At 70.5% G+C, this 57,671-nt stretch carries 45 protein-coding genes (1 of these 45 running past the window's edge); 17 read left to right on the top strand and 28 right to left on the bottom strand.

Going from position 1 to position 57,671, the window contains the following annotated elements; genetic code table 11:
- Both AB0F10_RS10470 and AB0F10_RS10465 read right to left on the bottom strand, forming a co-directional pair.
- Positions 1 to 1,207, bottom strand: the 5' portion of a protein-coding gene (locus tag AB0F10_RS10470) for a ThuA domain-containing protein (RefSeq protein WP_360622227.1). The gene continues 491 nt to the left of window position 1, outside the view; only the first 1,207 of its 1,698 coding nucleotides appear in the window; its start codon is at positions 1,205 to 1,207; its stop codon lies beyond the left edge, outside the window.
- A 14-nt stretch (positions 1,208 to 1,221) separates the two neighbouring features.
- Complete coding sequence (locus AB0F10_RS10465) at positions 1,222 to 3,996, bottom strand: PQQ-dependent sugar dehydrogenase (protein ID WP_360622263.1); 2,775 nt, start codon at positions 3,994 to 3,996, stop codon at positions 1,222 to 1,224.
- Positions 3,997 to 4,336: 340 nt separating this feature from the next.
- Between AB0F10_RS10465 and AB0F10_RS10460 the strand changes: the two genes are divergently transcribed.
- Both AB0F10_RS10460 and katG read left to right on the top strand, forming a co-directional pair.
- The gene (locus AB0F10_RS10460) at positions 4,337 to 4,783 is read left to right on the top strand and encodes a Fur family transcriptional regulator (protein ID WP_360622225.1); all 447 of its coding nucleotides are present in this window, start codon (positions 4,337 to 4,339) and stop codon (positions 4,781 to 4,783) included.
- Positions 4,780 to 7,053, top strand: coding sequence for a catalase/peroxidase HPI (katG, locus tag AB0F10_RS10455; RefSeq protein ID WP_360622224.1), 2,274 nt, complete (start codon positions 4,780 to 4,782; stop codon positions 7,051 to 7,053). The genes AB0F10_RS10460 and katG overlap by 4 nt, the downstream gene beginning before the upstream one ends.
- Before the next feature lie 104 nt (positions 7,054 to 7,157).
- On the opposite strand, the gene AB0F10_RS10450 is transcribed toward katG, so the two are convergent.
- The 4 genes from AB0F10_RS10450 to AB0F10_RS10435 are packed head-to-tail and all read right to left on the bottom strand — an operon-like array spanning position 7,158 to position 11,845.
- Complete coding sequence (locus AB0F10_RS10450; RefSeq protein WP_360622222.1) at positions 7,158 to 8,840, bottom strand: MGH1-like glycoside hydrolase domain-containing protein; 1,683 nt, start codon at positions 8,838 to 8,840, stop codon at positions 7,158 to 7,160.
- Positions 8,841 to 8,847: 7 nt separating this feature from the next.
- Positions 8,848 to 9,657 (bottom strand): carbohydrate ABC transporter permease, encoded by an 810-nt coding sequence (locus AB0F10_RS10445; RefSeq protein ID WP_360622219.1) that lies wholly within the window; start codon positions 9,655 to 9,657, stop codon positions 8,848 to 8,850.
- On the bottom strand, positions 9,654 to 10,592 hold the full coding sequence (locus tag AB0F10_RS10440; protein ID WP_360622217.1) for a sugar ABC transporter permease: 939 nt from the start codon (positions 10,590 to 10,592) through the stop codon (positions 9,654 to 9,656). Before AB0F10_RS10440 ends, AB0F10_RS10445 begins: the two co-directional genes overlap by 4 nt.
- Positions 10,589 to 11,845 (bottom strand): extracellular solute-binding protein, encoded by a 1,257-nt coding sequence (locus tag AB0F10_RS10435; protein ID WP_360622215.1) that lies wholly within the window; start codon positions 11,843 to 11,845, stop codon positions 10,589 to 10,591. The genes AB0F10_RS10440 and AB0F10_RS10435 overlap by 4 nt, the downstream gene beginning before the upstream one ends.
- Positions 11,846 to 12,087: 242 nt before the next feature.
- Here AB0F10_RS10435 and AB0F10_RS10430 point away from each other — a divergent pair, with 242 nt between their 5' ends.
- Positions 12,088 to 13,098: a LacI family DNA-binding transcriptional regulator gene (locus AB0F10_RS10430; protein WP_360622213.1), complete on the top strand. Its 1,011-nt coding sequence runs from the start codon at positions 12,088 to 12,090 to the stop codon at positions 13,096 to 13,098.
- Positions 13,099 to 13,173: 75 nt separating this feature from the next.
- The gene (locus AB0F10_RS10425) at positions 13,174 to 14,976 is read left to right on the top strand and encodes an RICIN domain-containing protein (protein WP_360622211.1); all 1,803 of its coding nucleotides are present in this window, start codon (positions 13,174 to 13,176) and stop codon (positions 14,974 to 14,976) included.
- 81 nt (positions 14,977 to 15,057) lie between these two features.
- Here AB0F10_RS10425 and AB0F10_RS10420 read toward each other — a convergent pair whose 3' ends face one another.
- The 6 genes from AB0F10_RS10420 to AB0F10_RS10395 form a co-directional block, all read right to left on the bottom strand.
- Entirely contained in the window at positions 15,058 to 16,101 is a 1,044-nt protein-coding gene (locus AB0F10_RS10420) for an NAD(P)-dependent alcohol dehydrogenase (protein WP_360622262.1), read from the bottom strand.
- 147 nt (positions 16,102 to 16,248) lie between these two features.
- Complete coding sequence (locus AB0F10_RS10415) at positions 16,249 to 17,655, bottom strand: endo-1,4-beta-xylanase (protein WP_360622209.1); 1,407 nt, start codon at positions 17,653 to 17,655, stop codon at positions 16,249 to 16,251.
- 25 nt (positions 17,656 to 17,680) lie between these two features.
- A complete protein-coding gene (locus tag AB0F10_RS10410) occupies positions 17,681 to 20,377 on the bottom strand; it encodes a ricin-type beta-trefoil lectin domain protein (RefSeq protein ID WP_360622207.1) in 2,697 nt (898 codons plus the stop codon).
- A complete protein-coding gene (locus AB0F10_RS10405) occupies positions 20,362 to 22,782 on the bottom strand; it encodes a ricin-type beta-trefoil lectin domain protein (RefSeq protein WP_360622205.1) in 2,421 nt (806 codons plus the stop codon). Before AB0F10_RS10405 ends, AB0F10_RS10410 begins: the two co-directional genes overlap by 16 nt.
- A gap of 464 nt (positions 22,783 to 23,246) precedes the next feature.
- Complete coding sequence (locus tag AB0F10_RS10400) at positions 23,247 to 24,734, bottom strand: arabinofuranosidase catalytic domain-containing protein (protein ID WP_360622203.1); 1,488 nt, start codon at positions 24,732 to 24,734, stop codon at positions 23,247 to 23,249.
- A 148-nt stretch (positions 24,735 to 24,882) separates the two neighbouring features.
- Complete coding sequence (locus tag AB0F10_RS10395) at positions 24,883 to 26,583, bottom strand: family 43 glycosylhydrolase (protein ID WP_360622260.1); 1,701 nt, start codon at positions 26,581 to 26,583, stop codon at positions 24,883 to 24,885.
- Between the two features lie 463 nt (positions 26,584 to 27,046).
- On the opposite strand from AB0F10_RS10395, the gene AB0F10_RS10390 reads away from it, so the two are divergent.
- The gene (locus AB0F10_RS10390; RefSeq protein ID WP_360622201.1) at positions 27,047 to 28,633 is read left to right on the top strand and encodes a glycoside hydrolase family 44 protein; all 1,587 of its coding nucleotides are present in this window, start codon (positions 27,047 to 27,049) and stop codon (positions 28,631 to 28,633) included.
- Positions 28,634 to 28,808: 175 nt separating this feature from the next.
- Positions 28,809 to 29,492 carry an FCD domain-containing protein gene (locus AB0F10_RS10385; RefSeq protein WP_360622198.1) on the top strand — a complete coding sequence of 228 codons (684 nt, stop codon included), beginning with the start codon at positions 28,809 to 28,811 and terminating at the stop codon, positions 29,490 to 29,492.
- Here AB0F10_RS10385 and AB0F10_RS10380 read toward each other — a convergent pair.
- Genes AB0F10_RS10380 through AB0F10_RS10355 form a run of 6 tightly spaced genes read right to left on the bottom strand, consistent with a single transcriptional unit; the run spans position 29,440 to position 36,713 of the window.
- Positions 29,440 to 30,666 carry a mandelate racemase/muconate lactonizing enzyme family protein gene (locus AB0F10_RS10380; RefSeq protein WP_360622196.1) on the bottom strand — a complete coding sequence of 409 codons (1,227 nt, stop codon included), beginning with the start codon at positions 30,664 to 30,666 and terminating at the stop codon, positions 29,440 to 29,442. The genes AB0F10_RS10385 and AB0F10_RS10380 overlap by 53 nt on opposite strands.
- Before the next feature lie 28 nt (positions 30,667 to 30,694).
- Positions 30,695 to 31,606 carry a carbohydrate ABC transporter permease gene (locus AB0F10_RS10375; protein WP_360622194.1) on the bottom strand — a complete coding sequence of 304 codons (912 nt, stop codon included), beginning with the start codon at positions 31,604 to 31,606 and terminating at the stop codon, positions 30,695 to 30,697.
- A gap of 4 nt (positions 31,607 to 31,610) precedes the next feature.
- Positions 31,611 to 32,540, bottom strand: coding sequence for a sugar ABC transporter permease (locus tag AB0F10_RS10370; RefSeq protein WP_360622192.1), 930 nt, complete (start codon positions 32,538 to 32,540; stop codon positions 31,611 to 31,613).
- Entirely contained in the window at positions 32,537 to 33,898 is a 1,362-nt protein-coding gene (locus AB0F10_RS10365; RefSeq protein ID WP_360622190.1) for an extracellular solute-binding protein, read from the bottom strand. The genes AB0F10_RS10370 and AB0F10_RS10365 overlap by 4 nt, the downstream gene beginning before the upstream one ends.
- Before the next feature lie 38 nt (positions 33,899 to 33,936).
- Positions 33,937 to 35,382 (bottom strand): RICIN domain-containing protein, encoded by a 1,446-nt coding sequence (locus tag AB0F10_RS10360; protein ID WP_360622188.1) that lies wholly within the window; start codon positions 35,380 to 35,382, stop codon positions 33,937 to 33,939.
- On the bottom strand, positions 35,379 to 36,713 hold the full coding sequence (locus AB0F10_RS10355; RefSeq protein ID WP_360622186.1) for an RICIN domain-containing protein: 1,335 nt from the start codon (positions 36,711 to 36,713) through the stop codon (positions 35,379 to 35,381). Before AB0F10_RS10355 ends, AB0F10_RS10360 begins: the two co-directional genes overlap by 4 nt.
- A gap of 487 nt (positions 36,714 to 37,200) precedes the next feature.
- On the opposite strand from AB0F10_RS10355, the gene AB0F10_RS10350 reads away from it, so the two are divergent.
- On the top strand, positions 37,201 to 38,433 hold the full coding sequence (locus tag AB0F10_RS10350) for a helix-turn-helix domain-containing protein (protein ID WP_360622184.1): 1,233 nt from the start codon (positions 37,201 to 37,203) through the stop codon (positions 38,431 to 38,433).
- Between the two features lie 25 nt (positions 38,434 to 38,458).
- On the opposite strand, the gene AB0F10_RS10345 is transcribed toward AB0F10_RS10350, so the two are convergent.
- The 5 genes from AB0F10_RS10345 to gap form a co-directional block, all read right to left on the bottom strand.
- The gene (locus tag AB0F10_RS10345) at positions 38,459 to 38,788 is read right to left on the bottom strand and encodes a TraR/DksA C4-type zinc finger protein (RefSeq protein ID WP_360622182.1); all 330 of its coding nucleotides are present in this window, start codon (positions 38,786 to 38,788) and stop codon (positions 38,459 to 38,461) included.
- A 28-nt stretch (positions 38,789 to 38,816) separates the two neighbouring features.
- Complete coding sequence (locus AB0F10_RS10340; RefSeq protein ID WP_360622180.1) at positions 38,817 to 39,122, bottom strand: hypothetical protein; 306 nt, start codon at positions 39,120 to 39,122, stop codon at positions 38,817 to 38,819.
- Positions 39,123 to 39,325: 203 nt separating this feature from the next.
- Positions 39,326 to 41,572: a LuxR C-terminal-related transcriptional regulator gene (locus tag AB0F10_RS10335; protein ID WP_360622178.1), complete on the bottom strand. Its 2,247-nt coding sequence runs from the start codon at positions 41,570 to 41,572 to the stop codon at positions 39,326 to 39,328.
- A gap of 280 nt (positions 41,573 to 41,852) precedes the next feature.
- Positions 41,853 to 42,464 carry a CBS domain-containing protein gene (locus tag AB0F10_RS10330; RefSeq protein ID WP_360622176.1) on the bottom strand — a complete coding sequence of 204 codons (612 nt, stop codon included), beginning with the start codon at positions 42,462 to 42,464 and terminating at the stop codon, positions 41,853 to 41,855.
- A 4-nt stretch (positions 42,465 to 42,468) separates the two neighbouring features.
- Positions 42,469 to 43,485, bottom strand: a complete 1,017-nt coding sequence (gene gap, locus AB0F10_RS10325) for a type I glyceraldehyde-3-phosphate dehydrogenase (RefSeq protein WP_360622174.1) — start codon at positions 43,483 to 43,485, stop codon at positions 42,469 to 42,471.
- A 186-nt stretch (positions 43,486 to 43,671) separates the two neighbouring features.
- On the opposite strand from gap, the gene AB0F10_RS10320 reads away from it, so the two are divergent.
- Positions 43,672 to 44,670, top strand: coding sequence for an Acg family FMN-binding oxidoreductase (locus AB0F10_RS10320; RefSeq protein ID WP_360622172.1), 999 nt, complete (start codon positions 43,672 to 43,674; stop codon positions 44,668 to 44,670).
- 8 nt (positions 44,671 to 44,678) lie between these two features.
- The gene (locus tag AB0F10_RS10315; RefSeq protein WP_360622170.1) at positions 44,679 to 44,801 is read left to right on the top strand and encodes a hypothetical protein; all 123 of its coding nucleotides are present in this window, start codon (positions 44,679 to 44,681) and stop codon (positions 44,799 to 44,801) included.
- A gap of 250 nt (positions 44,802 to 45,051) precedes the next feature.
- Here the strand turns inward: AB0F10_RS10315 and AB0F10_RS10310 are convergent, their stop codons facing one another.
- The gene (locus tag AB0F10_RS10310) at positions 45,052 to 45,801 is read right to left on the bottom strand and encodes a hypothetical protein (protein ID WP_360622168.1); all 750 of its coding nucleotides are present in this window, start codon (positions 45,799 to 45,801) and stop codon (positions 45,052 to 45,054) included.
- Positions 45,798 to 46,415 carry an ABC transporter ATP-binding protein gene (locus AB0F10_RS10305; RefSeq protein ID WP_360622166.1) on the bottom strand — a complete coding sequence of 206 codons (618 nt, stop codon included), beginning with the start codon at positions 46,413 to 46,415 and terminating at the stop codon, positions 45,798 to 45,800. The genes AB0F10_RS10310 and AB0F10_RS10305 overlap by 4 nt, the downstream gene beginning before the upstream one ends.
- A 326-nt stretch (positions 46,416 to 46,741) precedes the next feature.
- Here AB0F10_RS10305 and AB0F10_RS10300 point away from each other — a divergent pair, with 326 nt between their 5' ends.
- The 4 genes from AB0F10_RS10300 (at position 46,742) to sulP (ending at position 51,425) form a co-directional block, all read left to right on the top strand.
- Complete coding sequence (locus tag AB0F10_RS10300) at positions 46,742 to 47,302, top strand: hypothetical protein (protein ID WP_360622164.1); 561 nt, start codon at positions 46,742 to 46,744, stop codon at positions 47,300 to 47,302.
- A gap of 114 nt (positions 47,303 to 47,416) precedes the next feature.
- Positions 47,417 to 47,956 (top strand): flavodoxin domain-containing protein, encoded by a 540-nt coding sequence (locus tag AB0F10_RS10295; RefSeq protein WP_360622162.1) that lies wholly within the window; start codon positions 47,417 to 47,419, stop codon positions 47,954 to 47,956.
- A complete protein-coding gene (locus tag AB0F10_RS10290) occupies positions 47,953 to 49,329 on the top strand; it encodes a wax ester/triacylglycerol synthase domain-containing protein (RefSeq protein WP_360622160.1) in 1,377 nt (458 codons plus the stop codon). Before AB0F10_RS10295 ends, AB0F10_RS10290 begins: the two co-directional genes overlap by 4 nt.
- A 389-nt stretch (positions 49,330 to 49,718) precedes the next feature.
- Positions 49,719 to 51,425, top strand: a complete 1,707-nt coding sequence (gene sulP / locus AB0F10_RS10285) for a sulfate permease (protein WP_360622158.1) — start codon at positions 49,719 to 49,721, stop codon at positions 51,423 to 51,425.
- Between the two features lie 91 nt (positions 51,426 to 51,516).
- On the opposite strand, the gene AB0F10_RS10280 is transcribed toward sulP, so the two are convergent.
- Positions 51,517 to 52,221: a VIT family protein gene (locus tag AB0F10_RS10280; protein WP_360622156.1), complete on the bottom strand. Its 705-nt coding sequence runs from the start codon at positions 52,219 to 52,221 to the stop codon at positions 51,517 to 51,519.
- A gap of 91 nt (positions 52,222 to 52,312) precedes the next feature.
- A complete protein-coding gene (locus AB0F10_RS10275) occupies positions 52,313 to 52,852 on the bottom strand; it encodes a DUF2231 domain-containing protein (RefSeq protein ID WP_360622154.1) in 540 nt (179 codons plus the stop codon).
- Positions 52,853 to 53,006: 154 nt separating this feature from the next.
- Here AB0F10_RS10275 and AB0F10_RS10270 point away from each other — a divergent pair, with 154 nt between their 5' ends.
- Genes AB0F10_RS10270 through AB0F10_RS10255 form a run of 4 tightly spaced genes read left to right on the top strand, consistent with a single transcriptional unit; the run spans position 53,007 to position 56,829 of the window.
- The gene (locus AB0F10_RS10270; protein WP_360622152.1) at positions 53,007 to 54,425 is read left to right on the top strand and encodes a ferredoxin reductase family protein; all 1,419 of its coding nucleotides are present in this window, start codon (positions 53,007 to 53,009) and stop codon (positions 54,423 to 54,425) included.
- Positions 54,426 to 54,456: 31 nt separating this feature from the next.
- Positions 54,457 to 54,897, top strand: coding sequence for an FMN-binding protein (locus tag AB0F10_RS10265; protein WP_360622150.1), 441 nt, complete (start codon positions 54,457 to 54,459; stop codon positions 54,895 to 54,897).
- Positions 54,898 to 54,922: 25 nt separating this feature from the next.
- Positions 54,923 to 55,600 carry a response regulator transcription factor gene (locus AB0F10_RS10260; protein WP_360622148.1) on the top strand — a complete coding sequence of 226 codons (678 nt, stop codon included), beginning with the start codon at positions 54,923 to 54,925 and terminating at the stop codon, positions 55,598 to 55,600.
- A 35-nt stretch (positions 55,601 to 55,635) separates the two neighbouring features.
- Positions 55,636 to 56,829, top strand: a complete 1,194-nt coding sequence (locus tag AB0F10_RS10255; protein WP_360622146.1) for a HAMP domain-containing sensor histidine kinase — start codon at positions 55,636 to 55,638, stop codon at positions 56,827 to 56,829.
- A 27-nt stretch (positions 56,830 to 56,856) separates the two neighbouring features.
- Here AB0F10_RS10255 and AB0F10_RS10250 read toward each other — a convergent pair whose 3' ends face one another.
- Positions 56,857 to 57,378, bottom strand: coding sequence for a chromate transporter (locus AB0F10_RS10250; RefSeq protein WP_360622258.1), 522 nt, complete (start codon positions 57,376 to 57,378; stop codon positions 56,857 to 56,859).
- Between the last annotated feature and the right edge of the window lie 293 nt (positions 57,379 to 57,671).

Here is a 57,671-nt window from a genome sequence, read left to right as displayed (position 1 = left end):
TGTTGGTGAAGTCGTTGACGGTGACGCCGTTCAGGAGGACCTGCAGCCGTTCCCCCTCGACCACCAGCTCGAACGTGTTCCACTCCCCCGGTGGGTTCAGCGCCGCGTCGCGGGCGGCGATGTCGGCCGACTTGGCCCCGTACACCGCGCCGGTGGTCCGGTCCGGCGTGTCGGAGGCGTCGATCTGCACCTCGTACCCGCTGCTCATTGCCGAGTCCGGGTCGCTGCCGGCCGGGAACCCGATCAGCACGCCGGAGTTGTCGTCGCCCGGCATCATCCAGTCGAGTTTCAGCGAGTAGGAGCGGAACTCCTTGGTGCTGTACCACAACAGGCCCGGCCCGCCGGACGACGTCAGTGTCGCGTTGCTGTTGCTGAACCCTCCCGGCCCGGCCTGGGACCAGCCGGTGGTGGCACCGTTGTAGAGGCTGCTGTAGCCGGTTTCCGGCCGGCAGTCGGCCTTGGTGCGGTTGGCCGCGTACCTGATGCCTCCGAGGATGAGCGACCGGAAGCCCGGCTCGGTGTAGCCGGCCTGGGTGTGGCCGGCTCCGGTGTAGAAGGAGCGTCCACCCTGGAGGACCTTGCACCAGGTGTGCGGGTGGTCACCGCCCATCGTGCCCCCGGTGTAGCTCGACTCGTCCAACGCCGAGAGCACCCGGGCCGAGGACCGGGGATTGGTCCGGAAGTTGTACCACTCGTCGGTGCGCGTCACCGCCGGCCCCAACCCGGCGGTCGCCGCGTGCGCCCGGTCCTCCACCCGCACGGTCGCCTGCTGGATCGCCGGGTGCGAGGAGAAGTACGCCCCGACCAGCTGGCCGTAGAACGGCCAGTCGTACTCGGTGTCCGACGCCGAGTGCACGCCCACGTACCCACCGCCGGCCCGGATGTAGTTCTCGAAGGCGGTCTGCTGGGTGGTGTTGAGCACGTCGCCAGTGGTGTTGAGGAAGACGACGGCCTCGAACTGGGCCAGGTTGGCCGCGGTGAACTGGCCGGAGTCCTCGGTCGCGGTGACCGTGAAGCTGTTGGCCGCCCCCAGCTCACGGATCAACTGGACGCCGGCCGGGATCGAGTCGTGCCGGAAGCCGGCAGTCTTGGAGAAGACCAGCACGTCGTACGGTGCGTCGGCGGCGATCGCCGGTGTCGCGCCGGTGCCGACGAGGGTCAGCAGCGCCGCCGCCGCGCCCAGGACTGTGCGGGTGAGTGGTCGCATGGCCGGAATTCCTCTCATGGCAGTGTCCAGCGTTGGTTGGTGCCGCCGTGGCAGGTCCAGATGATCAGCTGGGTGCCGTTGGCGGAGCTGCCGCCGTTGGCGTCCAGACACTTGCCCGAGGTGCGGTTGACCAGGGACCCGTCGGACCCGGCCGTCCAGTCCTGAGCGCCGGAACCGTTACAGGTCGACAGCTGCACCAGGCCGCCGTCGGCCGTCGCGCCACCGGCCACGCCCATGCACTTGCCCAGCGACCGCCAGGTGTTGCCGTTACGGGTCCACTGCTGGTTGGCGCCGGCGTTGCAGGTCCACAGCTGAATCTTGGTGCCGTCGGCGGAGCCGGCGCCGTTGACGTCGACGCACGAACCGCTCGCGCCGACGATCCGGCCGGTGCTCTCACCGCTCGGAGCCGTGCCGAGCGTGAACGCGTCCACGTCGAACAGCGTCCCGGTGCCGCCGTGGAACGTCAGGTACAGGGTGGTGGTGCCGGCCGGGGCCCCGGACAGGGTCGTCGACACCTCGGTGAAGGTTTCCCAGCTTCCGGTCGCCGGCACCGTGACGGATCCGAGGACCGTGCCGGTGGGCGATCCGGTACGCACCGACAGCGTGCCGCCGGCGCCGCCCGACGAGACCCGGGCCGTGAACCGGCTCTCACCCGCGAGCGCGTATCGCTCGAACGCGATCCAGTCGCCGTTGTTGATGTCGCCGACCGTCTGCCCGCCCTCCGCGGCCGCCTTGCTGAACAGGGAGGTGCCGGACTGGGTGCCGCGGTGCTCGGCCTGCCGGTGCCGGGGCTGGAGAATCTGCTGCGTGTGGGTGGTCAGCGCGGGCTGGCCGTCGGCGCCTCCGTCGGTGTATTCCGCGTCGAACACCGCGTACAGGTTGGCCGCCGTGTCGTGCTCTCCGTCCACCGGAATCTGCAGCGTTCCCGAGCATCCGGTGCTCGAGGTGATCGGATGCGCGTGGTCGTCGTGGCCGAGCAGGTAGGTCAGCTTCACCCGGGCGCAGTCCACGGTGCCGTCCTCGGGGTCCGACACCGTGATCGAGTACGGCACGCTGTCACCGAACTTGAAGAGCGTTCCGTCGACCGGCGTGGTCAACACGACCGTGGGTGCGGTGTTGCCGACCGTGATGGTCATCGAGGCGGAGGCGGTGAGCCCGGCGGGATCGGTCACGGTGAGCGTCACCGTGCGCTGGCCGCTGGCGGCGAAGGTGTGGCTGGGGTTGGCCGCCGAGGATGTGCCTCCGTCACCGAAGTTCCAGGAATAGGTCAGTGCACCGCCTTCGGGGTCCGACGAGCCGCTCGAGGAGAAGTCGACGGTCAGCGGTGTGGCGCCGGACGTGGGATCGGCGGCGACGCGTGCGATGGGTGCCTGATTGTTGCCGGCCTGGCTGTACTCGATGCGGTACAGAGCGGAACTCGCGTCGCCATTGCCCCAGCCGGTGCCGTAGTCCAGCACGTACAGGGCTCCGTCCGGGCCGAAGGCGCTGTCCATGATCTGCGTACCGCGCCACGGGAATTCGGTGATCTGTCCGGCCGACCCGTCGGCGTTGACGTCGATGCTCTTGATCCAGCGCCGGCCGAACTCCATCGCGAAGTAGTGCCCGTCGAGGGCGGCCGGGAACTTGACCGTTGACGGGTTGGCGGCGTCATAGCGGTACACCGCGCCGCCCATCGGCGACTCGGAGCCGCACCCGAACGCGGCCAGCGAGCAGTTGTCGTACTTGATCCACGCCGGGCGCGCGGCCGGCAGGCTGGTCAGCCCCGTATTGTGCGGGGAGTCGTTGACCGGCGCAGCGCAATTGAACCGGTTCCCCGACGGCCCGGACGGGAAGACATAGTCCACATAGGTCTCCGACGTGGTGTTCGAGCCGGTGCAGTAGGGCCAGCCGTAGTTGCCGGCGGAGGTGATCCGGTTGAACTCCACCTGACCCGCCGGACCGCGCGTCGCGGTGGTCGTGCCGGCGTCGGGTCCGTAGTCGGCGACGTACAACGCGCCGGTCGGCTTGTCGACGCTGAGCCGGAACGGGTTGCGCAGGCCCATCGCGTAGATCTCCGGCCGCGTCCGGGCGGTGCCCGGCGGGAACAGGTTGCCCGACGGGATCGAGTACGTCGCGTCCGGGTTCACCTTGATCCTCAGCACCTTGCCGCGCAGGTCGTTGGTGTTGCCCGCGCTGCGCTGCGCGTCGTAGACCGGGTTGCGATTGCCGCGCTCGTCGATGGGCGTGTAGCCGCTCGAGTCGAACGGGTTCGAGTCATCCCCCGTGGACAGGTAGAGGTTGCCTGCCGCGTCGAAATCGATGTCGCCGCCGACGTGGCAGCACATGCCGCGACTCGTCGGCACCTCCAGAACGGTCATCTGGCCGGCTGTGTTGAGGGTGTAGTCGGCGTTGAGCGTGAACCTGGAAAGCCGGTTCACCCCGTTCCACGCGGAGAAGTCCGTACCGGTCGCCGGCGCGTCACCGCCGGGAGTGGACAACGGCGGCGCGTAGTACAGGTAGATGAACCGGTTGCTGGAGAAGCCCGGATCCACCCCCACGCCCTGCAGGCCCTCCTCGTCGTGGGTGTAGACCGGCAGGGTGCCGATCACGGTGGTGACCCCGGCGGCGGTGGTCCGGCGCAGCACGCCGTTGCGGGCCGTGTGCAGCACCGAGCGGTCCGGCAGCACCGCCATCGACATCGGCTCGCCCATCTCTGCCACCCCTCGGGCGAGCTCGACCTGCTGGAAGTCGGCCGCGTTGACCGGGTGAGCGGCGGCCGGCGACCCGGGGCCGAGAACGGCCGCCACCATGCCGGCGGCCGTAAGAACGGCGGCCGCTGCCGCCGCCATCGCGCGTGTTCCCATGGATGATCACACCTTCGTCGTCAGCGTCAGTGGGCGCCTGCTGTGGGGTGTGACGGCCTGAGGCTGTGGTGACCCCGCGGTGACTCGTGTGGCGCCAGGCCTGGTGCCGGAGTTGTGATCGTTAACAACGTCCGGCGCGGCCGGGTGGCTCGAGGATTCGTATGACGTAATACGTTAAACACAAGATAGAAGATAGTCAATGCGGCGAGGCTCTCGGCACCGGCTCGCCGCCGCCGGCGCGATTCAGACTTGATTCGTTCCAGAAAAGCGGACTATGTTCGAACGTATGGCGGCCGAGTTCGAGGCGCGGCTGCGAGCGGCCTCGTTGCGCGTGACCGAGCCCCGGCTGGCGGTGCTCGCGGCGCTGCGCGACCACCCGCACGTCGACACCGACACGGTGCTCGCGCTGGTGCGGGCGGACCATCCGGCGGTCTCCCGCCAGGCGGTCTACGACGTGCTGCGTGCGCTCACCGACGCCCGCCTGGTGCGGCGCATCCGGCCCGCCGGCACGACCGCCCGCTACGAGTCCCGGGTGGCGGACAACCACCACCACGCGGTGTGCCGCCGGTGCGGCGCGATCACCGACGTCGACTGCATCGCCGGCACCTCCCCCTGTCTCACCGCCTCGGACGACCACGGCTTCGCGGTCGACGAGGCGGAGGTCGTCTACTGGGGCACCTGTCCCGACTGCGCGACAAAAGACCCGCTCGAAGTGACGGAAGGACGAAGATGAGCGACACCCAGGACAACACCGCCAGCGCGCAGGGCGTGGACAAGATGGTGGCCGAGGGCTGCCCGGTCGCCCACGACTCCGTGACCGCGCACGGCAGTGAAAGCGAGAACCCGGCGATCGACTCGCCGACACCGAAGACCGGCGGACGTCCGCACACGAACCGGGACTGGTGGCCCAACCAGCTCGACCTCTCGGTGCTGCACGCCCACTCGTCCAAGAGCAATCCCCTGGGCCCGGACTTCAGCTACGCCGCGGAGTTCGCCAGGCTCGACGTCGAGGCCCTCAAGCGGGACATCACGGAGGCGCTCACCACCTCGCAGGACTGGTGGCCGGCCGACTTCGGCCACTACGGCGGCCTGATGATCCGGATGAGCTGGCACGCCGCGGGCACCTACCGCATCCACGACGGCCGCGGCGGGGCCGGCGCCGGCGGTCAGCGCTTCGCCCCGCTCAACAGCTGGCCCGACAACGCCAACCTCGACAAGGCCCGTCGGCTGCTGTGGCCGGTCAAGCAGAAGTACGGCCAGCGGATCTCCTGGGCCGACCTGCTGGTACTCGCCGGAAACGTCGCCATGGAGTCGATGGGCTTCAAGACCTTCGGCTTCGGCTTCGGCCGCGAGGACATCTGGGAGCCCGAGGAGATCTTCTGGGGCCCGGAGGACGCCTGGCTCGGCGACGAGCGCTACGTCTCCGACAACGAGATGTCCGAGGGCGTCGGCGCGACCGAGATGGGCCTCATCTACGTCAATCCCGAGGGGCCCCGCGGCAGCGCGGACTTCCGGGCGGCGGCGCACTTCATCCGGGAGACCTTCCGCCGGATGGCGATGAACGACGAGGAGACCGTCGCCCTCATCGCCGGCGGGCACACCTTCGGCAAGACCCACGGCGCCGGCATCGCCGACGACCACGTGGGCCTCGAGCCCGAAGGCGCCCCGCTGGAGGCGCAGGGTCTCGGCTGGCTGAGCACCTACGGCAGCGGCAAGGGCGGCGACACGATCACCAGCGGGCTCGAGGTGACGTGGACCGACCGGCCCACGCAGTGGAGCAACCGCTTCTTCGAGATCCTCTTCGGCTACGAGTGGGAGCTGACCACCAGCCCCGGCGGCGCCAAGCAGTGGGTCGCCAAGGACGCCGAGGCGATCATTCCGGACGCGTACGATCCGGCGAGGAAGCATCGGCCGACGATGCTCACGACCGACCTGTCGCTGCGCTTCGACCCCACGTACGAGAAGATCTCCCGCCGTTTCCTGGAGCACCCCGACGAGTTCGCGCTGGCCTTCGCCAAGGCCTGGTACAAGCTGCTGCACCGCGACATGGGCCCGGTCAGCCGCTTCCTGGGTCCCTGGGTCGCCGAGCCCCAGCTGTGGCAGGACCCGGTGCCGGCCGCCGACCACGAGCTCGTGGGCGACGCCGACGTCGCCGCCCTCAAGGCGAGGATCCTGGAGTCCGGCCTCACGACCGCCCAGCTCGTCTCCACCGCCTGGGCCTCCGCCGCGAGTTTCCGGTCGACCGACAAGCGCGGCGGCGCCAACGGTGCCCGGCTGCGCCTCGAGCCCCAGCGCGGCTGGGAGGTCAACCAGCCCGAGCAACTCGCGACGGTCCTGGAGACCCTCGACGGCATCCGGTGGAAGTTCAACGAGAGCGGCGGCGCGAAGATCTCGCTCGCCGACCTGATCGTGCTGGCCGGCTCGGCCGCCGTCGAGAAGGCGGCGCGCGACGCCGGCCTCGAGGTGACCGTGCCGTTCCACCCCGGCCGCACCGACGCCACCCAGCAGCAGACCGACGTGGAGTCCTTCCGGGTCCTGGAGCCGCGCGCCGACGGCTTCCGCAACTACCTGCGTGCCGGCGAGAAGACCCAGCCGGAGGTCCTGCTCGTCGACCGTGCGTACATGCTCGGCCTGAGCGCGCCCGAGATGACCGTCCTGCTCGGCGGCCTGCGCGGTCTCGGTGCCAACGTCGGCGGCAGCCGGCACGGCGTGCTCACCGACCGGCCCGGCGTGCTCACCAACGACTTCTTCACCAACCTGCTCTCCCCGGGTGCCCGGTGGCAGGCGTCGAAGTCCGAGGAGCACGCGTACGAGATCCGCGACCTGGCCACCGACGAGGTGAAGTGGACCGCCACCGCGGTCGACCTCGTCTTCGGCTCCAACTCCCAGCTGCGCGCCCTCGCGGAGGTCTACGCCGGCCCCTACGCCCGCGACAGGTTCGTGGCCGACTTCGTCGCCGCCTGGACGAAGGTCATGGAGCTCGACCGGTTCGATCTCGCCTGACCCGGCAGCCACCGGCGAGCCCGGCCGATCCCCCGACCGGCCGGGCTCACGGTGCGTGTCTAGCCACCTCGACGGGGTGATGGGTGCCGGCCACCCGTGCGCCCTCAGGAGGGCGTACGCCGGTGTTCGTGTGCGGCGGCGAGGATGAGGTAGCTGCTGGCGGTCCAGGTGTAGGCGCGGTCGCGAAGCCCGGTGCCGGTCTCGGCGTCGAAGTTCTCGGCGAAGCCGGACTTCTCGCACAGCGCCCGGAACCGGTGGCTGATCTCGTCGGCGAGGGCGGTGTGGCCGGCGCGGCGCAGGCCGTCCTCGATGAGCACGGTGGACGGTGCCCAGATCGGGCCGCGCCAGTAGCCGTCGCCGGCGTATTCCGGCGAGTCGACCAGCTCGGTCGCCAGGCCGTGCGCGGTCAGGTGGGTCTCGATGCGGCGGGCGAGCGCGGCGCTGACGTCGGCCGGCAGCTCGGCGCCGAGAGCGATCGGCATCAGGTCGAGCAGGCTCTCGCTGATCGACGATTCGCCCGTCGCGGCGCTCCGGGCGGCGAACCGGTCATCGGTCCACAGCCGGTCCAGCATGGCGGCGCGGATCCGGTCGGCGTCGGTGGTCCAGCGCAGGGCGTCGCCCGGCCGGCGCAGCTCGGTGGCGAGCCGGGCGAGTTGGCGCAGTTGCAGGATCAGGAACGCGGCGAGGTCGGCGGTCTCGATGACGCGGGTGCCGTCGAAGGTGGTGGCGTTGTCCCAGCCGCTGTCGTTGCCGTGCTGGTAATGCGGCAGATCGTGGCCGGGCGCCCGGCGGTGGGTGAGCCAGAAGTCCGTCCAGCGTGCCAGCCGGTCGTACGTCGAGGCGAGGTCGGGCCGCTCGGGCAACCGCTCCAGGAGGCAGCGCAGCGCCCAGCCGTGGATGGGCGGCTTGACGTAGTTGTAGAGGATCTCCGAGTGGGCGACGGAGTCCGGCAGCGCGCCGGAGCCGTCCTGGTGGTCGAACGGCAGCTGGAACTGGTGCCACGCGAGCTCCGGCTGCCCGGCCGCGAGCGCGATGGCGTTGAAGCAATGGTCCCAGCTCCAGACCTTGTCCATCCAGTGCTTGGACATCAGCACCGCGGGCCGGGCGAGGAAACCGGCCGGGTCGACGGTGGCCGACCACAGGACGTACGCGGCCAGCTCGGCGACCGGGGTCTCGGGGCTGCGCCACGGCGCGATCGTCTCGACGAACGCGGCGAAGGTGGCCGCCGCCGCGTCCCGGACCTCGTCGAAGGTGGCCGTGGACGAGTATGGGCGCCGGGCGGTCCCGTACTCCTCGATGGCGATCTCCCAGGGGCACCCGGCCGGCAGGGCGAGGTGCCGGTCGGCGGTGCCGAGGGCTTCGACACCGGCGATGTCCTCCGGAGTGCCGGACAGCACGGTGATGCGGTAGCGGCGGCCGGTCTCGTAGCAGGTGAAGACAGACGAGCCGTCGAGCGGGTCGCGGTAGAGGTAGGTGCCGCCGAACGGCGTGAGGGTGGGCGCGGCCGCGGCGATCCGCAGGCCGAGCCCGTCGCCGCGGACCCGGATGGCGTCCGGGCCCTCGTAGGCGAGCTCGACCCGGCCGGCGTCGTGCCGCCAGGTCAGCAACGCCGGTGTCGCGATGATGGTGACGTCCCCCGGCGACGGGGTGAGGCGGAACACGGGATGCAGGCCGGTCTGGTGCGAGACCAGGTGCAGGTCCTCGGCGTACGTGCTCTCGGCCACCACGGGGGAGACGTCGAGCCAGGATCCGCGGTAGCTGAACGGGATGTCCTGGATGGCGAACATGGGCTCCTCAGTCCTTGACGGCGCCGGTGGTGATACCGGCGGCGACGTAGCGCTGCGCCAGGATGAGTAGCAGCGTCGCGGGGATGGAGGCGATGACGGCGGTGGCCATGATCGCGTTCCATTGCTGGTTGTTGTTGCCGATGTAGTGGTAGATGCCGAGGGTGATGGGCCGGTGGGCGCCGCCGCCGTCGAGGATGGTGGCGAAGGCGAAGTCGGACCAGGACCACAGGAAGGCGAACAGGCTCACGGTGACGACGGCGTTGCGGCTGACGGGCAGGACCACCGACCGGAACGTTCGCAAGGTGCCCGCACCGTCGACGCGGGCCGCGTTGATCAGCTCGTCGGGGATGCCGGACATGAACGCGGTGAAGATCAGCACCCCGAACGGCACCGCGATCGTGGAGTCGGCCAGCACCAGGCCGGCCGCGTTGTTGAGCACGCCGAGGCGCAGGTAGATGGCGTAGAAGCCCATCGCCATGATGACGCCGGGGATCATCTGGGCCATCAGCAGCACGAAGCTGAGCACTCCCCCGCCGCGCGGCCGCAGCTTGGCCAGGGAATATCCGGCCGGGGCGGACAGGACGAGGGTGAGCGCCGCCGTGCCCAGGCCGACGAGCAGGCTGGTACCCAGGTAGGGCATCTGCTGGCTCACCACGGCCCGGTAGCCCTCGAGCGTGCCGTGGATCGGGAACAGGTAGGGCGGGTCGTGTCGCATGTCCGTGTCCCTGGTGAAGGACACGTTGACCATCCAGTAGACGGGGAAGAGCATGATCGCGGTGAGCAGCAGCGCTACGCCGGTTTTGACGCGGTTCTTCATAACCTGGACCGCCGCTGAATCTGGATGTAGAGCAGCCCGAAGATCAGCGCCATGACGATCAGCAGGTTGCCGACCGCGGCGCCGGGCCCGAACCGGGGCAGCAGGTTTCCGAAGCTCAGCCGGTAGGACCAGGTGGCGAACGTGGTGGACGCGTCGGTCGGGCCGCCCCGGGTCATGATCCAGATGATGTCGAAGACCTTCAGCGTGTAGACCAGCCCCAGCAGCAGGGTGATCGCCGATACCGGGCGGAGCAGCGGGAAGGTGATCCGCCAGAACCGTTGCCGGCCCGAGGCGCCGTCCAGCGCCGCCGCCTCGTACAGCTCGGCCGGGATCGCCTGCAGCCCGCTGTACAGCACCACCAGGTTGAACGGGATGCCGATCCAGATGTTCGCGATGATCACACTGGTCAGGGCCCAGCTCGGCGAGGTCAGCCAGTTGACCGGATCGACGCCGACCGCCCTGAGCAGCGAGTTGACCACGCCCGAGTCGCTGTTGAGCATCCACGACCAGGTCGAAGAACTGACGATCAAAGGCAGCAGCCAGGGTACGAGGAACAGCGCGCGCAACGTCGCCGACAGCCGGAAGTTCTGGGCGAAGAAGACCGCCAGCGCCATCCCGATCGCGAACTGGAAGGCCAGCGATACACCGGTGAACACCACGGTGTGCGTCAGCGCCGGCCAGAACGCCGGGTCGTCGACGACCGTGCGGTAGTTGTCGAGCCCGCTGAACGGCGCTCCACCCTGGACGAACGAGCGGACCGTGTACCTGTGCAGGCTCAGGTCGAGGTTGCGGTACAGCGGCCAGGCGTAGAACGCGACCAGGTAGATCACGACGGGGGTGAGGAAGCCCCAGGCCGCCCACTGGCCCGACCTGCGGCGCGGCGCCCGCTCCGGGACGGCGGTGGCCACCCCGGCGCGGGTCATCACGTCAGTCATCTGGTGGCCGCGACCGCGGTGCTCTGCGCGGCGGTCAGCGCCTCCTGCGGCGACTTGCCGCCCGACAGCGCCGCCTGGAACGCCGTCCACATCGGCTCGGAGATCTTCGGATACCTGGTGCCCAGGTTGTCGCCGGTGCGGCCCTTGGCGGCCTTGACCGCCTCGACCCAGATCTTCAGCTTCGCGTCGGCGGCGACCTGCTTGTCCTGTACGGCCGCTACCGGCGCGATGTACGACAGCGTGGTGTCGGTGGCGAGCAGGTTGTCCGGGCTGGTCAGGCAGGCCGCCAGCTTCGCCGACGTGGCGTACCGGCCGGTCTTGCTCTGCACCGGGATCGAGACGAACTCGCCTCCGGTGGGTGCGGGCGCCGTGCCGCCCGTGGCGGCGGGGACCGGGATGATCCCGTACGGGAAATCGAGTTTTTCGGCGTTGGCCAGTTGCCACGTGCCGTTCTCGGCGAACGCGAAGCCGCCGCCGGCGAACTCCTGCCAGCTGGTGGTCTGGGTGTTGTTGATGATCGAGTTCGGCGCGTAGCCCTGCTCGAGCCAGTGGGTCCAGAGGGTCAGCGCCGAGACCGCCTGCGGGGAGTCCAGCGCGGTCAGCTGCGCGCCCGAGCCCCAGAACCAGGGCAGGAACTGGAACGAGCCCTCCTCGGTGCCGATCGCGGAGAAGGTGATGCCCTTCTTGCCCTTTGCCTTCACCTTCTGCAGGGCGGCGGTCAGCGACGGCCAGTCCTTCACCGACGCGACGTCCACTCCGGCAGTGGTGAGCAGTTCCTTGTTGTAGTAGAGGGCGAGGGTGTTGGCGCCGATCGGCACGCCGTAGGTCTTGCCGCCGATCTGCCCGGCGCCGAGCAGGTTGGGCTCCATCGCGGAGGTGTCGAGCTTGGTCTCGTCGGTGGCGGTGAGCGCGCCCGCCTCGGCGAGCGTGGAGATCACCGGGTTGTCGATGATCAGCACGTCCGGGGAGTTGTCCTGCTGGGCGGCGAGCAGGGCCTTGTTGGTCAGGTCGGTGGTGTCGTATCCGGTGCGCTTGACGGTCACGCCGGCGTCGGTCCCGCACCTGGTCAGCAGCTTGACCCAGGCGGAGCCGTCATCGAACTGCGGGTACGGGTCCCAGATGGCGTACGCGCCGCCGCCGGCCTCGGCCGGTGCGGTGTCGCCGGAGGAGTCGGCGGACGAGCAGGCGGCCACGCCACCGGCGATCGCGACCGCGATCAGAGCGGAGCCCAGCCTGCGAGCGGATGTCTTCATACGGTGCTCCCTCGGTGCTGAGAGAATCGGTTCGACGAATCGGTTCGACAGAACATAGGCGGCCGTCGACTGCCCGGTCAAGCTACGGATGCACGCATCAAAGACGCCATTGACATCGATGAGTGGCTACTTTTACGCTTCCAGTCGAACCGATTCGCCAACCTCCCCGCCCCGACGGCCGGTCGGCCGAGGCGCCACGGCAAGCTGATCGCGGAGACGAACCGATTCGTGAGGAGTGCGAGATGAACATCGGCGAGATCGCCCGGCGGGCCGGAGTGTCCCGTAGCACCGTCTCGTACGCCCTCAGCGGCAAGCGCACGGTCTCCGAGGAGACCCGCCGGCGCATCCAAACCGTCATCGACGAGCTCGACTACCGCCCGAACGCCGCCGCCCGCGCCCTGAAGGAGGGCCGCACCCGCACGCTCGGCCTGGTCATCCCGCCGGCCAGCCTGCGCCTGACCGACATGCAGCTGGGCTTCGTCGCCAGCGTGGTCGAGGCGGCCGCCCGCGCCGACCTCGACGTGCTGCTCTCCCCCTCCGGCGGCGACCACGACCGCTCCTTCGAGCGGGTCGTCAGCGGCCGCCGGGTCGACGGCGTCATCCTCATGGAGATCCGCCTGGAGGACGAGCGGGTCACCCGGCTCCAGCAGACCGGCCTGCCGTTCGTCACCATCGGCCACACCTCCCATCCGCACGGCACCTGCTGGGTCGACCTCGACTACGCCACCCTGATCGCCCGCTGCGTGCACCACCTGGCCGACCTCGGCCACCGCCGTCTCGCCCTGATCAACCGCTCCACCGAGCTGGTCGCCGCCGGCTACGGGCCGGCCCAGCGTGCCCTGGCCGGCTTCACCGAGGCCGTCGCCCAGCGCGGCCTCACCGGCATCGATCTCTGCTGCGCCGACGACGCGCCGAGCGGCGAGGCCTGTCTGGAGCGGCTCCGCGAGGACCACCCCGAGGTCACCGCGATCGCCACCATCAACGAGGCCGCCCTGCCCGGCATCCAGCGCGCCCTGGAACGCGGCGGCCTCACCGTCCCCGCCGACATGTCCCTCGCCGGCGTCGCCGCCCGGCACTGGGCCGAGGATTTCCGCCCGCCGCTGACCGCCGCCGACGTGCCCACCGAGATGGGCACGCACGCCGTCGATCTGCTCCTGGAGCGCATCGCCACGCCCGACGCGCCGCCCCGGCATCTGCTGCTCACCCCGCCGATCTCGCTGCGCGAAAGCACCGGACCGGCACCGATCCGATAATGCGCCACCCCGCACCCCGCCCGGGACGAGCACACGGCTCGCCCCGCGGTCCCCCACACCCCGAAGGAGTTCCCTGTGCGACGCACACTCCTCGCCACCCTCACCGCCCTGACCACCGCCGCGGCCCTGATCGGGGCGGCGCCCGCCCGGGCCGCCAACGAGTCGATCACCGTGAACTTCTCGGTGGCCGGCGGCTCCCCCACCTACCGCGCCTCCGGCTGGATCTACGGCATGACCGAGGACGCCTCTGCTCCGGCCGACCACTTCTACCGCGACGTCAAGTTCCGTTACATGCGCGCCGGCGGCGCCCAGCTCGATCAACCCGGCGGCTGGGTCTCCGGCCGCTACCAGCGCCGATGGAACGCCACCCTCGCCCAGGCCCGCCGCACCGCCACGCTCGGCGGCCAGTTCGTGCTCCTGCCCCACGACCTGTGGGGCGCCGACGGATACCCGATCTCCCGCTTCCCCGGCGACAACGGCGACTGGAGCGACTACGACGCGTTCCTCACCCGGCTCATCGGCGACATCAAGGCGGCCGGCCTCACCGTGCAGTGGGACATCTGGAACGAGCCCAACCTGGGCCTGTTCTGGAACCGCCCCCAGTCGCAGTACTTCGAGCTGTGGCGCCGCACCCACCAGCGGCTGCGCGCCGAAATGCCCGGCACGCTCATCGTCGGACCCAGCCTCGCCGGAGTGCCCACCACCGGCGCCGGCACCTGGTGGGGTCAGTATCTCGACTACGTCAGGTCCAGCAACACCGTGCCCGACATCATCAGCTGGCACAGCCTGCCCAGCGATCCGGTCGCCAACGTCGCCGCGGCCGACACCACGCTCGGCGCCCGCGGCATCGCCCACCCCCGCCCGTACCAGATCAACGAATACGGCGGCACCAGCGAGCAGAACCCCGGCGACGGCTCCTGGTACATCGCCCGGCTCGAACGCGCCGGCGCCGACGGGCTACGCGCCAACTGGGCCAGCACCAACAACCTGCACAACGACCTCGGCAACCTGCTGATCCGCAACTCCGCCGGTCAGCACCAGCCCAAGGGCGAGTGGTGGGTCTACCGCTTCTACGGCTCGCAGACCGGCCAGATCGTCTCCACCACGCCCAGCCCCGCCTACGACGCCTTCGCCACCAAGACCGGCGGCGGCGCCAAGGTCCTCGTCGGTGGCGGCGGCACCACCGGCAACATCGCCGTCAACCTGCAACGCCTCGACACCACCAGCGGCGTGGTGCAGAACAACCAGGTACGCGTGCTCGTGCAGCGCATCCCGTACAACGGCGGCGGCGCCGTGCCGGGCCCGATCACGGTCACGAACGCGGTCGTCACCCTCTCCGGCAACGCCACCACCGTCAACCTGGCGCACACCAACGCCGACGACACCTTCACCGTGACCCTGCTGCCCCCGTCGGATGGGAGCTTCCAGTCCGTGGCGGTCGCCCAGCATTCGCAGCAGTGCCTCGACAACACCAACCTCGGCGCCGCCGACGGCAACCCGCAGCAGCAGTACTACTGCGAGGGCGGCGACCAGCAGCTGTGGAACTTCCGCCCGGTCGCCGGCGGAGCCGACACGTACACGGTCGTCAATCAGCAGTCCGGCAAGTGCCTCGAAGTCGCCGGGGGCTCCACCGCCGACGGCACGGCGATCCGGCAATGGTCCTGCGGCGGCGGCACCAACCAGCAGTTCACGCTCCGCAGGGTGACCTACGGCGGCAGCGACTCCCACGACTACCAGCTGGTCGCCCGGCACAGCGGCAAATGCGTGGACGTCAGCGGCGTCTCCACCGCCGCCCACGCCGCGGTCATCCAGTGGACCTGCAACCCGGCGGGCCAGGGCAGCCCCCTCAACCAGACCTGGCGCCTCTGGGGCCGCTGAGCCGGCGACACGCGCCGCGAGATGCCAGACCTCGAGTGAGACCGTGCCCGGCCGCATCGCGGGCCGGGCACGGCGGACAGCTCAGCGCAAGGAGTCGATGTCGATGACGAACCGGTAGCGAACGTCGGAGGCGAGGACCCGCTCATAGGCGTCGTTGACGGCATCGGCGCCGATGACCTCCACCTCGGGAGCGATGCCGCGCTCGGCGCAGAAGTCGAGCATCCGCTGGGTCTCCTCGATGCCGCCGATGCTCGACCCGGCGAACGAGCGGCGGTTGCCGAACAGCGCGAAGACCGGCACAGCCAGCGGCTCGGGAGGGGCGCCGACGCTGACCAGGGTGCCGTCGAGCCGCAGCAGGCCGAGGTAGGCCGACATGTCGATGGGCGCGCTGACCGTGTTGACGATCAGGTCGAAGGTGTTGCTCAGCACCTCGAAGGTCGCCGGGTCGCTGGTGGCGTAGTAGCTCCCGGCGCCGAAGCGCAGCCCGTCGTCCTTCTTGCCCAGGGTCTGCGACAGCACGGTGACCTCGGCACCCATCGCCGCGGCGATCTTGACCGCCATATGGCCGAGGCCACCCAGGCCGACGACGGCGACCTTCGTGCCGGGGCCGGCGTTCCAATGCGCCAGCGGCGAATACGTGGTCACGCCCGCGCACAGCAACGGCGCGGCGGCCTCGTGCGGGATCGCCGTCGGCACGCGCAGCACGAAGTCCTCGTCGACCACCACGTGCGTCGAGTAGCCGCCCTGGGTGATGGTGCCGTCGCGGTCGACTGCCCCGTACGTCTGGGTGTTGCCGGTCAAGCAGTACTGCTCCTGCCCGAGGCGGCAGTTCTCGCACTCGCGACACGAGTTGACCAGGCAGCCGACGCCGACCCGGTCCCCGATCGTGTGCCTGGTGACCTCGGCGCCGACCGCGGTGACATGCCCGACGATCTCGTGACCGACGGTGAGCGGGTAGGGCACCCTGCCCCACTCTCCGCGCACGGTGTGGATGTCGGAGTGGCAGATGCCGGCATAGCTGATCTCGATCCGGACATCACGCGGGCCGACCTCGCGGCGCTCGATGGTGGTGCGCACGAGCGGCTCGGTCGCGGACGGCGCGGCAATGGCGTTGACGGTGGAAATGATGCCCTCCGATGACGGTGAATCGGGGTACGAACCCCAGTAGCCGGCCGAAGTCTAGGCCGAAGGGATCGCAGACCCCGGCCACCGGCACCTGCGCGGCGGGCCGGCTCGCTCCGCCGCGCAGGCACCCGGTTGACCGTCCGCCGGTCAGGGGCTGGTACAGGAGAGGTCACCGGGGGCCGCGGCGGAGCTTCCGTTCGCCACGAAGCCGAAACTGGTCGAGGCGTTCGCGCCGACGGAGCCGTTGTACGCGGCGTTCCGGACGCTGACGGCGCCGGTGGTGCCGGTGGCGGTGCCGTTCCAGACGTTGACGATGCTCTGCCCGGCGGCCAGGGTCAGCCGCACGGTCCAGCCGTCGATGGCGGCGGAACCGTTGTTGGCCACGGTGACCTCGCCCTGGAAGCCGCCGCCCCAGGTGCTGACCATGCGGAACGTCGCGGTGCAGGCGCCCGGCTGCCCGGTGCCCGGCGGCGTGTCGGGCGGGGTGCTCGGCGGCGTGCTCGTCCCCGGCACCACGGTGGAGGCGGCGTTGAGGGCGTTGAGAACGGACGTGTACGCGGCCTTGGGATTGCTGTTGCGGTCGAACAGCAGCGGGTTCTCGCCCCCGCGCCAGGAGTCGCTGTCCCGCACGCCCCAGGTCGTGATGCCGACACAGCGGGGAACGCTCACGCAGGCCTGGGTCAGCCCGGCGTACTGGCTGGTTGAGGCGTTGGTGACGTCGGCCTCGGTCAGCGCCACGTCCACCCCCAGGGCGGCGAAGCTCGACAGAGTCTGCTGGAAGTTGCCCGGCAGCGAGCTGCCGCCGGTGAAGTGGGTCTGCAGACCGACGCAGTCCACCGGGACGCCACGGGACTTGAAGTCCCGGATCATGTTGTAGACGCCCTGCGTCTTGGCGTAGGTCCAGTTCTCGATGTTGTAGTCGTTGTAGCAGAGCTTCACGCCGGGGTCGGCGGCCCGCGCGGTCCGGAACGCCACCTCGATCCAGTCGTTTCCGGTGGACTGCAGATTCGACGACCGCCGGCTGCCGTTCTCGGCGAAGGCCTCGTTGACCACGTCCCAGTAGGCGAGCTTGCCCCGGTAGTGCGCCATGACGCCGTTGATGTGCTCGATCATCGCGGCGCGCAGGCTGCCGCCGCTGAGGCTGCCCCAGAACCTCGGCTGCTGGGCGTGCCAGGCCAGGGTGTGGCCCCGGACTCGCATGCCGTGCTGAACGGCCCAGTTGTAGATCGCGTCGCCGGCCCGGAAGTCGAACTGGCCGCTGCTGGGCTCGGTCGCGTCCGGCTTCATCTCGTTGACCGCCGTCATCATGTCGAACTCGCGGTTCGCTATCGCGAGAAATCCCGCGTCGCCGAGCCGGTCTCCGCCCATGGCGGCGCCGAAGTAGCGACCGCTGCGCTCGGCGGCCGCCTTCAGCGTGGTACCGGGCGGGCCGCTGAGATCGGCACGGGCGAGGGTGGCAACGGCCACCGACGCCACGACGGTCACCACGGCGAGGAAGCCGCCGGCGAGCAGTCGGGCGCGACCGTGGTTACGGCGTTTCGGCAGTTGGCTCATCGGTACTCCTCCTTCTCGAGGTCGGTCAGCCGCGCAGGGTCCAGCGCTGGTTCGCGCCGCCGTTGCACGACCAGAGGATCGTCTTGGTGCCGTTCGCGGTGCCGGCGTTGCTGGCATCGACGCACAGCCCGGACTGGGCGCTGGTGATGGTTCCGTCGGCGTTGACGTTCCACTGCTGGTTGAGCCCGCCATGGCAGTCCCAGATGATGAGGGCGGTGCCGTTCGCCGTGCCGTTCCCGGAGGCGTCCAGGCACTTGTTTCCGTACACCGTCAGCTGTCTGCCGGTGGTGTAGGACCATCGCTGCTTCGCGCTGCCGTCGCAGTCCCACAGCTGCAGCTGGGTGCCGTTGGCGGTCGTGGCGCCGGGCACGTCGATGCACCGCGCCGACTGGCCGCCCACGATCTGCCCGCTCTGCTGACCGCCGCCCTGCTGCCGGACGATCGACGTGGATTCGGCCGATCGATTGCCCTGGGCGTCGAGGACGAAGAGCCGGTAGTCACCCGCCGCCGGCGGAACCGCGATCGAGGTCGCGGTGCCGTCCGCGGTGGTCATCGTCGGCCCGGCGGCGAAGCTCGTGGTGCCGGAGGGCGCCAGCCAGATCCTTCTGCTCGCGTCGCCGGTGCCGCGAATCCGGATCGATGACGTCCCGCTGCCGACGAACGTGCTGGCCGGCAGGACGTAGTCCGGCAAGGAAATGTTGCCCGGCGGGATGATGTCCCGGAAGGAGTCTTCCAGTCCCGAGTTCACGGCGATGCCGTAGGCGGCCGCCGGCCAGACGTAGTCGGACGAGACGAGGATGTCCTGGATCGTGCTGTTCGGCAGGTTCTTGTTGGAGACCTTGTTGATCGGCCCGTACGTCTGCGTGATGCTCAGATCGTGCTTGCGGCCGAAGTCGTCGGAGTTGATGAGCCAGGTGACGTTCTTGTCGACGCTGAGCACGTTGTCGCGGAAGGTGAGATAGGCGGAGCCCTCGTCCGGATGCAGGCCGTACCTGTGGCCGGACGGAACGCCCTGCAGGTAATTGTCGGTGACGGTGGTGCCCGGCTGGCTGCCGAGCGTGTAGATGGGTGCGGTGTCACCGAGACGCTGCACCGTGTCGACGATCTGGTTGTGGCTGATGGTGTTGTTCCGCGCCGTCGTGGTGGGCCGGTTGGGCGCGATCGAGCCCGCGGAGCCGTCGAAGTTCCACCACCCCCAGCCGAGGGTGATGCCGGCCCAGGGCGCCTTCTCGATCCGGTTGTGCTGCACCGTCAGCGTGTCGACGAAGTACGCCGAGATCGGGCTGTGCCCGTTGAACAGGACCGCGCTGTCGTACAGATAGTTGTTCTTGATCTCGATGTTCCTGCAGAGTCCTTCCACCTGGGCCGGGAACCGCTCGTGGTTGGCCGACGTGTAGTCGCCGATGTAGACGTGCTGCGGATGCCCCACCGAGACCGCCGATCCGGCGACGTCGCTGGTGTAGTTGCCGGTGAGCCGGCTGTTCTGCACGTCGTTGACGAGGCTGATCCCGTCGGCCCCGGTGTGCTGGATCCGGTTGCGCTGCAACACGATCCCGTCGGCGTTCTGCAGCTGGACGATGCCCGGCGTCAGATCCACATTGCGGTAGTAGTACGCGTGGAAGTTCTGCTTCGCGTACGCGATCGCGCTGAGATTGCCCTGCTGCGCCTGCTTGAACACCGAGCCGGCCACGTTCATGAGGTTCCAGTCGGAGTGCTGCACCGTGAGACCGGAGAACGTGAGGTTGCGCGCGTGGCTGCTTGTCGAGGCGCCGGCGATCCGCAGCACGGTGGGCACGTCGGCGGGTGCGAAGACCGTAGCCGTCGACATGTTCTCGGCGGCGGTCTTGTAGTAGTAGACCGTCCGGGCGGTCTTGTCGAAGTAGAACTCGCCCGGCGCGTCCAGGAACTCGTACGCGTTCGTGAGCTTGTGGGCGCCGCCGACCTGCGCGTTGCCGTTGTAGGAGCCCTGGGCGATCGCCGCGCCCGGCTGCTGGAACAGCGCCACCCTGTTGCCGCCGTCGGTGGTCACCTGCCGAACGCCCACGATGGCCGAGGTCCAGGTGGTCGCGGTCTCGATCTCGAGGTCGTCCTGATTCGCGGCGATGGCCGGGAAGTCGGCCGTATTGTATTTGGCGCCGGCGCACTGCGATCCCGATTCCCACGCCCACGCGGCCTGCCCGGCGGTGATGGCGTAGGTGCCGTAGCAGCCGAGCGAGTTCACCGTCTTCGAGGCCATGACCGCCCGCTTGTCGTTGACATAGAGCGCGCGGAGCTTGCCGGCTCGGTCCAGCGGGGCCTTCCAGATGTTGCCGCTGTGCTGGGTCCACCCGGTCACCCGCACTCCGCCCTCGAGCACCGGCGTCTCGTTCGGGTAGGCGGCATAGACAACCCGGTAGTCGCCGGTGCCGGAGTCGCCCGGCCCGAACTCGATGGTGCTGTTCACCGGATAGCTTCCGCCGCGCAGATAGACGTAGATGTCACCGGTCATGGTGCTCTTCGCCGTGCGGACCACGTCCCGCGCGTGTTGCACCGTGCGGAACGGTGACGTGATGGATCCCGCGTTGCCGTCATCGCCGTCCGGGGCGACATAGAAGGTCGCCTGGACCGCGGCCGCGGCCGCGGCGGGCGTCGCGGTCACGGTCGCGACCAGCGAGGTGGCGGCGATCGCCACGGCGGCTGCCAGCAGCGACCTTCCGACGCCGCCGATCATGACCTGATCCATCGCTGGTTGCTGCCGCCGTTGCACGTCCACAGCGCGACGGACGTGCCGTTGGCCGTCCCCTGGCCGGTGACGTCCAGGCACAGGCCGGACTGGACACCGGTGATGGTGCCGTCGGCGTTGATCCGCCACTGCTGGTTGGCCCCACCGCTGCAGGACCAGATCCGGACCTGGGCACCGGCGGACGCGGCCGCGGCGTCGAGGCACTTGTTGCCGTACACGGTCAGTTGGTTGCTGGAGGTCGCCGTCCAGCTCTGGTTGGCGCCGCCGTTGCAGTCCCAGATCTGGACGGTCGCGCCGTCGGACTGGCTCTGCCCGTTGACGTCCAGGCAGCGGCTGGAGCCCGCGCCGCGGATCTCACCGGTGGGGCTGGGCCCGGTGCCGACCGGGGTGATGGACAGGTTGTCGAACTGGGCCGTCACGCCCTGCCCGGTGGCGTAACCGATCTGGCCGGCGACGAACGCCGAGTCCGAGGCGCTGCCGAGGGTGGCGCCGTCGACGGCGGCGGTCAGGGTGTTGCCGTTGAGCGTGAGGGACAGCTTGTGCCAGCGGCCGGTGCCGAGGGCCGCCGTGGTCCCGCTCGCCAGGGTCCGCTGGGTGCCGCCGGTGTTGTTGCCGCGGATGGACCACGACCCGTTGTCGGCGACTCGCAGGTAGTAGGCGTTGAGGTTCTGCGGGCCGTCGTGGTTGTAGTTGCCGGCTCGGCCGACGAGCTGGACGTAGCCGCTCTTCTCCAGCATGACGTCGGAGGAGACGGTGTAGTTGCGCCAGTTGACGTCACCGAGCAGGGTGAACGGCTCGGCGTGGCCCGAGGTCCAGAAGATCGGCGCCTGCTCCGACATCTGGCGTACGCACTGACCGGTACGACCGGCCCCGCACGAGGTCACCTCGAACGAGCCCTGATGGTCCGACAGGTACTTCGCTTCGCGCCCGGTCTGGTAGCCGTCGAAGTCGTCGCTGTACGGCAACGGGAACACGCCCTGCGCGGGGCTGGTCGCGGTGCCCTTTCCCTGTCCGGTCGTGGTGGTGATGCTGTAGACGTAGCCGGGCTGGACGGTCAGGGAGTACGAGCCGTTGGACGGGGTGATGTCGTTGCGCCGGACGAAGTGGTCGGCCGCATTGCTCGACCTGACGTTGGTGGACCACACGTGCACGGTTCCGGTCGACAGCCCGCCGGCGACGCTGAACTGGAGGTCCTGTGCCGAACCGGCGTCCATCGTCTCGATGATGGTGCTGTAGTCGCTGTTGTTCGGGGCCTTCAGCGACACGTAGCTGCCGTTGTTGCGATTACCGCCGAGGTAGCCGGAGGAGCTGTCGAGATACCGCCATCCCGGCGCGGTGAACTGGGTCGTGTGGCCCATGACCCAGGCGCTGCGGCCGATCGAGTAGTAGCCGGACCAGGGTTGCGGCGCCACCGCGACGCCGGTGGTGGCCCAGGGGATGTTCGGCGTGATCGCGGCGATGACCGGCCAGTTCAGGTACGCGGTCATCTTGCCGTCGATGTAGTCACGGTTGATGCCGCGGGCCAGGGCCTGCGCGCCGGCGTTGTAGTCGTCGGAACCGTTCTCGCTGGCCCACAGGGTCTTGCCGGAGTTCACGGCGTTGGCCGAGCTGGGGCAGCTGGTCTGCGCGCTGCGGTATCCGCAGACGTAGTGGCTGCCGTACACGGAGACGGCGGCTCCGAACGCGGGGTCGCGCAGCGCGTCGTCCGCCGAGCCCCAGCCGAAGTCGTCCGATGCCACGATCTTCACGCCGGCGTACCCGCGGGAGTTCAGCGCCGAGCGCAGGTTCTTGTACCAGTTCAGGTCGCGGCCGCGTTCGTTCCAGCCGCCGAGGTAGTCGATCGTCAGGCCGTGGGAGCTGGCGCATCCGAGCCACGCGATCAGGTAGTCGATCGAGTCGTTGGACCAGAAGTTGCCGTTGCCGATCCACCCCGGCGCTCCCCACGACAACCCGACGAGCTTGATGGCCGGGTTGCGGGCCTTGGCCTGGCCCATCATCCACCACTCGTAGCCACGGTCACAGTTCACCGCGCCCCGGGTGTGCTCGTGACTCGGCTCCGCCCCGGACGTCGAGTTCGTGTCGCCGCCGATCTCCACCTTCATGATCTGCATCGCCGCGCCGTAGCCGGGCTTGAAGAGGTAGTCGAGGATGTCGCTGCGCTGCGGTTCGGGGTAGTCCACCAGCAGGCGGCTGTTGCCGCCCCCGCCGCTGATCGCGCCGACGCCGTCGAACACCCGCCCGCCGGACGAGCCGTTGACGGTGATCGCCGTCGCGGCCTGCGCCGGCGCGGGGAGCACGGTCAGCACGCCGGCGAGCGCCAGCAGCAGAGCCGCTGCGCCGGCCCAGCCGCGAGATCGCCACGGTCGGTGCGGCAGGTCGTCCGGCCGGTCCACTCGCGTTGTCATGAAGTCGGTTCCTTCCGTCAAGGCCGCCTCGCGGTGCCCGTCATGACTTTCCGTAATCACCGCTCAGGTGGGTTACGTCGTCGTGAAGTTAGCGTTAACCAACGCTCCAGTCAAATGACGGCCGTCGATTTGAAACGGTCGAACTCGGACCAGCTCCCATCGGGGCACACGGGGTCGGGTGAGCCATCGAGGGCAGCCCATATTTCGGATGCAACCGGGCGTGAAAGGCCCCTTATCGGCCTGAAGCCGGCGTCGGTAATACAGAACCGCGACACCGGCCGCAGGCCTCACATAACACTTTCTCGGCGTCTGATGCATTCACCAAGCGACAGAAGTTCTGTGCTCGTACTTCCCATCCGGATCGCAAACTTGTGAAGGTTAACATCGCCGCGAAACACGGCTCGTCACGGTGACGCTGTGCATTGTCGGCACGGTGCCGGGTTGCTCGGCACGTACCCGTGCGTTCAGCGGTAGCCCGCCGCGGTGATGGCGGCCTGGACGGCGTTGTCGGTCGCGTCGGTGGGGTAACCGGACACGATGGCTCCCTCGTAGAAGGTGCCCGCGCTCTGGTTGGCGCCGCCGTCCGGCTTACAGCAGTCCCCGCCGCTGCCCAGCACGATCGCACCCTGCTTCCGCATCGGGCTGTAGCCGGACGGGAGCGCGCCGTCCCACAGCGTCGCGAGACCGCCCGACTGGGCGTCGCCGCCCTTGAGCGCGAAGCGTGAGGTGCCGTTGTTCTTCAGCATCGCCGTCACGAACTTGCTCGTGAAGGCACGCTGGTTGGGGTTCCAGGAGGAGCTGCCGCCGGGGAACAGGCCCCACTCGAGGTCGGCCTGGACCCAGGGGCCGGTTCCCGAGCAGCCGCCGAACCAGCACTGCCGGCCGAAGTTGATGGCGTCCATGGCGCCGGCCGCGTCCGCCTTCCTGGTGGTCTCGCTGTTGCCGTAATCGAAGCAGCAGCCGCTGTTGACGTGTGTGCCGCTGGTAACCATGTACGCGGCCTCGGGTGCGCTGCCGGTGGGAACGCCGGTCGCGTGCCCGTCGCGCCAGTAGCTGTTGCCCGGGTTGATGTAGAGCGAGTACGCCTTGCTCCCGCCGACGGTCAGCGATTCCGTCGTGGCGCGCGCCGGGCTGCTCTGCGGCGACCCCGGTACGGCCGACGACCCCTGGTACCACAGGTCGTTGCCGCGCCCGGACTGGTCGTAGACGACGGTGATCACACAGGTGGCGCCGGAGCAGAAGGCGTCCTGGGCGGCGGCGTCGGCCGCACCGCCGCTCAGGGTGGCGATGTTTCTGGTCGCGCTGTCCGAGCCGCGCCGGACCTGGTATAGGTTTCCGCGGTACGACCCGTACAGCGCGCGCACGGTGCTGTGCGCCGCCACGCAGGGCGTTCCGCCGGCGGCGTAGATGTCGCACGGCGCCCCGGTCGGGGTCGAGGTGGTGGTCTGCGTCCAGCGCTGGTTGGCCTGGCCGTTGCAGGACCAGAGAATGATCTTGGTGCCGTTGGCGGTGCCCGCACCGTTGGCGTCGAGGCAGAGTCCGGATTGGACACCGACGATCGTGCCGTCGCCGTTGATGGTCCACTGCTGGTTGGTCTGGCCGTTGCAGTCCCAGATCACCACGGCGGTCCCGTTGCTGGTGCCGCGGCCGGACGCGTCCAGGCATTTGTTGCCGTAGACGGTCAGCTGCTGGGTGCTGGTGTACGTCCAGGACTGGTTGGCGGCTCCGGTGCAGTCGTTCAGCTGCGCCTGTGCGCCGTTCGCCGTGCTCGAGCCGGGGATGTCGAGGCACCGGCCGGACTGGGCCCCGGTGATCCGGGTGGGCGTGCCGACGACGGCTGCGGACGCGGCACCGCCGGTGGCGGCGGCGAGCGTACCGGCCAGCATCAGGCTCAGGACGGTGGTGACGAACAGGCGCCTTCGCCGGGACGCCGAGTGCTGGGTGACGGTCATGTCGGCTCCTTGCGGTTGAGATGTGCCTACCGGCTCCGGGCGGCGCGCCAGGCGCCGGCGGACGGCCCGGGCGATCCACGCCCCGGGTGCCGCCGGGATCTCTCCGGCGGCACCCGGGTTCCCCTTCGTTCCCCTCTGCGCACCGGCCTCACGGAGACACGGCGCAGCTCATCACCGGCGTGGCGGGCGGGCCCGAGGCGAGGAACCCGAACGTGGTGGAGGCGCCGGCACCGAGTGCCCCGTTCCACGACGCGTTGCTCACGGCCGCGGTCGACGCCCCGCTGACCAGCGTGCCGTTCCACGCCTGACCGATCGTCTGGCCGCTGCCCAGCGGCCACCGGACCGTCCAGCCTCCGATCGCCGCGCTGCCGGCGGTCACGGTCACCTCCCCCTGGAACCCTCCCGACCAGGTGTTGGTCGTGCGGTAATCGGCGCTGCAACCACCGGTGGGTACCGGCGGCGACGTCGACGGCGGCGGCGGCTCGGTCGTCGGGTCGCCGGCCGCGGTGAACTGCCACCAGTTGAGGTTCATCAGATGACCGCTGCCGCCGGTGAACCGCAGATACAGGTCGTGGGTCCCGGCGGCGCCGCTGACCGGGCAGGTCACCGACGTCCACGCCTGCCAGCCGCCGGTGCCGGCGACCGTGCAGGTGCCGGCGAGGGTGCCGGTCGCGCTGTCCAGGCGCACCTCCACCTTGCCGCCGCTCGCGCCGGACGCCACCCGGGCCGTGAACGAACCCGCGCCGGCGCCGAAGCCGACCCCCTTGACCTTCAGGTAGTCGCCGTTGTCGATGAAGCCGACGTTCAGGCCGCCCTCGGCGGCGGGCTCCGTCTCCACCCCGCTCTCCCAGGCGATGGTCTCGGCCTCCTGGCGGACGTACGGATCGAGCGTGCCGATCTGCGGTGCGCCCGTGCCGGTCATCGTGATCGTCGGGATCGTGCCGTCGGAGCGGTAGGCGAACTTCTCCACCGCGACCGAGCGGGTGTATCCGCCGCCGCCGGGCAACGCGCCGTTGTGATAGAAGAAGTACGAACCCCCGTTGAAGTCGATCACGCCGGGATGGTTGGTGAAACTGCTCCCCTGGGTCGCCATGACCGTCCCGCGATACGTCCACGGCCCGGTCGGCCCGGTCCCGGTTGAGTAGGCGATGAACTCCGAGCAGCACTTCGCGGCGAAGACGAGGAAGTAGAGGCCGCCACGCTTGTAGACCCACGGCCCCTCCTCGAACAGGGTAGGCCGGCTGGCGTCCCCGGTTCGCGTGCCGAAGCCGGCGGTGGTCAGCTGGATCTTCGCCGGGCTCCCCGAGTACGAGGTCATGTCGGCGTTGAGCCGCACGTACCAGAGATCGGGGTTTCCCCAGTAGAGGTAGGCCTGGCCGTCGTCGTCGATGAACACGGTCGGGTCGATCTGGCCGTTGCTGACCAGGGGACGGCCGATCGCGTCGGTGAACGGCCCGGTCGGGCTGTCCGAGACGGCCACACCGATGCCCATCGCGCCGGTGGCACGCACGGTCATCGGCACGTACCAGTAGAACTTGCCGTTGCGGTGGACGGTCTGCCCGGCCCAGGCGTTGGCACTGGCCCAGCTGAAGTCGGCCAGATCGAGCGGCGAGCCGTGGTCGGTCCAGTTGACCATGTCGGCCGACGACCAGACCCGCCACTCCTTCATCGTGAAGTACGTGGAGTTGTCCTCGTCGTGCCCGGTGTAGAGGTAGACGCGGTTGTTGTAAACCAGCGGCGCCGGGTCGGCGGTGTAGATGGTCTGGACGATCGGGTTGTCGGCCCGAGCCGGCACCGGAATCAGGGAGAGCACGGCGAGGGCCGGCAGGATGAGGGCGAGGATGCGCAGTTTCACGGTGCCCCTTTCGAGCGCGGCATGAGAACGTTAACAACCCATGTCGCGAGATTGCCAGAGTATTGCCTGACATTCAAGGAAGGAAATCTATCAATGGCTTGCCTCGCCTGGAACGGGCGGCAAGATGACTGCTCAGGACGGCTTGCGGGCCGACCGCCAGGCTAGTTTCCGACGACACGACTCCTACTGACCGGCGCCCATAACGCTTTCTCTCCGTTCATCTTCACGAATTCGCCGGACAACCCCTCACCACTGGATTCGTAACAGTTTTCACTTCGCCGGTTCGTCCCAATCTCCGTCGGCGGCATTGCTCGCGCCGCTTGACTCCCGCGCGGCGGGCGGTCACTCTTTCCATTGACCGGCATCTATCATTCGATCGACAGCGGGAGACGTGATGGGTCCTCGACGGCGGCGCAGGTCTCGATCGGCCACGGCCATCGGTGTCGTGGTGTCACTCGTGGCGGCCACCTCGGCCGCCGAGGCCCTGCCGGGCCCGGCCGCAGCAGCCGCCGGGCTGACGCTGTCGGTGAACGCCGCCGGCGCCCGGCATCCGATCAGTGCGGACATCTACGGCCTGAACGGAGCCGATCCGGCGTTCGCCGCGGAGATCGGCATGCCGGTCGCACGCTGGGGCGGCAATGCGAGCAGCCGCTACAACTTCACGAACCACACCTACAACACCGGCAGCGACTGGTACTTCGAGAACATCGTCGCCGGACCGGACAACACGGTGGAGTCGTTCGTCAAGACCAACCGGGACCGCGGCACCAAACAGGTCGTCGCCGTGCCGATGATCGGCTGGGTGGCCAAGGACTCGCCCTCGTCACACCCCTTCGCCTGCGGCTTCCCGGCGACCCGTTTCCCGGCGCAGGACGGGTTCGACCAGTGGGACGCCAACTGCGGCAACGGCAAGCTCGACGGTGCGAACCTCACCGGCGCGGATCCGGCCGACACCTCGGTCCGGGTCGACGCGTCCTTCGCCGGTGACATGGTGTCGCACCTGGTGAGCCAGTTCGGCGCCGCGAACCACGGCGGTGTGCGGATCTACGAGCTCGACAACGAGCCGGTGCTGTGGAGCTCCACGCACCGCGACGTGCACCCCGAGGCGGTGTCGTACGACGAGTTGGGCGCCAAGAGCACGGCGACCGCCGCGGCGATCAAGGCGGCCGACCCGAGCGCGGCGGTGCTCGGCCCCTCGGGCTGGGGTTACTGCGAATGGGTCGCGTCCGGGCTGGACGGGTGCGGGCCGGGTGCCGACGCGGCGGCACACGGCGGCCTCAACCTCTCGCAGTGGTACCTGAAGAACATGAAGGGCTTCAGCGACGCCCACGGCGGCCTGCGCACGCTCAACTACTTCGACCAGCACTACTACCCGCAGATCGGCGGTGGCACCGACCCCGAGTCCGACGCGCTGCGGCTGCGGTCCACCCGTTCGCTGTGGGATCCCACCTACGTCGAGGAGTCCTGGATCGGCCCGAGCGGCGTCAACGCGCCGCCGCTGCAGTTCATCCGCACGATGAAGGCGTGGGTCGCGCAGTACTACCCCGGCACCAAGGTCGCCATCACCGAATACAACTGGGGTGCGCTGAACGACATCAACGGCGCGCTGGCGCAGGCCGAGGTTCTCGGAATCTTCGGGCGCGAGGGTCTCGATCTCGCCACCATCTGGGGCGAACCCCAGCCGGAGCAACCCGGCGCCTACGCGTTCCGGATGTACCGCGACTACGACCGCGCGGGGGGTCGCTTCGGCGACGTGAGCGTCTCGTCCGCCAGCAGCGATCAGGGCCGGCTGGCCGTCTACGCCGCGCAGCGCTCCGCCGACAAGGCACTGACCCTCATGATCATCAACAAGACGGACGGCGACCTGCCGGCACCGCTGTCGGTCGACGGCTTCCCCGGCGACGGCACGGCCCAGCGGTTCACCTACAGCCCGGCCGATCTCACGTCGATCGTCCGCGGCGAGGACCTCGCGGTGCACCGGCGCACCATCGATGCGACGTACCCGGCGAACTCCATCACGCTGCTGGTTCTCCCGCGACGTTGACGCCCGGCAGCCGGCCCGGTCGCGGCGGGCGTCGCGGTGGACCTCCGCCTCGGCCGCGCGGGCTCGCAGCGGAGCGCCCCGCACGGCTCAGGCCACGTATATTGCGGTCATGGCCGCCCCGCCCGAGCAGTTCGCGTTTCCTCCCCGACGCCGCTCCGAACGCCTAGGTGTCGCGGTGACGAACGAGCTTGTCGAGCTCATCGTCACGGGCCAGATCCCGGAAGGCGGCCTGCTGCCCCCCGAAGGTCCGCTGAGCGAGCACTTCGGGGTGAGCCGCACCGTGATCCGTGAGTCGGTGAAACGGCTGGAGGAGAAGGGGCTGATCGTCGTCACCCAGGGCCGCGGCACCCAGGTCGCCCGGTCCGGGTCGTGGAACATGCTGGATCTCAGCATCCTCTCCGCCCTCATCGAGAACGACGATTCGCTGAGCATCCTCGACGAGCTCACGATCGTCCGGGGCAGCCTGGAATCGGCCATGGCCGGCGCGGTCGCCGCCCGTCACACCAAGGAGGAACTGTCACGCATCGAGCACGTGCTGGACGGCATGCGCGAGATGCGGCAGGAGAGCGACGCCTTCCGGCAGGAGGATGTGGTCTTCCACTTCACGGTCATGGAGATCTCCGGCAACCGGCTGGCGGAGAACATCACCAAACGTCTGTACCGTCGCGCGCTGGAGAGCAACCGGTATCACGGACTCGGCTACGAGGGAGCGTTCGAGTCGACCCTCGAGGAGCACGGCCGGGTGGTCGATGCCATCGCCCGGCACGACGTCGCCGGGGCGGAGCGGGAGATGCGTGACCACATCGTCAAATCCTGGCATCGGCGTCGCCCGGCAGCACCGCAGGAGGACGCCCCGTAGCTCCCGCCGCGGCCTCGCCGATCGTGGTCACCCACCGGGTGTCGGCAACCAGCCGCAGCCCGGCGCGCCCCGGGCGGATGTGCGGCCCGGGGCTGCCGGCCACCGGGTCGACCGCCCGGACCGCGGCGATCCGCTCCTGGTCCACCCGGATGCCGATGCCCGGCTCGTCGCCGAGGACGATTCCGCCGTCCATCACCTGTTGGTCGATCTCGAGCCCGATGGGAGCGTCGAGGTGCTGAACCTCGAAGCAGAGATGGTTCGGGACCGCGGCCGCGGCGTGCGCCACCGGGTTGGCGTGATAGGCCACCGGGCTCACCGGGAGGTCGCGGCTGTGCGCGACCGCGGCCACCCGCAGGAAGTGCGTGATGCCCCAGACGTTGCCGACCTGGACGATGTCGACGGCGTCGGCGTCGAACAACGGCCGGTACTGCTCCAGGCCGGTGAGGTTCTCGCCGGTCGCCACGCCCGCGCGGACGTGCTGTCGCACCGAGGCCAGGCCCGCCGTGTCCCATCGGCGCACCGGTTCCTCGATCCAGGTGAGATCGACGGTACGCTCCAGTTCGCTCACGAAGCGGACCGCCTGCGTGCGGCTCCAGGACTCGTTGGCGTCGAGCATCAGCGCCGGGTGGGCCGAGTTGCGGCTCAGGACGTCGCGGACCGCCACCAGCCGGCGCAGGTCGTGGGTGACGTCGTGGCCGCCCTTGAGCTTGGCCGAGCTGAAGCCGTGCTCCGCGTAGCGCTCGTACAGGCGCACCAGCGCGTCGTCGTCGAGGGCGATGTCCAGGCCGGAGGCGTAGCCCGGCACGAACCGGTCCAGCCCGCCGAGGGTGCGCCAGAGCGGCTCGCCGGCGGCCTTCGCCTTGAGGTCCCAGAGCGCCATGTCGACGGCGCCGATCGCACCGAACGCCGCACCGGCATGGCCGGTCTTGAAAACCCAGCTCAGCATGCGATCGTAGAGCGCGGTGACGGCCCGCGGGTCCTCGCCCTCGACGGCGCCGAAGACCCGGTCGATGTCGCCGTGCGCGCCGACACCGATACCCTCGAGCCCGTCGTCGGTCTCGACGACCAGCACGTGGACCTGCGTGCGCGGCTCGGGCATCACGCCGTTGGCGTCGCCGGTCAGCCGGCCCCAGTCGTACTCGGTCAGCAGGCTGCGGTAGCCGGTGATTTTCATGGTGGCTCCTCGTCCGATGAAATGGGGCTCACTCCTTGGTACCGCCGGCGGTCATGCCGGCGACCAGGAACCGCTGGGACACGAGGAAGACGATGAGCACCGGCAGCACCGACACCACCGTCGCCAGGGCCAGCGTCGGCAACTGCACCGACTGCGACCCGGCCGAACTGGGATTGAACGCCGGGGTCGAGGCGAGCAGCGAGGTCAGTCCGACCTGGACCGGATAGCCGTCGCTGGAGGGCAGCATCACGAAGGGCAGGAAGAAGTTGTTCCAGTTCTGCACGAAGCTGAAGAACGCCACCAGGGCCACGACCGGCGCGGCCAGCGGCAGGGCGATCCTGGTGAACACCTGGAACTCCCGGCATCCGTCGATCCGGGCCGCGGCGAGCAGGTCGCGCGGAATGCTGGTGGAGAAGTAGATGTACGTCAGGTACACGCCGAACGGGAAGAAGGACATCGGCAGGATCACCGACAGCGGACTGCCGATCAGGCCCACCACGTTGAGCTCGAGGAAGATCGGCAGGACGAGCGCGGTATTCGGTATCAGCATCACGACCAGGGTCAGCGCCAGCAGCAGCCGCCGGAAGCGGAACTCAGTCAGGGCGAGGGCATAGCCCGCCGGGATGCCGGCGACAAGGGTGATGACGAGCGCGCCCAGGGCGTACAGCGCCGAGTTCGTCATCCAGGTGGTGACCGCGCCGTCCTGGAAGCTGAACAGCCGGCTCCAGTTGGCGGACAGGTCGCCGGCGCTGCCGGGCGCGAACGGGTTGCCGACGATCAGGCCGCGCGCGGATTTGGTCGTGGCGAGCAGCAGCCAGACCAGCGGGATGGCGAAGAACAGCACGAAGACCGTCACGATGAGGGTGACGATCGTCCGGCCGCGCCAGCCGCTGACGCCGGGTCGCCGGGACGAGGGGGCGTCGATGTCCACGTCGGTCATCGATTCAGTCCCGCTCGAACAGGCCGCCGCGCGTCACGAAGACGGCTGACAGCGCGAGCGCGACGACGAGCAGGAGCAGGGAGATCGCCGCCGCTGCGTTGAAGTCGTTCTGCTGGAACGCGTACTGGTAGGCGAGCTGGTTGAGCGAGTAGTCGTTGGGCACGACCGCGTTGCTGGCCTGGGAGAGCAGCTGCGGCTCGACGAACAGCTGGGTGCCGGCGGCGAGCGACATGATGCACATGTACGAGATCCACTTTCGCAGCATCGGCAGCTGGATCCGCCAGGCGATCTGGACGACGTTGGCGCCGTCCACCCGGGCCGCCTCGATGACGTCGGCGCTGATGTTGTTGAGAGCCCCGTACATGATCACGATCCAGGCGCCGGCGCCGGTCCAGAAGGCAACCACCGCGAAGATCACCGGCAGGTTTCCCGGCGCGATGACCTGCACGAAGCTGTCGAAGCCCAGCAGCCGGAGCAGGCCGCCCACCGGGCTGGCCGTCGGGTCGAGGACGAACAACCACAGCAGCACGCTGGACGCGCCGGCCAGGGCGCCGGGCAGGTAGAACACCGACCGCAGGGTCCGGCTGAGCCAGCGCACCCTGATGGTGTGGACGATGACGGCCAGCAGGGTCACCAGCACCACCAGGGCGACCAGCCAGCAGACGAGGTAGAGCGCCACGTGCCGGACCGCGGGCCAGAAGCGGAAGTCGCCGACGACCTTGCTGAAGTTGGCCGATCCCGCGAAGCGGCCCTCGCCGTCGGTGAAGGCGAGATAGCAGGCGTAGAGGGCGGGGAGAAGGCCGAAGGCCAGCGCGAGCACCGCGTACACCGAGACGAAGCCGTAGCTCATCGCGTTGCCGCGGCGCGCGGGCGGCCGGTCGGCCGCCCGGTCCTTCACCAGGGTCGCCGCGGGGGCGGCGCCGACCATCGTCATCCGACCGTGTACCCGGCGACCTGTGCCTGATTCCTGATCGCCTCCTGCCATTGCGGAAGCATGGTGACCAGGCTCTTGCCGTCGGCGATCGCCGGGGTCATCGTCTTTGCCCAGATGGCCTCCTGGCTGAAGGTCCCGGCGCCCCAGCCGCTCCAGATCGACGTGCCGGCCTTGACCACCGCCTGCAGATCGGTCGCGTAGTAGCCGCTCGACTCCTGCTTCTTCACCCACCTGTCGGCGGCCGGCGCGTGCGCCGGATAACCGGGGGCGAGCTCGACCTGGTACTCGTCGGCCGTGGTGGCGAACCGGACGAAACTCTCGGCGGCCTTGAGGTTCTTCGAGTGGCTGCTGACGAACCAGGTGCCGCCGCCCACGTTCCCGGTCACGGCCTCCTCACCCTGCCAGGCCGGCGGTGCGGCAACCCCGAGCTGACCGGCCGGCACCTTGAGGGACTGCGGATTGTTGAAGATGGCCCCCGCATACCAGGCCGGGCCGGGCATCATCAGCACCTTGCCGGAGTACTTCTTGACGAACTCGGGCGTGAAGACGCTGATGTTGGGCGTGGTGCCGTTCTTGATCAGGGTGTCGAGCATGGCGGCCGCGCGCCGGCACTGCGGCGTCGTGGTGTTGACCGTGACCGTCGTCGGACCGGTGATGTCGTTGGCCTGGCACTTGCTGCCCCAGAAGTAGACCTCCGGCGTCCAGGCGTCGCCCACGGTGCCCACGATCGTGCCGGGGTGTTCCCGGGCGGCCTTCTCGCCGAGCGCCTGGTACTCCTGCCAGGTCGCCGGAACCTGGTAGCCGTACTCGTCCAGCAGGACCTTGTCGTACCAGAGCACCACCTGGGCGAGGTCGTTGCGCAGGCAGTAGACCTTGCCCTCGACGGTACAGGGGTTCAACGCGCCCGCGGTGAAGTCGTCGAGCGTCTCCTTCGGAACGAGTCCCTCGCTGAGGACGGCGGCGAACGCCTGTTTGCCGTTGCTCTTCTGGCTGGCCCAGGCCGCGTCGTTGTTCTGGGTCGAGAACACCACGTCGGGCCAGCCGCTCTGGGCACGGTCGAACAGCTGGATCTTGGTGCGGAAGGAGTTGGAGCCGTTCGCCGAGCCGTCGTAGGTCACGACCTGGATCGGCACCTCGGGATGAGCCTTCTTGAAGGCGTCGGCGGCCTTCGTGCGATCAGCGTCGACCCAGACCGTGATGGTGGCCTTGTCGTCCTGCCCGGCCTGGGGAAATCCGTAGGAGCCGGCGGTGGTTCCGCCCTCTGCGCCGCAGCCGGCCAGGGCGAGAGTGATGGCCCCGGCGCCGCCGAGGGCAGCCAGGAGGGATCTGAGGTACGGGGTACGTCTGGAACGGACCATGTGGCTGCCCTTCGTTGGGAGCTTCCTCATTGACGCCGTCAACTCGCGGCGATGATCTTCCAGCGCTGGTTGGCGCTCGTGGAGTCGCCGTACTGCCCGATGCCGGCGCCGCTGGTCGTGCGTCCCATGCCGTCGAGGTAGAGGCCGGTGGCCCGGTTGCGCAGCCGCACGTTGTTCGCGTCGGTGAGCACCGCCCACTGCTGGTTGGCCGACGTTCCCGAGGGATACTGGCCGACGGCGCTGCCGTTGGCGGTCCGGCCCATGCCGTCGAGGTACAGCCCGGTCCCCCGGTTCCTGACCCGCACATAGGTGCCCGAGTTCTCTATCACCCACTGCTGGTTGATGGTGGTGCCGGCGGGCGACTGACCGACATCGGAGCCGGCCGCCGTACGACCCAGGCCGTCGGCGTACCGGCCGGTGGCGGTGTCGACGATGCGGACCGTCGTGCTGCCGCCGGTGCCGATCCCCCAGGAGTACCGCAGCCGGTTCAGCCCGGACGGGTTGGTCAGCGTCAGGTTCAGGTCGGGTCCGGCGCCGCTGCGCCGGGTCAGGCTGTACCAGTCGCCGTCGCGCAGGCCCGGCCAGTAGACCCCGCCGACGCCGAGCTCACGCAGCTTGCCGCTGACGCCCCGGAGGTAGTCGGCGAAGAACGATCCGCTCGGGATGTCGTAGTCGATGGTGTCGTACGAGACCCCGTTCTTGCTGCCGGGGCCCATCGGCCCGCCCCACTCGGTGGCGACGGTCCGGGCGGCGTAGCCGCCGATGGAGCTCGCCAGGTGGTTGGCCCACGAGGTCTCGTCCTCGAATCCGGCGAAGAACGAGTAGTCGTGGACGGCGAGCAGGGTGTCGTTGAGCCTGCCGTCCTGGCCGACCGCGGAGACGTTCTGGGCGAGGCCGGCGCCGTCGAGGATGACCCGGCCGCGCGGCACGCCGGAGTGCCGGGCGAGCCAGGCGCTGTACAGGTTGTTCAGGTCCGTCGTGGAGTATCCGTACGGCTCGTTGATGACCTCGAAGTAGGCGTTGGCGTTGCCGGCGTAGCGGGCGACGACCGTGTCCCACATGCGGTCGTACGCGGCGGTGTCCCGGGGTCTGCCGCCGCTGACGGCCCAGTACGCCAGAATCACCTTGCCCATGGTGAGCGCCCGGTCGATCGCCCCGGTGTAGGTGTTCCAGTAGCCGGCCACGGTCGGCTCGTTGATCGGCATGCGCACGGTGTTGGCGCCGGTGATCGAGTAGAGCTGCCCGACCACCCGATCACCCACGGTGGCCGCCGAGGCGTAGGTGTCGGCCGAGCCGAGGCCGGACACGTAGAGCACCCCGTCGACGAAGTTGTCCCGCTGGTCGGCCCAGTTCACCCCGCGGAACTGCATGGTGTCGGCCCGCGCCGGCCCCTGCGGGACGACGGTTCCCGCGACGGCCAGCGCGGCGGCGAGCAGGATCCGGCTCGCACGGCGGGCGATCGGCCTGCCGCCGTACCCGGTCATCGCAGCGACCATTGCTGGTTGGTGCCGCCGTTGCAGGACCAGAGGTTGATCCTGGTGCCGTTGGCCGTGGCCGCGCCGGTGGCGTCCAGGCACAGTCCCGACTGGACGCCGGTGAGGGTTCCGTTGGCGTTGACGCTCCACTGCTGGTTGGCCTGGCCGTTGCAGTCCCAGACGATGACCGCGGTGCCGTTGGCGGTGCCCTGCCCGCTGGCGTCCAGGCACTTGGTGCCGCCGAACCCGGCGAGCTGCCTGGCGGACGTGTAGGTCCAGCCCTGATTGGCGGCGCCGTTGCAGTCCCACAGCTGGGTCGCGGCACCGTTGACGGCGGCGCCGCCCACCACGTCCACGCACCGTCCGGACTGCGCGCCGACGATGCGTGAGGCGGCCGGGGCGGGCGAACCGAACTGGCTGAAGAAGTCCCACACCACGGGCCGCGTCCACGACCTCTCACCGGGGTTGTAGTCACCGGCCGATCCGTCCACCGGGCCGGGGGTGTGGCCGGCATCGAACGCCGCCCATCCCACCGGATAGCCGGCCCGGCAACCCTGGTAGACGGTGACGGTGTGGGTGAGGCTGCCCTGCGCCGGCTCGGGCGGATTCTGCGCCGTGCAACCGTTGTTGCGGACGAACCGGTCCCGCAGCGAGCGCCCGTTGGAGATGTTCAGCACCGGGTCGCGCAGACCGTGCAGCCCGAGGTACGCGATCGGTTGCGTGCCGCCGCTGCACCCGCTGAGCTGACCGCCTGAATAGACCGCAACCGCCCGGAAGACGGTCGCCCGAGCGCAGGCGATCGCGTAACTCATCCCGCCGCCGTAGCTGAAGCCGAGCGAGAACAGCTGGGTGGTGTCCACGCACAGACCGTCCTCGATCAGGCCGACCATGGCGTCCACGAAGGCCAGATCCTCGCCACCGGAGTTGGCCCACCCGTTGTTCAGGCCCTGGGGTGCCACGAAGATCGCACTGTTGTTCGCCAGCGCCCGGAGCCCGTAGTAGGACCAGGGGTATCCGCTGGTGCCACCACCATCCACGTCGCCGGCGGTGCCGCCGTTCCAGTGAAAACCGAAGATCAGGCGGTACTGACGGTTGCTGTCGTAGCCGTCGGGGACGCGCAGGATGAACGTGCGGCTCTTGCCGCCGCTTTGGATCGTGTGCGTGCCGCCGGCCAGGGTCGGACTCTTGCCGCACCCGGCGGTGGCCGCGAGGGTTCCGGCGGACGCGGGCGGCGCGCCCGCCGACGCCTGCGGCGCCCGGGCCACCCCCAGACCGGCAATCAGCAGGGCGATGGCGGCGAACATCGCCGCCCGCCGCGGGAACGGCCTGACACAAGCCACGAGACTCTCCACTTCGCGCAAGGGTGCGGGGGGAATCCGCCCGAAGCCGGCTGGGCCAGGACTCCACTTCTGGGCTCGAGGCGCTGCGCCGCGGCCCTCCATCGAGGACATCATACGTCCCATGTCAATGATATTGGTCGATATCTTGGCAGCCTGGGCCGACACGGTAGGCGCCAAGCCAGCGCTAAATCGCTGGTCAACACGCACCGCACCCAGACCAGAAAGCGACAATCGTCGATTGTTCTCGAAACATCATTCGTATGATGAATAACGGCAGCTGCCTCTACACCCTCTCCGGGGTGTACGCGGCACCGACAGAGGTGGGCTTTCCGCAGCTGATCGGACAGGCCGGTGAAGCGGGCGGCGTCCGGGGCTAAACTGCTGATGGTCGGCAATCACGACCGGCGCCATCGGCCGCCGTCCCCGGCCGGCGACTCATCCAACGCAACAGGTGGTTGCGCGCAGGCACTCCCGGAGGGTGAACGGCGTGACCGATGGCAGCGGAAGGCGACCGGCCGCCTCCGAGTCCGGCCCGGAGTCGTGGCTGATCGACGTGGCGAACGCCGCCGCCCGCGATGCCGGCAATGCGCCGGTGGAGCTGCTCGGCGACTACCTGCCGCTGCTGGCTGACGCCGCGGTCAGCGGCCGCCGGCCCGAACGCGCCGAGCTCGACGCGGTGGGCCGGCTCGGCCGGCAGGCAGCCGAGCAGGGCATCTCGGCGGGCCGGGTGGTCCAGCTGTATCTGTCCGCGGCCCGCCGGTTGTGGCAGGACCTGCCCGTGGTGGTGCGTTCCCGCGACCGTGAGGCGGTTCGCGCCGCCGCGGCGGCGGTGCTGCACGTCATCGACGACGCGGTGGCCACCCTCGCCGAGGGCTACGCCGTGGCCCGCCGGGATCTGGTCCGCCGGGAGGAGACCCTGCGCCGGGAGCTCATCGACGACCTGCTGCGCGGCGACTCCGACCTGGCCACGCTGGTCGAGCGGGCCGAGCCGTTCGGCCTCGACCTCGCCCGCGTGCACCAAGTCGCCCTGGCCGCGCCGAGTCAGCGGCTGCCGGACACCGACGCCGCGATCAGTGCCCTCGAGTCGGTCATCTTCGACCGGCTCGGCGACCGCGACGTTCTGGTCGCCACGAAGGACGGACTACTTGTCGTGCTCGCGCCGGCACATCCCGCCGCGAACCGGGCCACACCCGCCCACGATCCCCGTCATGATCTCGGCCGGCTGATGCACGGGGAGCTCAACCGCCTGCGCAACGGACGGCCCTGGCGGGTCGCCGTCGGGCGGGCCCACCCCGGCCTCTACGGCATCGCCCGCTCATACGAGGAGGCTCGCGAGTCGCTGACCATGGCCGGGCGGCTGTTCGTCGACAAGCCCGTGATCAACGCCCACGACCTGCTCGTCTACCGGGTCCTGCTGCGCGACCAGCCCGCCATCGTCGACCTGGTGGGCGCGGTGCTCAGCCCGCTGGTGCAGGCTCGCGGTGGCGCCGAACCGCTGCTGGCCACCCTGGACGCGTACTTCACCACCGGGGCGGTGGCCACCGAGTCGGCGAAGCGCCTGCACGTGTCGGTGCGGACGGTGACCTACCGGCTGGAAAGGATCAAGACGTTGACCGGGTACGACCCGGCCGACCCGGAACACCGATTCACGCTGCAGGCCGCCGTGCTGGGTGCGAAGGCCCTCAACTGGCCCGCCGAGCCGCTCGCAAACGCCGGCTGAGCCCGGCGACCGGCCGGAGCCGGCGCTACCGGGGGCAGCGGGCGCAGCGGCGGGCGTGCGGCACGGTTCGCAGCCGGCCGAGGGGAATCGGCCGGCGGCAGTCCTCGCAGAGGCCGTAGGTGCCCTCGGACATGCGGCGCAGCGCGTGAGCCGTGTCGGCGATGGACTGCCGGACCGAGGCGGCCAGGACGTCCAGCGTGCGTGGGTCGTGTCCGCCGTGGCGGGGAAGCCGGCCGTAGATGACCAGCGCCGTGAGCTGGTTCGTCTGGACGACGAACTGTTCCTCGAGCATGCCGCGCAGCAGCTCCAGGGGTTCGTCCGGGATGGCTTCTTCCTGGTACGGGGCGAGAGTCACGATGTCCTCCGCAAGCTCGGTGGCGTCGTCAGGACTGGGCTGGGTGGCGTAGGAGTGACATGGCGGCCAGGCCGAGGCCGTGGAGCGCGGTCGTGCGCGGGGACGCCGCGCGGTGCACCCGCAGGCCCAGCGCGGTGGACAGCGCCACCGTGAGGTCGGGATGTGGCGCCGTTACCGACCAGCAGCATCCGGTGATGGTGCCGCGGTGCGCCGCCCACACGCCGACGGTGCTGCTGCCCAGGTCCACCGCGACCGCGGCCGGCAGGCCCGTGCGCGGCGCCGCGGCTCGGCGCGGCCCGGCCGAACAGACGGGCGAGGTGAGATTCGCGGGCACGGGGTCACACCCCTTTCACGGTTGGGAGACGCACGGTTCATCCGCTTGCGGCAGCACCCATCCTGGCCGCAGATCGACCTCGGTGCAGCGGCAGAACCCGGCGAAGAACCGCCGTGCACATTGCCGACGACCGGCAAGCTGCCGGTGTCGGCCGCAGGATTGCGCAGGTGCGGCGGGCCGCGAAAGGCCGCTCAGGGCCGGGACTAGGTCCGCAGCAGGTCGAGGTCGCGGCCCCGGGCGACGGCTTCGGTGCGGGTGGAGCACTGCAGTTTCCGGTAGATCGCGGCGACGTGGGCCTTCACGGTGTTGCGGGAGATGTGCAGTTCCTCGCCGATCTGCACGAGGGAGAGGTGCGTCGGCAGCAGCTGGAGTACCCGCATCTCCGCCCAGGTCAGCGCCATCGCACTCGGGACCTTGACGGGGCCGTCCCCGGCTACGAGGCGGGCCGAGACCCGGTGCAGCTGCCGCCGGAGCGTTCCCTCGGTCAGCAGCCCGGCCAGATGCCGTTCGGCCTCCACCGTCCGGAAGCGTGCCGCGTCGAAGTCGCCCAGCTCGACGAAGATCTCGGCGAGCGCGATCTCCACCTGTGCCGACAACCACGGCATCACCGCCGGTGACAGCGTGGTGTTCATCCGCAGGACGGTGGCGGCGTACCGCTGAGCGGCCACGTGATTCCCCTGGTGGGCGGCGACCCGGGCGGCGGCGACGTAGCCCAGGATGCTGAACAGGTGCTCCTCGATCCCGGCGGCCACGATCAGGTCGACCGCCTGGCCGGCCTTCTCCTCCGCGTCGGCCCAGTCGCCGCGGTCCGCCGCGAGCAGTGACAGCTCGGCCAGGGCGATCGCGGCCGCCGTCGGCGGCAGCCCCTCCCTGCCGAGCCGGGCGGCCAGGGCCAGCTCCTTGACCGCCAGGTCCGCGGCGCCGGTCAGCGCGTGGGCGATGCCCAGCGTCGCCATCGCCGGCGGAAACCACGGGCTGCCGGGCGGCTCGCTCTCCGTGGCCGCCGTCGCGTCAAGCAACATCTGGTCGACGCCCAACACCCCCAGGGACCCGCGCAGAACCGTGATGGCGGAGGTGAGCGAGCTGCTGCCGTCAGGCAGCGGGCCGTCGAACGATCCGCGCTGCGCGGCATGCAGACACCGCTGCGCGCCCGGCATGTCTCCGATGAGAGCCAGCGTCCACGCCGCGGTGATCGCCAGCGGCGGGTAGCCGACCAGGCCCGCCGGACCCAGTGCGTCCAGCCACCGCCGGACCGTCCGCAGCCGGCCGGCGGCGACGAACTCCGGCGCGTGCCGGTTGATCAAGCGGGCCGCCGCGACGGTGTCTCCACCCGCGAGCCGGTGCCCGATCGCCTTCTCGTACTGGCCCTGCTCCTCGTACCAGCCGGCCGCGAGCCGGTGCACCCGCGACTCCTCGCCGGGTTCGCGCCGGCGGAGTTCGGACACCAGCATCTCGGCAACCAGGCCGTGGTAGCGGTACCACTCGCCGCGCCGGTCCAGCGGGACGACGAACAGGTTCCGGCGCGCCGCCTCGGCCAACCGGCGTGCGGAGTCATCGCGGCCGAGCACGTGGTCGCAGAGGGCACCGGACATCTGGTCGAGCGGGGCCGTACGGGTCAGGAACAGCACCGTCTCCGGCGACGCCCGGGAAAGAAGCTCCTCCCCGAAGTAGTCCGCGAGGTAAGGGTCGTCGCCGGTCAGCTGTTTCGCCGCGGCGGCGGGATCCGGTGCGGCCCGGATGGCCCGCGCGGCGAGATAGACGCCGGCGGGCCACCCCTCGGTGCGCCGGACGAGGGCGTCGACGGTGTCGTCCGAGGAGTCCACACCGGCCCGGGCCAGCACCACCCTGGCCTCCTGTGTGGTGAACGCCAGGTCCCCCGCGTCGAGCTCGGCGGAGCGGTCCTCGCTGCGCAGCCGGCCGAAGCCGTGCATCAGCCGGGACCCGACCGCCAGCTGGAAGCCGGCCGGGAGGCCGGCGGCAAGCGCGCGGATGAAGTTCATCGCCGCGACGTCGTGCAGCTCATGGACGTCGTCGAGCACCAGAACCCCCGGCCGGTCCCAGTCCCGCAACGACGTCAGGAGGTGGCCGAGCGCCGTCAGGTGCCGCGAGCCGTCGCCGGCCGAGAGAGCGCGGAACACCGCCGGGTCCAGCGGCCGGATGCGGTGCAGCGCCACGGCGATGTGGCAGGCGAGACGAACCGGGTCCCCGTCGGCCTCGTCGACCGTCACCCAGGCGAACTCCCGGGAGTCCGCAGCCGCCCACTGGCCCAGCACTGTCGTCTTCCCGTATCCGGCGGGCGCGGTCACCAGGATGAGCGACGCGCGCCCGGACGTCGCGGCGAGCGCGTCCAGCAGCCTGGTCCGCGGGATCAGACCGTCCCGGTGAACCGGGCGCAGAACCTTCGCCTCGACCGCGGCGAAAGGAAGCTCCCAGCCATCACTGCCCACCATCCACTCACCCTCGTTCTAGCGGCAACCCGAGCCACTGCCACCGTCGGTCGCGAGCAGGATTCACACGCTACCCCGCGACCGCGGCGCCCAGGCACCCCAAACGGTTTCCGACCTGAGCTCTGGATCACCCGCCAGGAAGCGGGACGTTCGGCCCTGCCGACGACCTGACACTGCTTATGGCCGGCGCCAGAGCTCGACGGCGGACGCGACGTCGATGACGTCCGCGATCGTCCGGCGTCATCGTGACCGGGGGCGAAGCGGGTCACGCCGACCTCCTCGATCAGGACCCCTCGATCGCGTGCACCTGCGCGGCGGCCACGCCCGGCACGGTCCGGGCGAGGATGGCCACGACGGCCTGCTCCGTGTCGTTGTCGAAACTGCCGGTCACCGTGGCGATGCCCCTGTGGACGCCGGCCGTCCAGCCGCGCGATCCGTCGCCGTACTCGTCGATCCGGTGCTGCACCTCGCGGGCCAGCACCTCGTCGGTGCGCACCATCGAGCGCAGGATGTCGCGGCGGCTGACGATGCCGACGACGCGGTCATTCTCGATCACCGGCATGCTGCGGACGTCGTTGTCGAGCATCTGCGTGGCGACCTCGGCCACGTCGGCCTCGGGCCAGGTGGTCAGCGGGTCCGGGGACATGACCTCGGAGACCTTGCCGGGCCGCTCGCCCGGATCGGTGTCGGGGTAGTGCCGCAGCCGGGCGGTCGGGTCCGGCGGCACCCGGTGCCACAGCAGGTCGCCCTCGCTGATCATGCCGACGAGCCGGCCGTGGTCCACCACCGGCAGCGCGGTGACCGAGTTCGTGGTCATCATCTCGGCGGCGCCCTCCACCGAGGTGTCCGGCGCGACGGTGTGCACCGGTGTGGTCATGATGTCCTTGGCGCGCATGACGTCACCTCCCCGCCATCTGCTTCGTCAGGTCGACGAGGCGGCTGGTGTAGCCCCACTCGTTGTCGTACCAGCCGAAGACCTTCGCCAGCCGGCCCTGCGCCTGGGTCAGCCGGGCGTCGAACACGCACGACGCCGGGTCACCGATGATGTCGGTCGAGACGATCGGCGACTCCGCGTACCGGATGATGCCGTGCATCGGCTGCCCGGCCGCGGACGCGCCGGCGACCACCTCGTTGATCCGGGCCGCGGTCACCTCGGTGCCGAGTTCGAGCGTCAGGTCGCTGATCGAGCCGTCCACGACGGGGACCCGCAGGGCGACGCCGTCGAGCCGCCCGGCCAGTTCGGGCAGCACCAGGCCGACGGCCTTCGCGGCGCCGGTACTGGTCGGGATGATGTTCACGGCTGCGGCGCGAGCCCGGCGCGGATCCTGGTGCGGGCCGTCCAGCACGTTCTGGTCGTTGGTGTACGCGTGCACCGTGGTCAGGTAGCCGCGCTCGACGCCGAACGCCTCGTGCAGCACCTTCAGCAGCGGTGCCACGCAGTTGGTGGTGCACGACGCGGCCGAGACGATCAGGTGCCGGTCCGGGTCGTAGCTGTCCGCGTTCACGCCGGGGACGAGGGTGGCGTCGACGCCCTTGCCGGGGGCGGAGATCAGCACCCGGCCCGCACCGGCCTTGAGATGCAGTGCCGCATCGTCGCGGGTGCGCAGCCGGCCGGTGGACTCGATGACCAGGTCGACACCGAGATCGCCCCAGGGCAACGCGTCCGGACGGCGCTCGGCGAACGTGGGGATCTCGTGCCGGCCGACGATCAGCTTCTCGTCGTCGTAGCCGACCTCGGCATCGATGCGACCGAATGTCGAGTCGTACTCCAGCAGATGCGCAAGGGTGGCGGCGTCGTAGAGGTCGTTGATCGCCACCACCTGCAGGCCCGCATCGGACAGTGCTGTGCCGGCGAACCTGCGCAGGTAGTTACGGCCGATCCGGCCGAAACCGTTGATCGCAACGCGGTAGGTCATGGTAATCCTCCAGTGTTGTCCGCACCTTCAGTCTGTGCTCCGGCCCCGGCGCCGGGCAGGGCCGAAGTGCCCGCCGGGCCCGGGCGACCTGTCGCGAGTTGGGGCACTCTGTGGGCCTTTCGGCCCTGACCCGATCGGCCGTGATCTGTCACCGTGAGGTGACATCCGAAGTCCGGAGGTTCCGTCATGAGCGCTCACGCGAACCACGTGACCCGAACCGAGGCCCGCGCCGCCCTCGAGGCGGCCGCCCGGGCTTCGCTGCGGGCGCCGTCGGTGTTCAACACACAGCCATGGAAGTGGCGACTCACCGGCGAAGTCATCGAGCTGTCGTCGGACCCGGAGCGACGCCTCGGACTGACCGACGCCGAGGGGCGCCTGCTGCTGCTCAGCTGCGGCGGCGCGCTGCACCACGCGCGCGTCGCGCTGGCCGCCGCCGGCTGGCTCGCCGACGTTCAGCGCCTGCCGGACGAGCGGCGCCCGGACCTGTTGGCCCGGCTGCGGGTGACCGGCCGCACCACCGCGGATCCGGCCGCCAGGAACCTGGCCGGCGCCATCGGCCGGCGCCGCACCGACCGCCGCGCCTTCGGCGAGCGCCAGGTGTCGGCGGAGACAATGACCCGGCTACGCCGATCGGTCGAGGCGGAAGGCGCCTGCCTGCACCTGGTTCCGGACGAACGCGTGCCCGAGCTGGCCGTGGCGGTGGACGAGGCGGCCGACGTCGAGTACTTCGACCCCGCGTACCGCACGGAGCTCACCCGCTGGACCAGCCGCCCGGCCTGGACCCGCGACGGCGTGCCGCCGGCCACCGCGGTGCAGCCCGCCCTGCGCCGCGTCCCGATACGCGACTTCCTGCCCGACGGCTCTCCCGGGCTGCTCGCCGGCGCCGACCACGACGAGGGCGCCGCCTACGTGATCCTGTTCGGCACCGGAGACCGCCCGGCCGACCTGCTGCGCGGCGGGGAGGCGATGTCGGCACTGCTGCTCCAGGCCACCAGCGAGGGCCTGTCCAGCGCGCCGATCAGCGAGGCTGTCGAGATCGCCTGGCCGCGCCGGCTGCTGCGCCAGTTGCTGTCCGACATCGGCGAGCCCTACCTCGTCATCCGTCTCGGCTACGTCGAATCCGCCGAGGTGCTGCCCGTCTCACCACGACGAGACGTCCGGGACATCCTCCAGATCGACGAATAGCCGTTCCGGTGCGGGAATTCGCCGACTTCCTCAGCGGTCAGCCGCCGTTCGACGCGCTCGACGCCGAAGATCTGGCCCGGCTGGTGTCCCGGATGGAGGTCGAGGGCGGTGATCGGCTTCGGCATCGGTAGGTGGTCCGGACCGGCGCCGCCACGAAAGGCGGCGCCCACCGGCGAGGCGCTCCTGGCTACCCGTGAGGGGGAGGCGAGAACGGCTCGGTCGCGACCGGAACGCGCTCTGCGCCGCATCCGCCACCCGGGGCTTTCACCCCAGTACCGGTGGGCTCCCCTTCATACTTCCCGCACGCCCGCCGGGCCACCAGGGTCTTCCGTCCCGTCCTACGGCACCGGTTGGCGCACCCGTGGTGTCGGGACCCGCGGATCAAAGCTCGCGGCGGTTGCCGAGCGTGACCGCACCGGCCAGGGCCAGAACGGCCAGCACGCCGGTCACCGCCAGCGCGGGAAGGTAGTCCGCCGGCGCCGCACCGGCGGTAAGGGCGGTGACGGCGCCCAGCAGGCCGGTCGGCAGCCAGGTGTTCGCCTGGGCGACGCCGCCAAGGATGCCGGTGAACAGCAGCAGGACGAGCGTGACGCCGGCTGCCGCCAGCACGCCGCGCACCAACGCCGCCACGAACGCGACCAGCGCGACGGCGAATGCCAGGAAGGCCACGCCGTACGCCGTCCCCACCAGCATCGCCCCCGCGGGTGGAGCACCCAGCAGCACCGTCGTCTCGTACCACGCGCAAGCCGACCCGGCGACGAAGCCGGCGGCGGCCCCGCCGACGGTGACTCCGTATGCCGGGAGCACGATCGAGTGGACGCCGGTGACCCGGGTACGCAGGAAGACGGCCATTTCGCGGCGGGCGTCGAACGCCAGCGCCGAGGCGGCGATCAACACCACGACGAGAAGGCCGATCTGCGAGGCGTTGCCGGCGAACTGTGCAACGCCGTCGGCGGGCGCGGGATCGGGGAACTGCACCTGGACGCCCTCGGTGCCGACGGCGCGGAGTATCTCGCCCAGGTAGCGGGCGGTCAGGGGTCCGGTGAGGCCGAAGAACGCGTATACCGCGATCAGGGCGGGCAGGCGCCGGGTTCGTACCAGGCGCAGCCACTCCAGGCGCCACAGTGTCATGTGGTCAGCTCCAGGAAGACGTCCTCCAGTTGGGCCTCGCGCGGGCCGAGGCTGACGACTTTCGCGCCTGCCTCGGTGAGCACGCCGGCGAGGTGGGTCTCCGCCTCATCCAGCGTGCGCACGCCGACGACCAGGTCACCGGCTTCGGCGTGCACCGATGTCACCCACGGCCGCTGTCGTAGGAGCGCTGCCGCCCGGTCCCCGCCGCTGCGCAACCGGACGCGATAGGCCGGCGTCGCCCGCCCGATGAGCAGCTCCTCCAGCGGGCCCTGGAATAGCAGCCGTCCCGCGCGCAGGACGCCGATCCGATCGCAGACCTCCTGCACGTCGGCCAGGATGTGGCTGGAGAAGACGACTGTCGCATGCCCGCGCAGCCGGGAGATGAGGTCGAGCACCTCCCGGCGCCCGGCCGGGTCGAGGGCGGACGCCGGCTCGTCGAGCAGCAGCAGTTCCGGCTCCCCCACCACCGTGCAGGCCAGGCCCAGGCGCTGCAGCATGCCCCGCGAATAGCCGCCCACCCGGCGGTCCGCCGCGTCGGCGAGGCCGGTCTCCGCCAGCACGGCGTCGACGCGCGCGGCCCGCTGACCAGCCAGGTGCGCGGCATGCGCCGTCACCGATCCTCGCGGAGGGGCCGGAAGTCCCTTGGCCGGCCGTCAGCCGTCCGATGGACCGATCCCAGGCGGCACCGTCAAGGGGTGACGTTTCTCGTCCCTGGCCGCCAATCCTTCGACGCCGCGCAGGAACTGGCCCCGAGTGATCTCACCCATCCTCGTCGTCCGCACGGGTGACCGGCAGGGACCTGTGTCCTGCGCGCGCGTGGCCAAGGACCCGGTGGCAGACGTCGGGACCTTGGTCCCGGTGAGACGGGCGCTTGGGCACAGGCGCGACCCAGACGTGTCCGGCAATCTCAGAGGCACAGACATCAATCAAGGAGGCAACAATGTCGGTCATCGGCCGAGGCACGGCGGCTCACCTCGAGAACGTTGAGGCGCCTGGCTCGATTCTCACCCACGCCGCCGCCAAGGCCCTCGCGGTGCTGCGCGTCTCCACCGGCTTCGTGTTCCTGTGGGCGTTCCTCGACAAGACCTTCGGCTTCGGGTACGCGACACCGTCGGCCAAGGCATGGATCAACGGCGGCTCGCCCACCAAGGGCTTCCTGTCCAGTGTGGACGTCGGCCCGTTCCAGAGCTTCTTCCACAGCATCGCCGGCGACACCTGGACCAACTGGGCGTTCATGCTCGGCCTGCTCGGCATCGGCCTGGCCATGACCCTCGGCATCGGCCTGCGCGTCGCCGCCGGCGCCGGCGCCCTCATGATGGCCTTCATGTGGGCCGCCGAATGGCCCATCGCCTCCGGCTCCAGCAACCCGATCACCGACTACCACTTCATCTACGCGGTCGTCGGCATCGTCCTGGCACTCACCTACGCCGGACACACCTGGGGCCTGGGACGCCGGTGGGCCGCCCTGCCCATCGTCCAGAAGAACCGCTGGCTCATCTGACCAACCCGACACGGCGATGGCCCGATCCGGCAACGGACCGGGCCGAGCCGCGTCGGCCCCTGTCCCGCCGCCGAGGTGGTGGCCGGGTTTGCACGGCCCTGAGGAGGAGAAGCCATGACTGTTTTGGTCGCCTACGGAACGACCGGCGGATCCACCGCGGAGATCGCCGGCTGGATCGCCGAGGAACTCCGCGCCGCCGGGCTCGAGACCCGGCTGCTTGCGGCCGGCGCGGTGGGCGACGTGGCCGGCTACGAGGCCCTCATACTCGGCGCCGCGATGTACGCGGCCGGCTGGCACGCCGACGCCCGCAAATTCGCCAGACGGTTCGCCGGCCGGTTCGCCGGCCGTCCGGTCTGGCTGTTCAGCAGCGGACCGCTCGACCACACCGCCGATGACACCGCGCTGCCACCGAACCATCAGGCCGAGGTGGCCATCGAGTTGCTTCAGGCACGGGAGCACGTGACGTTCGGCGGCCGGTTGACCGCCGAGGCGCACGGCTGGCTGGGCTTCGTGGCCCGCCGGCTGGAGCGCGACGGCCATGCCGGTGACTTCCGCAACCCGGACCGGATCCGGGCCTGGGCCCGGGGCATCGCCGGCGAGGTCGCCGCGGACGCGCCGCGCCCCGAACCCGCGTCGGCGCCGAGGCAGCCATGAACGACCCGCCGGTGCAGCGGCTGACAGCCGTCGACCTGATCAACCTCCACGTCGAGACCCCGGCGGCGCCGACCCGCGTCGGCGCCCTGGCCATCCTCGACGGGAGCACCCTCGTCGATCCGTCGGGCGGGCTGCGGCTGGCGGCCATCCGGGAAACCATCGGCCGCCGGCTCGACGGCGTACCGCGGCTGCGCCAGGTCATCCGCCGGGCCGGTCCGTTCGCGGGACGCCCGGTCTGGGCGGATGATCCGGCATTTCGCCTCGACCGGCACGTCCGGCAGGTCGCTCTCGCCCCGGGGCGGGACCTGAATGACCTGGCGATGCGCCTGGTGAACAGCCCGCTCGACCGGGCGCACCCACTGTGGTGCATGTGGTTCGTCACCGGTCTGCCCGGCGGCGACCTCGCCCTCGTCTTCGGAATGCATCATGTGGTGGCGGACGGCGTCACGACCGTGCGCCTGATCGGCTCCCTCATGGACGCACCGCCCATCCGGCCACAGCCGCCCGCGGTTCGGCGCTGGGTAGCGCAGCCCCCGCCCCCATGGGGTGCCCTCGTCCAGGACAATCTCCACGGCATGCTGTCAGCCCCGCGTTTCACACCGCCTGGTCAGTGGCGACGGATGAGCCAGATGCGCAACGCGCCGCGTACGTCGCTGAACCATCCGGTCGGGGCCAACCGGCGGCTGGCGGCGGTCACGATGGACCTCGCCGCGGCCAAGGCGGTGGCACACCGACATCGGTGCAAGATCAACGATGTGGTTCTGGCGGTCGCCGCGGGTGGCATCCGGGCCCTGCTGCAACACCGATCGGAGCCGGTCGACGGCGTACGCGTGCACGTCAGCGTCGCAGTCTCACTGCGGCCGTCCGGGATCGAGGCCGATGTCGGCAACCGCTCCGGCGGCATCGCCCTGCGCGTACCGCTCGATGCGGACCCTCACGAGCGGCTTGGCAGGATCGCCCGCGAGAGCGCCGAGGCCAAGTCCGGCCAACTGCCCACGGCCGGCAACAGCCTCCTGGTGTGGCTGACGCGAACAGGTCTGCTGCGATACTTCAGCCGCCACCAGCGCATGATCAACATCGTGGAGAGCAACGTCGCCGGGCCACCCGCGACGATCAGCCTGCTGGGCGCGCCGATCAGGAGCATCATCCCCATCGGCACCCTCGTCGGGAATCTCGCCCTCGGATTCCTCGCGCTGTCGTACGCCGGCCGGCTGACGATCGCCGTCCAGGCCGATGCCGACCGGTACCGAGACCTCGCGGTCCTCGTCGCGGCGATGGAGCACGACTGCTCGGCGCTGCTGACCAGTGGCGCACCGCCTCCGCCTCACCCGGTCGACAACCTGGTCACTTCGAGGAGAAAGGAGCTGAGATGAGCGTCCTCGGGAGAGTCCGGTGCGTATTCGGGCGGCACTCCGGGCAGTGGTCCGGCGCTGGCGGCCGATGCGAGATGAACCGCGTGTGCGCCTGCTGCGGGAAGAGCGAAGAACGCACGCGCCATGCCTGGAGCCCGTTCGCCTACGCCGCTGACGACCTATGCGAGCAGCTTCGCCGATGCGAACGTTGCGGCTCGGCGGAGTCCCGGCCGGTGCACGAGTGGGGACCTTGGCGATACCTGAACACCGAGTTCAACTCGCCTCAGGTCAGGGAGTGTCTGCGCTGCCACGCTACCGACAGGACCAACTACACCCTGCGCTGACGTCCATCCTTGTGCCTGTGCCGGCACGACCGCCCCGGCCTCTTGCCCAGGATGCGAGGATCGGGCATGAAGACGCCAGGGTTGCCGGGGCGGTTGCTGCCCGGTCTGACGGTGTTGCGCCACTATGAGCGGCCCTGGCTGCGCGGTGACGTGCTGGCCGGGCTGGCGGTGACCGCCTACCTCGTACCCCAGGTGATCGCCTACGCCGGCTTGGCCGGATTGCCGCCGGTGGCCGGTCTGTGGGCGATCCTCGCCCCGCTGGCGCTGTACGCGCTGTTCGGCTCGTCGCGGAACCTGTCGGTGGGGCCCGAGTCCACCACCGCGTTGATGACCGCCGCGGTGATCGCGCCGTTGGCGGGCGGCGACCCGGTCCGGCACGCCGCACTCGCGGCCGGCCTCGCCGTCATGGTCGGCCTGCTGTGCCTGGCGGCCTTCGTCGCACGGCTGGGCTTCGTCGCCGACCTGTTGTCCAAGCCGATCCTGGTCGGCTACCTGGCCGGGGTCGCCGTGACGATGATCGTCGGGCAGCTCGGCAAGCTCACCGGCGTACCGGTGGCCGGTGACGGCATCCCCGCCGAGCTCGCCTCGTTCGGCCGGAACCTCGGGCAGCTGCATCCCGGCACCGTGTTGCTGGCCACCGTCGTGCTCGGCGCGCTGCTGCTCGGGCAGTGGCGGTTCCCCGGCGTTCCGACGCCCCTGCTCGCGGTGCTGGCGGCCACCGGCGCCGTCGTGATGTTCGACCTGCAACAGCACGGCATCGTCGTGGTCGGTGCCGTTCCGCAGGGCCTGCCCACCCCGGCCCTGCCCGACCTCGGTGACCTGGGACAGCTGCTGTTGCCCGCGGTGGGAATCCTGGTCGTCGGTTACACCGACACCGTGTTGACGGCGCGGGCATTCGCCGATCGCAGCGGTCATCCCGTCGACGCCAACCAGGAGCTGCTGGCATTGGGCGTCGCGAACATCGGCGCCGGTGTGCTGCGCGGCTTTCCGATCAGCAGCAGCGGCAGCCGAACCGCGCTAGGTGTGGCCGCCGGTAGCCGCACTCAGGTGTATTCGCTGGTCGCCCTGGGTGGCGTCGGCGCGGTCCTGCTGTTCGCCGGTCCGCTGCTCGCCCATTTTCCCACCGCGGCCCTCGGTGCGATCGTGGTGTACGCCGCGACCCGGCTGATCGACGTCGCCGGGTTCCGCCGGCTGTTCCGGTTCCGGCGCAGCGAGTTCCTCCTCGCCTTGGCGGCGCTCGCCGGCGTACTGGTCTTCGACATCCTCTACGGCGTGCTGCTCGCGATCGGCCTGTCCGTGGCCGAGATGCTGCACCGGGTGGCTCGTCCGCACGACGCCGTACAGGGCTTCGTGCCCGGCCTGGCCGGCATGCACGACATCGACGACTATCCGCGGGCCACGACCGTGCCGGGCCTGCTGGTCTACCGCTACGACTCGCCGTTGTTCTTCGCCAACGCCGAGAACTTCCTCCGCCGAGCGCTCGACACGGTCTCCCGCCAGCCGGGCCCGGTCGCGTGGTTCGTGCTCAACGTCGAGGCCAACGTCGAGGTCGACAGCACCGGCCTCGAGGCGGTGGAGGCTCTTCGGGCCGAATTGACCCACCGTGGCATCGTCTTCGCGCTGGCCCGGGCGAAACAGGATCTGCTCGCCGCGTTGGGCGCCTACGGCCTGACCGCGACCATCGGCCCGGATCGGATCTTTCCGACCCTGCCCACCGCCGTCGCCGCCTACCGGGAATGGCGTCAGAGCCAGGTCGATGCCGGTGAGAGGTGAGCGGCGACGAACCGATCTTCCGCAGTCCTCGTCGGAGGGCGGTGCGGAAGGGAGACAGGTAGTCGCGTCCGGTAACGCGGAGGCGGGCCGCTCAGCCCACGCCGGCCCCGATCAGCTGGCCGATGCCGAAGGTGACGGCCATGGCCAGGGCGCCGCCGCCGACCAGGCGCGCCACCGCCCGCCCGACGCCCGCCGAACCCAGCCTCGCGCTGACCGCACCGGTTACGGCCAGGGCGAGGACGACCACCACGAAGGTGACCGGGACCCGCACGTCCGGCGGCGGGACCAGGATCGCGATCAGCGGGAGCAGCGATCCGGCGGTGAAGGCGAGCGCCGACGCGCCGGCCGCGTGCCAGGGGTTGGTCAGGGCGTCGGGGTCGATCCGCAGTTCGACGTCCGCGTGGGCGGCGAAGGCGTCGTTCGCGGTCAGCTCCTCGGCGACCTGGCGCGCGGTGGCCGGGCTCAGCCCCTTGGCCACGTACATCGCGGTCAGCTCGTCGAGCTCCTCGTCGGGGAAGTCGGCGAGCTCGGCGCGTTCCTTGCTGAGCAGCGCCCGTTCGGTGTCGCGTTGACTGCTCACCGAGACGTATTCACCCAGGGCCATCGACACCGCACCGGCCGCGAGGCCCGCGATGCCGGCCGTGGCGATCGGCGCGCTGTCCAGCGTGGCGCCGGCGACGCCGACGACCAGGCCCGCCGTCGACACGATGCCGTCGTTGGCGCCCAGGACCCCGGCCCGGAGCCAGTTCAGCCTCCCGGACAGCCCACCGGCGTGCGCTTCACCGGGATGGGTCACGGCCGAACGTCCAGATTCACGGAATGCATGATCGCTATCGTGCCCCGGTCCGCGAGCTCGCGACAGAGGCGGTCGGCCCGTTGTGTGTGGGTCAGTCGCCGCCGGGGCCGCCGGGTCCGCGCTGGGTTGCGGTGGAGCTGAAGTTGCCGGTCCAGGCGGATTTCGATCCGGAGTCGCCGATGCGGTAGGTGTCGTAGGCGGCCCAGCCGGAGATGGCGACGGCCAGCACGACGATGACCCTGGTGACCGCCCCGGACAGGGGCGCCAGATAGGTGCGCCGCCCGCTCGCCGGCGCGCCCGCGACCGGCGTCGCCTCGCGCTGCCGCCACCAGATCACCAGGGCCAGCACCGCCACCGGGATAGCGGCCCAGATGGCGGTGTCGCCGAGCTCCGCGTGCTCACGCAGCAGCGCGGTTTCGGTGACCCGGTGCTCCAGCCATTCACCGGCGCTCGTCGTGACGGGTACCAGGGCGACGACGAGCAGGGAGAGAATCGCGTTCGGGCCGGCGAAGCGGCGGCGTGCCCCGGGCCAGACGGCGGTCAGCAGAAGCAGCAGGGCGGCGAGCGGGAGCAGCACCACGATGGCGTGCACCAACAGGATGTGCGCCGGCAGTCCGTTGACGGTTCCCATGAAGGTCCTTCCGCGATAACAGAGGAATGCGAACCGGAGCCATCACATTCGGCCCGATACGTAGGCAAACGTTATTGGCCGAATCTTCGAACTCTCCCATTTTCGGCGGGGACGCTGGACCGACAGCCGAGCGGTAAGGGAGCCGGGAGTCGCCATGAGCTCTGCGAGTGTGATGGGCCGGGTCCGGCTCGCCAGGCCGACCGGGGCGGGCGGGCAGCGGGGCGCGGCGCGGCGCCGGTATGCCGACCTGGCCGGCTCGGCCGCCCTGTTCAGTGTCGTGGTCGTGGTCGGGCTGTGGCTGCACAACGGCGGTCTTCGTGCCTTCGCCGACGCCGGCGGGGCGGCGACCTCGATCGGCCGGCTCACCGGACTGGTCGCATCCGACCTGCTGCTGCTCCAGGTGCTGCTGATGGCCCGGATTCCGTGGGTGGAGCGCGGATACGGGCAGGACGCGCTGGCACGCCGGCACCGGCTGGTGGGCTTCCTGTCGTTCTGGCTCATGATCGGTCACGTCGTGCTGATCACCGTGGGGTACGCCCGGTCCGGCGGCGGTGGTGTCGTCGGCGAGGCATGGGACCTGGTGGTCACGTACCCCGGCATGTTGCTGGCGGCCGCCGGCACCGCGCTGCTCGTCCTGGTCGTGGTGCTCTCGATCCGGGTGGCCCGCCGCCGGCAGCGGTACGAGACCTGGCACCTCATCCACCTGTACGCCTACCTGGGGGTGGGCCTGGCGCTGCCGCACCAGTTGTGGACCGGCGCGGACTTCATCGCGTCGCCGGTGGCGCGGCTGTACTGGTGGGGCCTGTACGGCCTGACCCTGGGCGCGGTGGTGGTGTTCCGGCTGGGCCTGCCGGCGGCGCGTTCGGCGTACCACCGGCTGCGGGTGCACGCGGTCGTGCCGGAGGCTCCGGGCGTGGTCTCGGTGTATCTGAGCGGGAGGCGCCTGGACCGCCTCCCGGCCCGCGCCGGGCAGTTCTTCCTCTGGCGGTTCCTCGACGGGCCGGGCTGGACCCGGGCGCACCCGTACAGCCTGTCCTGCGCCCCGTCCGGCGAACTGCTGCGCATCACGGTCAAGGACCTCGGGGACGGCAGCTCGCGCGTCGCGGCCCTGCGTGCCGGCACCCGGGTGCTGGTGGAGGGGCCCTACGGTGCGCTGACATCCGAGCACGGTGCCGGCGCCCGCAAGGTTCTGCTGATCGCCGCCGGGGTCGGCGTCACCACCATGCGGGCGCTGCTCGACGACTTCGCCGGATCGGGCGCGGAGATCACCCTGCTCTACCGGATCCGGCGGCACTCCGACGCGGTGTTCCGCGCCGAACTCGACGACGCGGCCCGCCGCTGCGGCGTGCGGGTGGAGTATCTCGCCGGTGGCCGGGCCCGCCCCGGAGCGTGGCTGCCGGCGAGGTTCGCCCAGGTCAGCGACCTGGCGGCGCTGCGCTGGCTGGTGCCCGACGTGGCCCGCCACGAGGTATTTCTCTGCGGCCCGCCGCCCTGGATGGCCGCGGTGCGGGCCACGCTGCGCGACGCGGGCGTGCGCCCCGACCACGTTCACGCCGAGGAGTTCGCATGGTGAACCCGCTGCTTCGATCCGGGAGGCGATGAGAATGCGACGGATCACCCTGCTGATCGTGTCGACCCTGGCCGCGCTGGTCCTGCTGTTCAGCTACCGCACGAGCACCGAGGGATCGCTGCCCGGCGCCGTCTCGGCCGCCGCCGCACCCGGCGTCGTTCCCGACGCCACCTCGTCCGGGTCTCCGGCCGCGGGGACCACCACCGTCAACGGGACGGCGGTGCAGACCCGCTGGGGGCCGGTGCAGGTCCAGATCACGATCGCCGGCCAGGAGATCACCGAGGTGCGGGCCTTGCAGCGCCCGACCGGCAACAGCCGCGACGACCAGATCAACGGGTACGCCCTGCCGAAGCTGCGGCAGCAGGTCCTCCAGGCGCAGAGTGCCCGGATCGACGGGGTCAGCGGGGCCACGGTGACCAGCGACGGCTACCGGGAGTCGCTTCAGGCGGCTCTCGACGCGGTGCATGCCCGATGACCGGCCTGCCTGCGAGAGTGGCACCATGACGGACGCTGCCCCGCCCGCGGCCCGGGTGCTGGTGGTCGAGGACGACCGCGAGCTGGGCCCGCTGCTGCTGCGCCTGTTCCGCGGTGCCGGGTACTCCGCCGACCTCGCCCCGGACGGCCAGGCCGGACTGCATCTGGCGCTGACCCGCCCGTACGACGCGATGATCCTCGACCGGGGCCTGCCCGCGATCGAGGGCCTCGACCTGCTCGGCCGGCTGCGCAGGTCCGGGGTCACCGTTCCGGCGCTCGTGCTGACCGCGCTCGGCACCGTGTCGGACCGGGTGGCCGGGCTGGACGGCGGTGCCGAGGACTATCTCGTCAAGCCGTTCGAGATCGACGAACTGCTCGCCCGGGTCCGGGTGCTCCTGCGCCGGCGTTCCCCGTCGGAGGAGCAACTGGCGGTCGGGGGTGCGGCGTTCGACCTGATCGCCAGGACGGTGACCGGCCCGGACGGATCGGTCGTGGCGTTGTCCGGCCGCGAGAGCGATCTGCTGCGGCTGCTGGCCCGGAACCCGGCGCGGGCGTTCTCCCGGGAGGAGATCCGGGACCAGGTCTTTCCCGATTCCGCCGGTGTCGCCCTGGTCGACACCTACGTGCACTATCTGCGGCGCAAGCTCGGCACGACCGCGATCTCCACCGTGCGGGGCGTCGGCTATCGGCTCGGGCGCGGATGAAGCGCCGGAGCCCGGCGAGACCTGATCCGGATCAGGTGTTGCTGTCGCGGGCACGTCGCCTCATCGCCCTGCAGACCGCGGCCGCGATCACCGTGAGCCTGCTGGTCCTCGGTGGGCTGGTGCTTGCGGTGGTGACCCACAGCCAGAAGGTCGCCGCCGCGACGCTGCTGCGGCAGACCGCGGCGAGCGCGGAGGACGTCCGGGATCCGCCACCTGACATGTGGATCTTTGTTGAGGATTCCCGCGGCGGCATCAGGGCCACCCCGGGCGCGCCCGGGCGGCTCCCCGACCGCGATGCCCTCCAGCGTGTCCGCGCCGGCGGGACGGACGAGACCACCGGGATCGCCGGCCGCGAGGGCGGCTACCTCGCCCTGACCCGGCGGCGAGGGAATCGCACGGTGCAGGTCGTCATGAGCCGGCACGAGCAGCACGACGAGCGGGAGCGGGTGCTCGGCGCCCTCGTCATCGGGGAACTCGTCGGCCTGCTCATCGCGGCGTTGTCCGCTGCCCTGCTCGCCCGCCGCGCCACGGCGCCACTGGCGGATGCCCTCGCCCGGCAACGGCGGTTCGTCGCCGACGCCAGCCACGAACTGCGCACCCCGCTGACCCAGTTGCACACCCGGGCGCAACTGCTCCAGATGGACCTGCGCGCGGGTGCCGGCCTCGCGGACGTCACCGCCGACGTCGACCGGCTCGTCACCGGCACCCGGCACCTCGGCGAGGTGGTCGAGGACCTGTTGCTCTCCAGCCAGGCCGGCCGCCGGGACGACGCCCGCGCGCCCGTCGACCTCACCGGGGTCGCTGCCGACGTCATCGCCGACCAGGCCAATCGGGCCAGGGAACAGGACGTGGACCTGACGCTGCTTCCCGGCGCCGGCACCTCATCGATGGTCCTCGGTCACGAGGCCGCCCTGCGGCGCGTGCTCACCGCCCTGGTCGACAACGCCCTGAGCCACACCCCACCCGGCGGTCACGTACGCGTCGAACTCGGCGCGGACGGCGCCCTGGTCACCGTCGTCGTCCGCGACGACGGCACCGGCTTCGACCCGGCGGACACCGAACGGCTGTTCGCCCGCTTCGCCCGCGGCCACGGCGATCACCGCCGCTTCGGGCTCGGCCTGGCCCTCGCCCGGGAGGTGATCGTCGGCCACGGCGGCACCATCGAGGCGTGGGGCCGTCCAGGCGAAGGCGCCGCCTTCACCATCCGCCTGCCCGCGGCGACCGGATAGGACGTCGAGTCGGCCGGTCCGGTCTGCTCAGTGTGGTAGTTCCCCGCCGGCGCGGACGACGACGACACCGATGGCGGCGGCGCTCAGCAGGGTCAGGACCGGGCCGCGGCGCGCGGCGAGCAGCAGGACGGCCGCGGCGGCGAGGACGGCGTACTGCCAGGGCTCGGTGAGGGCGCGGGCGAGGGGTACGGCGGAGCCGAGGATGGCGCCGACGGCGGCCGGGCCGGCGCCGTCGAGAAAGGCCCGCACCCGCGCGTCGCCGCGGAGGCGGTCGAAGCGGTCGGCGCCGAGCAGGATGAACGCGAACGAGGGGCTGAACGCGACGGCGGAGGCGAGCAGGCCGCCACCGAGCCCGGCCGCGGCGTAGCCGACGACGGCGACGGTCTGCACGACCGGGCCGGGGGTGACCTGGCCGAGCGCGACGGCGTTGAGGAACTGCGCGTCGGTCATCCAGTGGTAGGTGCCGACGGCGTCGGCCTGCATGAGCGGGATGATGACGAACCCGCCCCCGTAGGACAGGGCACCGACCTTGAACGCGACCCAGGCCACCGACAGCAGCACCCCGCCGCCGAAACCGCCCGCCGCGAGCAGTGGCAGGCCCGGTGCCCGCCGGCCGCCCGACGTGATCGGCACCCGTTGCAGAAGGACCTCGACGATGCCGCAGGCGATCAGCAGCAGCACGAGCCACGGACCGAGGCCGGCGGCCCCGCTCGCGCCGAGGAACAGGTAGGCCGCCCAGCGCAGCCGGATCGACGCTGCGGGTGCTGCCCCGCTTCCCGTCCCGGCGGCTGCTGCCGGAGAAGCTGGCCCGGTTGCGCATCTTCGACGGCGCCGTGGTGACC

Origin of the sequence: Actinoplanes sp. NPDC026623, assembly GCF_040638275.1 — a bacterium.
In the GTDB taxonomy this organism is placed as follows: domain Bacteria; phylum Actinomycetota; class Actinomycetes; order Mycobacteriales; family Micromonosporaceae; genus Actinoplanes.
This window is presented reverse-complemented; position numbering and strand designations above follow the sequence as displayed.

Excerpts from the sequence above, each read along its gene's own strand:
- AB0F10_RS10465 (WP_360622263.1), bottom strand. The coding sequence starts at position 3,996 with ATGGTGGCGGCCGTTCTCGGCCCCGGGTCGCCGGCCGCCGCTCACCCG.
- AB0F10_RS10460 (WP_360622225.1), top strand. The coding sequence starts at position 4,337 with ATGGCGGCCGAGTTCGAGGCGCGGCTGCGAGCGGCCTCGTTGCGCGTG.
- katG (WP_360622224.1), top strand. The coding sequence starts at position 4,780 with ATGAGCGACACCCAGGACAACACCGCCAGCGCGCAGGGCGTGGACAAG.
- AB0F10_RS10450 (WP_360622222.1), bottom strand. The coding sequence starts at position 8,840 with ATGTTCGCCATCCAGGACATCCCGTTCAGCTACCGCGGATCCTGGCTC.
- AB0F10_RS10445 (WP_360622219.1), bottom strand. The coding sequence starts at position 9,657 with ATGAAGAACCGCGTCAAAACCGGCGTAGCGCTGCTGCTCACCGCGATC.
- AB0F10_RS10440 (WP_360622217.1), bottom strand. The coding sequence starts at position 10,592 with ATGACTGACGTGATGACCCGCGCCGGGGTGGCCACCGCCGTCCCGGAG.
- AB0F10_RS10435 (WP_360622215.1), bottom strand. The coding sequence starts at position 11,845 with ATGAAGACATCCGCTCGCAGGCTGGGCTCCGCTCTGATCGCGGTCGCG.
- AB0F10_RS10430 (WP_360622213.1), top strand. The coding sequence starts at position 12,088 with ATGAACATCGGCGAGATCGCCCGGCGGGCCGGAGTGTCCCGTAGCACC.
- AB0F10_RS10415 (WP_360622209.1), bottom strand. The coding sequence starts at position 17,655 with ATGAGCCAACTGCCGAAACGCCGTAACCACGGTCGCGCCCGACTGCTC.
- AB0F10_RS10410 (WP_360622207.1), bottom strand. The coding sequence starts at position 20,377 with ATGGATCAGGTCATGATCGGCGGCGTCGGAAGGTCGCTGCTGGCAGCC.
- AB0F10_RS10405 (WP_360622205.1), bottom strand. The coding sequence starts at position 22,782 with ATGACAACGCGAGTGGACCGGCCGGACGACCTGCCGCACCGACCGTGG.
- AB0F10_RS10400 (WP_360622203.1), bottom strand. The coding sequence starts at position 24,734 with ATGACCGTCACCCAGCACTCGGCGTCCCGGCGAAGGCGCCTGTTCGTC.
- AB0F10_RS10380 (WP_360622196.1), bottom strand. The coding sequence starts at position 30,666 with ATGAAAATCACCGGCTACCGCAGCCTGCTGACCGAGTACGACTGGGGC.
- AB0F10_RS10375 (WP_360622194.1), bottom strand. The coding sequence starts at position 31,606 with ATGACCGACGTGGACATCGACGCCCCCTCGTCCCGGCGACCCGGCGTC.
- AB0F10_RS10370 (WP_360622192.1), bottom strand. The coding sequence starts at position 32,540 with ATGACGATGGTCGGCGCCGCCCCCGCGGCGACCCTGGTGAAGGACCGG.
- AB0F10_RS10365 (WP_360622190.1), bottom strand. The coding sequence starts at position 33,898 with ATGGTCCGTTCCAGACGTACCCCGTACCTCAGATCCCTCCTGGCTGCC.
- AB0F10_RS10360 (WP_360622188.1), bottom strand. The coding sequence starts at position 35,382 with ATGACCGGGTACGGCGGCAGGCCGATCGCCCGCCGTGCGAGCCGGATC.
- AB0F10_RS10335 (WP_360622178.1), bottom strand. The coding sequence starts at position 41,572 with ATGGTGGGCAGTGATGGCTGGGAGCTTCCTTTCGCCGCGGTCGAGGCG.
- AB0F10_RS10330 (WP_360622176.1), bottom strand. The coding sequence starts at position 42,464 with ATGCGCGCCAAGGACATCATGACCACACCGGTGCACACCGTCGCGCCG.
- gap (WP_360622174.1), bottom strand. The coding sequence starts at position 43,485 with ATGACCTACCGCGTTGCGATCAACGGTTTCGGCCGGATCGGCCGTAAC.
- AB0F10_RS10320 (WP_360622172.1), top strand. The coding sequence starts at position 43,672 with ATGAGCGCTCACGCGAACCACGTGACCCGAACCGAGGCCCGCGCCGCC.
- AB0F10_RS10310 (WP_360622168.1), bottom strand. The coding sequence starts at position 45,801 with ATGACACTGTGGCGCCTGGAGTGGCTGCGCCTGGTACGAACCCGGCGC.
- AB0F10_RS10300 (WP_360622164.1), top strand. The coding sequence starts at position 46,742 with ATGTCGGTCATCGGCCGAGGCACGGCGGCTCACCTCGAGAACGTTGAG.
- AB0F10_RS10295 (WP_360622162.1), top strand. The coding sequence starts at position 47,417 with ATGACTGTTTTGGTCGCCTACGGAACGACCGGCGGATCCACCGCGGAG.
- AB0F10_RS10290 (WP_360622160.1), top strand. The coding sequence starts at position 47,953 with ATGAACGACCCGCCGGTGCAGCGGCTGACAGCCGTCGACCTGATCAAC.
- sulP (WP_360622158.1), top strand. The coding sequence starts at position 49,719 with ATGAAGACGCCAGGGTTGCCGGGGCGGTTGCTGCCCGGTCTGACGGTG.
- AB0F10_RS10275 (WP_360622154.1), bottom strand. The coding sequence starts at position 52,852 with ATGGGAACCGTCAACGGACTGCCGGCGCACATCCTGTTGGTGCACGCC.
- AB0F10_RS10270 (WP_360622152.1), top strand. The coding sequence starts at position 53,007 with ATGAGCTCTGCGAGTGTGATGGGCCGGGTCCGGCTCGCCAGGCCGACC.
- AB0F10_RS10265 (WP_360622150.1), top strand. The coding sequence starts at position 54,457 with ATGCGACGGATCACCCTGCTGATCGTGTCGACCCTGGCCGCGCTGGTC.
- AB0F10_RS10260 (WP_360622148.1), top strand. The coding sequence starts at position 54,923 with ATGACGGACGCTGCCCCGCCCGCGGCCCGGGTGCTGGTGGTCGAGGAC.